We start from the raw sequence: 56,854 nt of genomic DNA on the forward strand, positions 1-56,854 counted from the left end.
TCCCCTGACAACCCCTAATTTCAAAAAATTTTTCGTTCGCTTAATTTTCGGTCGCAATGCCCATTAAACGGGCGTTTTGCTTTTTAACTGAGCAATTTCACGAGCGAAATGCGCCACTTGCTGCCAGTCGGTATAGACCACCTCCTGACTGGTGTTCGTTTCGCCCCCCGTCATCTTCATGATCAACCGAATCATAAAACGGTCATACCAGCGATAACGCGGATAACGGAGCGCACCGGCAAATACAGCGCAGTGATCGGGATTCCAGGGAGAAGAGAGAAGAAACTTCCGCGTGTAACTATTGGTCTGCGGCGAACTCTTCTCTGGTTTACGCGCGACCAGGTTAACGGAGTAGAACGCGCTCGGCAGAGTATTCAGCGTTTGCAGGTGCTTTTTCACAAAGCTTTCCAGCGCCGGGTGGAAATGACCGTAGCGAATAGACGCCCCAATCACCACACGGTCATACTTCGCCCACTCAATCTCTGGCGTGCGGTTCAGGTTCACCACATCGGCGTAAACGCCCAGCTCTTTCAGTTCAGAGGCGAGGTAAGAGGCAATCTCCCGCGTTTGCCCATCCCGGGTAGAGAAAAGAATCAATGTTTTCACGTAACGCTCCCTTATTCGCGCCAGAAAGTGGGGGTAAACAGCACCAGCAGGGTGAAGACCTCCAGACGACCAAACAGCATATTGGCGATAAGCACCCATTTTGCCACCGGGTTCATACTGGCGAAGTTGTCTGCCACCACGCCCAGCCCCGGCCCCAGGTTATTGAGCGTAGCCACAACTGAAGCGAAGGCGGAGAAATCATCCACGCCGGTGGCGATAATCGCCAGCATGCTGACAATAAAGACCAGCGCATAAGCGGAGAAGAATCCCCATACCGCTTCAAGAATACGTTCCGGCAGCGCGCGCTGGCCGAGTTTAATACTGTAAACCGCATTCGGGTGCACCAGACGTTTCAGCTCACGGTTCCCCTGCTTGAAGAGCAGCAAGATGCGGATCACTTTCAGGCCACCGCCCGTTGAACCGGCACAACCCCCGATAAACGCCGAGCACAACAACAGCACCGGCAGGAACAGCGGCCAGCGGGCAATGCTGTCGGTGGTAAAGCCCGCCGTGGTCGCCATGGAGACCACCTGGAAGAAAGCCTGGTTCACCGTGGTCAGCGCCGAGGTGTAGACATCATGGAACCAGAGCACCACGGTACAGATGACCACCAGCGTCAGCTGCACGCCGATAAACATGCGAAACTCCGGATCGCGCCAGTACACCTTCAGGCTGCGCCCGCTCAATAGCGAGAAGTGCAAACCGTAGTTACAGCCGGAGATCAGTAAAAAGATAGCAATAATGGTGTTAATCGTCGGGCTATCGAAATAGCCGATACTGGCATCGTGCGTCGAGAAGCCGCCGATAGCGATGGTGGCGAAGCTGTGCCCGATAGCGTCAAACGCTGGCATACCGGCAAACCACAGCGCCAGCGCGCAGGCCACCGTCAGTAACACATAGATGAGCCACAACGTCTTTGCCGTTTCCGCAATACGCGGGCGCATCTTGTTATCTTTCAGCGGCCCCGGCATCTCGGCGCGATAGAGCTGCATACCGCCGACGCCAAGAATAGGCAGAATGGCGACGGCCAGCACAATGATCCCCATCCCGCCGAACCATTGCAGCATCTGGCGATAAAAGAGGATCGCGTGCGGCAGCGAATCAAGGCCCACCAGCGTGGTGGCCCCCGTGGTTGTCAAACCAGAGAAGGATTCAAAAAAGGCGTCGGTCACCGTCAGATTCGGGCTTTCCGAGAAGATAAAGGGCAGCGCACCGACGCTGCCCAGCACGGTCCAGAAGAGCACCACGATCAGAAACCCTTCGCGGGATTTCAGCTCCCCTTTCTCACGGCGGTTCGGCCACCACAAGATGGAGCCAATCACCAGCGCGGCGAGAAAGGTCTGGGTGAACGCGCGCCCCGCGCCGTCGCGGTAAATAAGGGCTACCAGTCCAGGTAAGATCATCGTTCCGGAAAAGAGGATGACCAGCAGTCCAACGATTCGGGTTATGGCGCGAAAATGCATCTCTGCCGCTTCCTATGGTGTTCAGAAAATCAGGTGGCGATTATTCTTCAGTTTTTAACAATTGCAATGCGCCACGGCTAAAATCAGCCAGCTTTGCCGAAAAGGCGTCCAGATGACTCTGCGGAAGCGCGACACGTAGCTGCACCGCCGCCTGATAGTCGCTGGAGACAATTTTCCCGTCGAACTGCCCAAGCAGCCCTTCGACTCCCGCAAGCTGTGCATAATCGCAACACAAAGTATATTCGGTTAACGGCATTTTGCGGGTGGTGGTCAGTTGCGTGAGCGCCTGCTGCACACCGCCGCCATACGCCTTCACCAGCCCGCCGGTGCCCAACAGCACGCCGCCATAGTAACGCACCACTACCGCGGTAATTTCCCCGACGCCGCTGCCCATCAGCTGCGCGAGGATCGGCTTGCCCGCCGTCCCTGCCGGCTCGCCATCGTCAGAAAAGCCTAACTGCTGTGAATCATCCGGCGCACCGGCAACCCACGCCACGCAGTGGTGGCGGGCAGTCGGGTGTTCAGCGCGCACGGACTCGACAAACGCCTTTGCCGCCTCGACGCCATCCGTGTGCGCCAGCAGAGTAATAAAGCGGCTCTTTTTGATCTCCTCGCTAAAGGTGACCGGCGCCGCCGGAATAGGCCAGCTCTCCATTACGCCAGCTTCAGATCCCGCGTCATGTTCTCAGTACCATTTTCATGGATGACGACGTTATCTTCGATACGGATGCCGCCAAACGGCTTCAGCGCGTCAATTTTCTGCCAGTTGAAGTGCTTGCCGAGCGGGCCATCGCGCCACGGTGCCAGCAGCGACTCAATAAAGTAGATCCCAGGCTCAATGGTGACGACCATGCGCGGCTGCAGCACGCGCGTGCAGCGCAGGTAAGGATATTTCGACGGCGCGGCGAGATGGGTACCAGTGTCATCTTGCATAAAGCCGCCGACATCATGCACCTGCAAACCGAGCGGATGACCGAGGCCATGCGGCATAAACGGCCCGGTTATGTTCTGCTCAACCATCGCCTCTTCGCTGATATCGGTGACGATCTGGTGACGACGCAGCAGTTTCGCGATGCGCTGATGGAACTGAACATGGTAGTCAACGTAGTTAACGCCCGCTTTCAGAGTGGCGATCAGCGCGAGTTGCTCTTCATTCACATCTTTAATTAGCTGCGCAAAATCGGTGTCGCTGTTCGCCGCCCAGGTGCGCGTTAAATCGGCGGCATAACCGTTATATTCCGCACCGGCGTCCAGCAGGAAACTGCGCATCTCGGCGGGCGCACGGTGATCGAGTTTGGTGTAGTGCAGCACCGCGGCATGTTCATTAAGCGCCACGATATTGCCATACGGCACATCGGTATCGCGATGGCCGGTGGCGGTGAGGTAGGCGAGGTTGATGTCAAACTCGCTCATCCCGGACTGGAACGCTTCATGCGCCGCACGATGACCGATCACCGCGGTCTTCTGCGCTTCACGCATACAGGCCAGTTCGTAATCCGTTTTATAGGCGCGATAGTAGTGCAGATAATCAATCACCGCTTTCGGGTTGATATTGCTGGCAGCGATATCGAGCTTCAGCGCGCGCTCAGGCACCGGGCCAACATAGGCGATATTGCCGCGCGCGGCAGGCAACTGGCCGCCGATATCATCGGCTTTCGGCAGGGCAATCACCTCAATCTCTTCGGTCCAGAAAGAGGTCGGCAGCGGCTCAACGTTATGCCAGTAATCGACCGGCAGATAGAACCACAGCTTCGGCTTGTTCACGCCATCCACCAGCAGCCAGCAGTTCGGCACCTGCGTAACCGGCACCCAGGCTTTGAATTGCGGGTTCACTTTAAAGGGATAGGGGTGGTCATCAAGAAAGACGTTAAACAGCTCACCAGAGTGAATCAGTAACGCGTCAAGATTACTGCGTGCCAGCACGTCACGCGCGCGTTCTTGTAGGGTAACAATATGATTTTTATACAGCGCTGCCAGCGAATCCATCGTCTTTCCTTCTGTTTATCAAGACCACAAGTTGTCGCATCTTAGCACACCTCCTTTTATGTGAGTGATTTCCGCCGAGCGTGATCGACGCTGCATTTTTTTAATGACTCATTTGCAATTTATTAACATAAAAACCACACTCCGCTTCATCTGGTACGACCAGATCACTGCTGAATTCTGGAGACTGACATGCTCTACAAAGGCAATAACCTGTACCTCAACTGGCTGGAAGATGGCATTGCCGAACTGGTGTTCGATGCGCCCGGCTCAGTGAATAAGCTTGATACCGCCACCGTCGCCAGCCTCGGCGAAGCGCTGGACGTGCTGGAGAAGCAAACAGATTTAAAAGGGCTGCTGCTGCGCTCGGAGAAAGCGGCCTTTATCGTCGGTGCCGACATTACCGAATTCCTCTCCCTCTTCCAGGTCCCTCAGGAGCAACTGAGCCAGTGGCTGCATTTCGCCAACAGCGTCTTTAACCGCCTGGAAGATCTGCCGGTGCCGACCCTCTCTGCGGTCAACGGTTACGCCCTCGGCGGCGGCTGCGAATGTGTGCTGGCAACTGACTACCGCCTGGCGACGCCGGATCTGCGCATCGGCCTGCCGGAAACCAAACTCGGTATTATGCCGGGCTTTGGCGGCTCGGTGCGTCTGCCGCGCCTGCTGGGTGCCGACAGCGCGCTGGAGATTATCGCCGCCGGGAAAGATGTCGATGCTGAACAGGCACTGAAAATTGGCCTTGTCGATGGCATCGTCAAACCAGAGAAGATCCGTGAAGGCGCTGTCGCCATTCTGCGCCAGGCGATTAATGGCGATCTCGACTGGAAAGCGAAGCGTCAGCCGAAGCTTGAGCCGTTGAAGCTCAGCAAAATCGAAGCCTCGATGAGTTTCACCATCGCCAAAGGCATGGTGATGCAGACCGCTGGTAAACACTACCCTGCGCCGATCACCGCGGTGAAAACCATTGAAGCAGCGGCGAGGCTGGGGCGTGACGAGGCGTTAAAGCTGGAGAACCAGAGTTTTGTCCCGCTGGCGCACAGTAAAGAAGCGCGCGCGCTGGTCGGTATCTTCCTTAACGATCAATTCGTCAAAGGCAAAGCGAAAAAGCTCACCGCCGATGTCGAGACGCCAAAACAGGCGGCCGTGCTGGGCGCGGGCATTATGGGCGGCGGCATTGCCTACCAGTCAGCCTGGAAAGGCGTGCCGGTATTAATGAAGGATATTAATGAGAAGTCGCTCAGCCTCGGCATTAATGAAGCGGGCAAGCTGCTGAATAAACAGCTTGAGCGCGGCAAAATCGACGGACTGAAGCTGGCGAAGGTGATCGCCACCATCCAGCCAACGCTGGAGTACGCCGGGTTCGAACGCGTGGATGTGGTTGTCGAAGCGGTGGTAGAAAACCCGAAGGTGAAAAAAGCGGTGCTGGCGGAAACAGAAGAGAAAGTTCGCCCGGATACCGTACTGGCTTCAAACACCTCCACCATTCCTATTAGCGAGCTGGCAAGCGTGCTGAAACGCCCGGAGAACTTCTGCGGCATGCACTTCTTTAACCCGGTGCACCGCATGCCGCTGGTTGAAGTGATCCGCGGCGAGAAAACCTCCGATCAGACCATCGCCAAAGTGGTGGCCTGGGCGAGCAAGATGGGTAAAACCCCGATTGTGGTCAACGACTGCCCCGGCTTCTTCGTCAACCGCGTGCTGTTCCCCTACTTTGCCGGTTTCAGCCAGTTACTGCGCGATGGCGCGGACTTCCGCAAAATCGACAAAGTGATGGAGAAACAGTTCGGCTGGCCGATGGGCCCGGCCTACCTGCTCGACGTTGTCGGCATTGATACCGCGCATCATGCGCAGGCGGTAATGGCCGCCGGTTTCCCGCAGCGTATGCAGAAGGATTATCGCGACGCCATCGATGCGCTGTTTGAGGCGAACCGCTTTGGGCAGAAGAATGGCCTCGGTTTCTGGCGCTATAAAGAGGACAGCAAAGGCAAGCCGAAGAAAGAGGAAGATAGCGCCGTTGAAAGCCTGCTGAGCGATGTGCGCCAGGGCAGCCATGAGTTCACCGATCAGGAGATCATCGCCCGCATGATGATCCCGATGGTCAATGAAGTGGTGCGTTGTCTTGAGGAAGGCATTATCGCAAGCCCAGCCGAAGCGGATATGGCGCTGGTCTATGGCCTCGGTTTCCCTCCGTTCCACGGCGGCGCTTTCCGCTGGCTCGATACGCTTGGCAGCGCGAAATACCTCGATATGGCACAAGCGTATCAGCACCTTGGGCCGCTGTATGACGTCCCGGCCGGGTTACGTGAAAAGGCACTCCATAACGAGCCTTACTATCCCGCGGTTGAACCTGCGCGCCCGGTTGGCGCTTTGAAAACGGCTTAAGGAGTCACAATGGAACAGGTTGTCATTGTCGATGCAGTACGTACCCCGATGGGCCGTTCAAAAGGCGGCGCCTTTCGCCACGTCCGCGCGGAAGATCTCTCTGCGCACCTGATGCGTAGCCTTTTGGCACGCAACCCGGCGCTTGAGGCGAGTGCGATTGACGATATTTACTGGGGCTGTGTCCAGCAGACCCTCGAGCAGGGCTTCAACATTGCCCGTAACGCCGCGCTGCTGGCGGAGATCCCCCACTCGGTTCCGGCGGTCACGGTTAACCGCCTGTGCGGGTCGTCGATGCAGGCGCTGCATGATGCCGCGCGCATGATCATGACCGGCGATGCGCAGGTCTGCCTGGTGGGAGGCGTGGAACATATGGGCCACGTGCCGATGAACCACGGCGTCGATTTCCACCCGGGTATGAGCCGTAACGTTGCTAAAGCGGCGGGAATGATGGGGCTGACCGCGGAAATGCTGTCGCGCATGCACGGTATCAGCCGTGAGATGCAGGATGCTTTCGCTGCCCGCTCTCATGCTCGTGCCTGGGCCGCCACGCAGTCCGGCGCGTTCAAAAACGAAATCATTCCCACTGGCGGGCATGACGCTGACGGGGTGCTCAAGCAGTTCAACTACGATGAAGTAATCCGCCCTGAAACCACCGTTGAGGCGCTCTCTACCCTGCGCCCGGCGTTCGATCCGGTGAGCGGCACCGTTACCGCCGGTACATCATCGGCGCTGTCCGATGGCGCATCGGCGATGCTGGTGATGAGCGAAAGCCGCGCTCGCGAGCTTGGCTTAACGCCGCGCGCGCGGATCCGCTCGATGGCGGTGGTCGGCTGCGATCCGTCAATCATGGGTTACGGCCCGGTGCCAGCGTCGCAACTGGCGCTGAAAAAAGCGGGGCTGACCGCCAGCGATATCGATCTGTTTGAGATGAACGAAGCGTTTGCCGCGCAGATCCTGCCGTGCATTAAGGATCTGGGGCTGATGGAGCAGATCGACGAGAAGATCAACCTCAACGGCGGCGCGATCGCTCTCGGTCACCCGCTGGGCTGCTCTGGTACCCGCATCAGCACCACGCTGCTCAACCTGATGGAGCGCAAAGATGCCCAGCTGGGTCTGGCAACGATGTGTATCGGTTTGGGTCAGGGGATCGCCACGGTGTTTGAGCGCGTATAACGCATCACCTATGCCGGGGGCGCTTCGCTTGCCCGGCCTACAAAGCACACACCCGTAGGCCGGATAAGGCACTTGTGCCGCCATCCGGCATGGAACGCCGGGGGCGCTGCGCTTGCCCGGCCTACAAGCACACTCTCGTAGGCCGGATAAGGCGCTTGCGCCGCCATCCGGCACGGAACGCCGGGGGCGCTTCGCTTGCCCGGCCTACAAAGCACACGCCCGTAGGCCGGATAAGGCACTTGCGCCGCCATCCGGCACGGAACGCCGGGGGCGCTTCGCTTGCCCGGCCTACAAAGCACACTCCGTAGGCCGGATAAGGCGCTTGCGCCGCCATCCGGCACGGAACGCCGGGGGCGCTGCGCTTGCCCGGCCTACAAAAGCACACTCCGTAGGCCGGATAAGGCGCTTGCGCCGCCATCCGGCACGGAACGCCGGGGGCGCTGCGCTTGCCCGGCCTACAAACACACTCCCGTAGGCCGGATAAGGCGCTTGTGCGGCCATCCGGAACGGATCGCCGGGGGCGCTGCGCTTGCCCGGCCTACAAAGCACACTCCGTAGGCCGGATAAGGCGCTTGCGCCGCCATCCGGCATATATGCTGAAAGAGATAAAATTTAGTTGCCGTTTTTACCGCCTGTCAGGGGCGGTTTTTTTTATGGCGTACGGCAACTGAGGGAGTCCCCGGGAGCATAGATAATTATGTGACCGGGGTGAACGAAGGCAGCCAACGCCGCTATGGCGGCAAGGGCGAAGATAAAATCAGATGAACGCGAACGCGTCGCCAAACAACCGATCCTCACGCGCGCCGCGCTCGTTGCAGAAGAGATCGCGGGCGATTTTTGCCATCTCGAAGCGGCCGGCAATGTAGATATCGTGCCCGGAGAGGGAGCCGAAATCCTGCAGCACGGCGGCGAGTACGGTGCCTGAACGGCCGCGCCACTCTTCATCCGGCTGCTCTACTACCGGCACTACACTCAGATTCGGGTGTGTAACCGACAGCGCTTCCAGCTCGGAGAGATCGTAGAGGTGCTTCGCTTCACGCCCGCCCCAGTAAATGGTGATATCGCGGTCCGGCGTTTTTGCCAGTGAGGTGAGCAGAATCGAGCGCACATAGGAGAAACCCGTCCCGCCGGCAATCAGCACCATCGGGCGCTCTTCATCGTCGCGCAGCCAGGCATCGCCGTGGGGAATGTCGATAACGATTTCGCGCTCTTTCAGAATGCGATCCATCACCGCCATTGCGTAAAGGTTTAACTCGGAAGCACCGATATGCAGTTCAATATAGTCGTGCTGATCGGGCGTTGACGCCATGGAGAAGGGGCGCTTGTCGCGCTCATCCATCACCACCATCAAGTACTGGCCTGCACGAAATGAAAATGCCGCTTCCGGCACTAAACGGACGCGATACACGGTATCAGTGATGGCATCTACCGAGGTCACTTTACAGCTTAAGGTTGTCATGCGCTCTCTCTGTCGGGTCTATTTTTCGGCGTTCATTATGGCCAGTTCATCCCAGATGGCGTCGATTCGCGCCGTCACCTCAGGATCTTTCTTAATTGGGCGACCCCACTCACGGTCGGTTTCGCCGGGCCATTTATTGGTGGCATCCAGTCCCATTTTTGAACCAAGCCCGGAAACCGGCGAGGCAAAATCCAGATAATCGATCGGCGTATTTTCCACCAGCACCGTATCCCGCGCAGGGTCCATGCGGGTGGTGATCGCCCAGATCACATCGTTCCAGTCGCGGGCGTTAACATCGTCATCGCACACGATCACAAATTTGGTGTACATAAACTGGCGCAGGAAAGACCAGACACCCATCATCACGCGCTTGGCGTGCCCGGCATACTGCTTCTTGATGGTCACTACCGCCAGACGATAGGAACATCCTTCCGGCGGCAGATAGAAATCAACGATTTCCGGGAACTGCTTTTGCAGGATCGGCACAAACACTTCATTTAGCGCCACGCCCAGCACCGCTGGCTCATCTGGCGGCCGTCCGGTGTAGGTGGAGTGGTAGATGGCATCTTCACGCTGCGTGATATGCGTAACTGTAAACACCGGGAAATTATCAATTTCATTATAGTAGCCGGTGTGATCGCCATATGGCCCTTCCGGCGCCATCTCACCCGCTTCAATATAGCCTTCCAGCACGATCTCGGCGCTGGCCGGCACTTCCAGATCGTTTGATATGCACTTAACGACTTCGGTTTTATTGCCGCGCAGCAGCCCGGCAAAGGCATATTCTGAGAGGGTATCTGGCACCGGCGTCACTGCGCCAAGAATGGTGGCCGGATCGGCACCCAGCGCCACGGCGACCGGGAAACGCTCACCCGGGCGGGCATGTTGCCACTCCTGAAAATCGAGCGCACCGCCGCGATGAGAGAGCCATCGCATAATCAGCTTATTTTTGCCGATCAGCTGCTGGCGGTAGATCCCCAGGTTCTGGCGCTCTTTGTGCGGCCCGCGAGTGACGGTAAGACCCCAGGTGATCAGCGGCGCGGCATCTTCCGGCCAGCACTGCATAATCGGGATGGTGTGCAGATCGACCGCATCGCCCTGCACCACCTTTTGCTGACACGGCGCACCGCGCAGACGTTTGGTCGGCATGTTCAGCACTTGCTTGAACTGCGGCAGCTTATCGAAGAGATCGCGGAATCCTTTCGGCGGCTCCGGCTCTTTCAGAAACGCCAGCAGTTTGCCGACATCGCGCAGCGCGCTGACATCATCCTGCCCCATGCCCAGTGCGACACGACGCGACGTGCCGAAGAGGTTGCACAACACCGGCATCGCGTAGTCTTTCGGGTTTTCAAACAACAATGCAGGACCGCCCGCACGCAGCGTGCGATCGGCTATTTCCGTCATTTCCAGATAGGGATCAACCGGAAGCGCGATGCGTTTCAGCTCGCCCTGTTGCTCAAGTAGTGTCAGAAAGTCGCGAAGATCGGTGTATTTCATGGGGTTATGATTGCCTCCAGATAAGCGCTTTATTATACGGTGTTCGTCCTAAGGTTGCTGTATTTTTGTTAAATAGGCGTGAAATACAACGTCATTGCTCAGTCAGCGTTATAATCACCTTAGCCATCATGCGGTGGTTTTGATATTCTTGCGGCCGAACTTACGGAAAAGAGTCATTATGCAATCCTGGTATCTACTCTACTGCAAACGAGGCCAACTTCAGCGCGCCCAGGAACACCTGGAACGCCAGTCAGTCTCCTGTCTGACGCCGATGATTGCGCTGGAAAAGATTGTCCGTGGCAAGCGGACAACGGTGAAAGAGCCTCTCTTTCCAAACTACCTGTTTGTGGAATTCGATCCAGAGGTCATACACACCACCACCATCAACGCGACGCGCGGCGTCAGCCACTTTGTGCGTTTTGGTATGCATCCGGCAAGCGTTCCCCACGCGGTGATCCAGCAGCTTGAAGCGTATCAGCCGGAAGGGATCACCGACCCGGAAACTCCCTACCCTGGCGACAGCGTTGTGATTACGGAAGGTGCGCTCGAAGGGTTGCAGGCGATCTTCAAAGAGCCGGATGGCGAAGCGCGCTCCATGCTGCTGCTGCATCTTCTTAATAAGCAAGTTTTGCAGAGTGTCAAAAACACCGATTTCCGCAAAGCCTGACCGCTTAAAACGCAATACCGAATAGCCGCTTCACGTTCTCATCCGTCGCAGTACTCAGCGCCTGCGGCGTTTCACCGCGCAGTTCGGCGACCGTGCTCAGAATATGCTCCAGCAAAGCAGGCTCGTTACGGCGGGAAGCGGGCTTCGGTTTAAGATCGCGCGGCAGCAGCCAGGGCGCATCGGTCTCAATCATCAGCCGATCGGCAGGAATCATCGGCACCACTTCGCGCAGCTCCAGCCCGCGTCGCTCATCACACACCCAGCCGGTGATCCCGAGATAGAGACCGCGGGTAATGCACTCCTGCGCCTCGTGCGCTGAACCGGTAAAACAGTGCAGTACCGCACCGGGGAGCTTATCGAGCCAGGGATCCAGCAGGGTGAGAAAACGCTGATGGGCATCACGACAGTGCAGAAACACCGGCAGATTAAGTTCGGCGGCCAATGCCAGCTGCGCGCTGAATGCCCGCTCCTGCTCCTGCGGCGTTGAGAAGTTACGATTGAAATCGAGCCCGCACTCGCCGATCGCCACCACGCCCGGCATCGCCGCCAGAGCACGAATCGCCTGTTCGGTCTCTTCCGTCCAGCTACTGCTGTCATGGGGATGCACACCGGCGGTCGACCAGCAGCACGCGTAGCGCTGCGTAAGCTGCTGCGCCTGCTGGCTCTCATGCAGGTTAGTGCCGGTAATTAACATCCCGGTCACGCCCGCCGCCTGTGCACGGGAGACAATATCATCCCGATCACGGTCAAACTGCGAGCTGGTTAAATTTACGCCAATATCAAACATGCTGTTTCCCATACAACAACCGCCCTGGCGGGCGGCTGATTATTACTCTTCGGTGGTTTCCGTTTCGCTCTCATCGTCCGGCACGCGACGCTTCCCGACGTAGAAGCGGGCGAAAAAGACGCCGACTTCAAACAGGCAGTACATCGGGATCGCCAGCAGCGTTTGCGAAAAGACATCCGGCGGCGTCAGCAGCATGCCGACAACAAACGCGCCAACCAGCACATAGGGGCGCTTCTGCCGCAGATCGTCCGGCGTGGTGACGCCCATCCAGCAGATCAGGACAATGGCGACCGGCACTTCAAACGAGACGCCGAAGGCCATAAACAGCGCCATCACAAAGCTGAGATAGCTGGCGATATCGGTCGAGACCTGCACCCCTTCCGGCGCGGTGTGGGTCAAAAAGCCAAACGCCAGCGGGAAGACCACGAAGTAGGCGAATGCCATACCGATATAGAACAGCAGCGAGCTGGAGACCAGCAGCGGCACCACCAGGCGGCGCTCATGCTTGTAGAGTGCGGGTGCAACAAAGGCCCACACCTGGTAGAGCACAACCGGTGCAGAGAGGATCAGTGACACCATAAAGGTGAGTTTGATCGGCGTGAAGAAGGGCGAGGCGACATCGGTGGCGATCATCGTCGCGCCCAGCGGCATCTGTTTGATCAGCGGCGCGGAGACCAGCTGGTAGATATCATTCGCGAAGTAGACCAGCGCGAGGAAAATCACCATCACCGCGATGATGCAGTTCAACAGACGTTTACGCAGCTCAATCAGATGCGCGATCAGCGGTTGGGTATCGTCTACGGCCATGTTCAGGACTTATCACTTGCAGAGGGGGTGGAGTCGGAAACCGGCGCAGCGGTTTTCGCCAGAGAGATTTTTGCCGGGGCATTTTCTTCCGGCACTTCCTGGGGAGCCTGTTGCGGCGCGCTCACCTGATGTTCAGCAACGCCAGGCGTAACGCCTTCATGCTGCGCTTCGTAATCTTTCACCACCGGATTATGGATGGTATGCGCTTCGTCACTCGCTTTTTCCGCGTCGTTGGCGCTGTAGGTGCGCTTCATCGATTCCGCCGCCTGACGCAGCTCGTCCATCGACTCTTTCAACTCCGGCGTCAGGTTGTCCAGGCTCGCTTTCTCCACCTTCTTCAGGCTGTCCTGGAACTCCTGCAGCTTAAGCTCCTGCGTCAGTTCGTTCTGTACGGTGGTCGCCAGCGAGCGCAGGGCGCGGATCCAGCCAACCACAGTGCGCACGGCAACGGGCAAACGCTTCGGCCCCAGCACCACCAGACCAATGATAAAAACGAGTAACAATTCGCCAAAACCTATATCGAACACGACTTACACCTGCTCTTTATCGTGACGTTTTTCGTCGCTCTTCACGACGTCGGGGTTACGGGTATCAGAGAGATTCTTCGCGGTAAAATCCGCATCCTGTGCCGATTTAGCCTCACTCTCTTTTTTATCATCGTCGCTCATCGCTTTTTTGAAACCCTTGATCGACGCGCCAAGATCGGAGCCAATCGAGCCGAGCTTTTTGGTGCCAAACAGCAGCACAACGATGACCGCAATAACCACCAACTGCCAAATGCCGATACTACCCATACTCACTTCCCCTCTAAGAGACGATGTTAGAAAGAGGCCACAGTATACACGTTATGCCCCGGGCTGCATGTCCCTGACCGGCATGGCCAGGGCGCATCAGGTCAGCGCGTCTTACGCCAGCCCAGCAGCCAGACAAGCAGCCCGCCGCCCATTAACCACAACGGATTATTCGCCAGCTCAGGACGGGTTATCAGCAATAACGTGCCGCTTAACAGCAGCGTTGCACCGATACCAAACAGATAGCGGGACTGCCCCTGCCGGACGCGGTTAACCTCTAACTCACGGGCAATTTTATCAACGCTTTGTTGCAAATGTTTTCCATGCTGCAATCCGTTGAAGATCAGTTCAGGAACTTCCGGCATTCTTTCGATCCAGAAGGGGCCTTTCTCCTTGATTGCCCGCACCAGCGCCGGGAAACCGACCTGGTCTTTGATCCACGTTTCAAGGAAAGGTTTCGCCGTTTTCCACAAATCGAGTTGCGGATAGAGCTGACGCCCTACCCCTTCGATGTAGAGCAGGGTTTTTTGCAGTAATACCAGCTGCGGCTGCACTTCCATATTGAAGCGGCGCGCGGTGTTGAAGAGGTTCAGCAGCACGTGACCAAAGGAGATCTCTGCCAGCGGCTTCTCAAAAATCGGCTCGCAGACGGTACGAATGGCAAACTCAAACTCTTCAACGTTGGTATCTGCCGGCACCCACCCTGAATCAACGTGCAGCTCCGCCACTTTGCGGTAGTCACGGTTGAAGAAGGCGATAAAGTTTTCCGCCAGATAGCGCTTATCTTCTTTGTTCAGCGAGCCGACGATACCGCAGTCAATGCCGATGTATTGCGGATCTTCCGGGTGATCGTAGCTAACGAAGATGTTGCCAGGGTGCATATCGGCATGGAAGAAGCTGTCCCGGAACACCTGGGTGAAGAAGACCTGAACACCGCGTTCAGCCAGCAGCTTCATGTTGGTGCCGTTCTTCTCCAGCGCCGCGACATCAGAAACCGGGATGCCGTAGATGCGCTCCATCACCATCATGTTCTGGCTGCAGTAGTCAGAGTAGACTTCCGGCACATAGAGCATCGGGCTGTTTTCAAAGTTGCGGCGCAGCTGAATGGCATTCGCCGATTCACGCAGCAGATCGAGTTCGTCGATCAGCGTCTTCTCATATTCGTGCACCACTTCTTGCGGGCGCAGACGGCGGCCATCCGGCAGCAGGCGCGGAACCCAGCCCGCCAGGCGGTAGATCAGGCGCAGATCCGCTTTGATGATCGGCAGAATGTCCGGGCGGATCACTTTGATCACCACCTCTTTGCCATTCTCTTTCAGCCGTGCGGTATGTACCTGCGCAATGGAGGCGGATGCCAGCGGTTCAATATTGAAATCGTCAAACCACTCCTCAACCGGGCGATCGCCCATCGCTTTTTCAATCTGCTTTTTTGCCAGCCTTCCGTCGAAGGGCGCAACGCGATCCTGCAACATCGCCAGCTGATCAGCGATCATCGGCGGGAAGAGATCGCGGCGGGTGGAGAGCATCTGGCCGAATTTAATCCATACCGGCCCAAGCTCTTGCAGCGCGAGGCGCAGACGAACGCCTAACTCCTTCTCTTTATGCCGGTTGGGCATCCAGAAGAGCGTTCTGCGCCACAGACGCAGCGGCAGGGTAAGACGCATTTTGGGGATGAGCTCATCAAGCCCGTAACTCAAAAAAGTCTGGATGATGAAATAGAGTCGCCGTAATTCTCCGGGCGTCATTTGCCCTCCAGTTTATCCAGTCGTTTGGCTAAGGCGTCAGCGGCACGTTCAGCCGCCGCGGTCTCTTCGGCAAACCAGGCGATTTCCAGCGCGCCTGGTGCCACGCGCCACTCTTCCGTTAAGGCTTCAGAGAGGTAGCGCTGCTGGCGCGTAAAGCCGTGGCGAAAAAGGCGTGCGCCGCCGCGCAGAAATTTGCTGATACCCTCAGCGGCAATGTCGCCGGTCCACGGCGCAAGCACTTCCGCCGGGTCAAACTCGGCCTGATCCATCAGTGAAGAGAGGTTTTGTACGACCTGAATATCGCCCTGCACTTCCAGTTCACCGCTGCGGATAAGCGCAGTGAGCTGCTGACGGTCGCGCAGCTTCGGCAGCACGTTGAGGCGGGTAATGACCGAACAGTCGGCTTCCCCTTCCCACTCGCTCAGCACGTCAACCTGGCGCTCGCTGAAGACCAGCACAATCTGCGCGGAAAACTCCTGCACCACCACGCGCAGCACTTTGCCGTAGAGACGCTGGCGCGCCGCTTTCAGCGCGCTGTCGCGGTAAAAAAAGGTATTCAGCACGCGTTCAATTCCCGCGGCCACCATCGGCTTAAAGGGCATACGCACTCCTGTCAGAATTTGTAGCCACGGTGCAGGGCAACAATACCGGCGGTCAGGTTGTAGTAATCGACGTTTTCAAAACCAGCATCCTGCATCATCGCTTTCAGGGTGTCCTGATCGGGATGCATACGGATGGATTCAGCCAGGTAACGGTAGCTCTCCGCGTCGTTTGCCACCATCTGACCAATGCGCGGCAGAACGTGGAAGGAGTAAGCATCGTAAGCTTTGCTCAGCGGCTCAATAACCGGTTTGGAGAACTCCAGCACCAGCAGACGGCCGCCCGGCTTCAGCACGCGAAACATGGAGCGCAGCGCTTTCTCTTTGTCAGTAACATTACGCAAACCGAAGGAGATGGTGATGCAGTCGAAGGTGTTGTCCGGGAACGGCAGCGCTTCGGCGTTCGCCTGCACATATTCAACATTGCCGATAACACCGAGATTGCGCAGCTTTTCGCGGCCCATCTTCAGCATCGACTCGTTGATATCCGCCAGCACAACCTGGCCGGTTTCGCCAACCAGACGAGAAAATTTTGCGGTGAGATCGCCGGTACCACCCGCCAGATCGAGGACTTTCTGCCCACGGCGTACGCCGCTGCAATCGATGGTAAATCGCTTCCATAAGCGGTGGATGCCCATCGACATTAAGTCGTTCATCACATCGTATTTTGACGCAACCGAGTGGAAAACATGTGCCACCATATCGGCTTTATTTTCCTTGGCGACGGTCTGAAAACCAAAGTGTGTTGTCTCTTTTGAATCTTCCGCCATCTTAGTGCCTGCTATTTAAGGATTTGTTGATGAAGTGTATCAGATTGGACGCGATTGCCCTACGTTTCAACCGCCCGAAGAGGCCTTCGCTGCAGCCTCTTCGCCCGGCGTCGCCATATCTAATCCATTGTCTTGATTATGATCGTTAAACGCGTCTTGTCCTGCCCGCAGACGAAATTCTTCGTCCTGCTCTTGCGCCTGCGCGGCCAGTTCCGGATTAATCTCGCGCTTGATCTCGACGCCAAGCCCACGAAATGCCTCAGTTTGTGCCAGCAGGTTGCCGCGCCCTGAGCTGAGTTTTTTCATCGCCTGGCGGTAGTTATCCTGCGCCTTCTCCAGGCTCTGGCCAATCGCGGTCATATCGTCGACGAAGAGGCGCATTTTGTCATACAGGCGGCTCGCCCGCTCCGCGATCTGCTGCGCATTGCGGCTCTGGTGCTCGTAACGCCACAGGTTGGCGATGGTACGCAGGGCGACCAGTAGCGTCGTCGGGCTGACCAGCATAATGTTGTTTTTCAGCGCCTCGGTAATCAGCTCCGGCTGTCTGTCGAGGGCGATTAAAAAGGCGGGCTCCACCGGGATAAACATCAGGACGTAATCCAGGCTGCGCAGACCGGAGAGCTGCTGATAATCTTTCCTTCCCAGCAGCCGAATGTGGCCACGCACGGAGGTGATGTGCTCCTGTAGCGCTGCTTCGCGGGAAAACTCATCCTCGGCGTTGAAGTAGCGCTCGTAGGCCACCAGCGTCATTTTGGCGTCGATCACCACGTCCTTGCCCTGCGGCAGGCGCACAATGACGTCCGGCTGCATGCGCGCGCGGCTCTCGTTCTCCATGCTGACCTGGGTTTCATACTCATGCCCTTCGCGCAGGCCGGAGGCTTCAAGCACGCGGGTCAGCACCACTTCGCCCCAGTTACCCTGGGTTTTGTTATCGCCTTTCAGCGCGCGGGTGAGGTTGATGGCTTCCTGCGCCATCTGGGCATTCAGCTGCTGGAGGTTACGGATTTCGTGGGCCAGGGTGTGTCGTTCGCGCGCCTCCTGGCCGAAGCTCTCCTGCACCTGGCGGCGAAAGCCGTCGAGCTGCTCGCGCAGCGGGGTGAGTAAGCCATTGAGGCTCTGGCGGTTCTGTTCGTCAACGCGACGGTTGCTCTGCTCGAAAATACGGTTAGCGAGGTTTTCAAACTGCTCGCTCAGACGCTGCTCGCTACTGTGCATCTGGCGCAGTTTCTCTTCCGCATGCAGTTGGGTGGATTCAAGCCGGGTGGTGACTTCACGCAGATCCGCTTCCAGCGAGCTATTGATATGTTGCAGGCTGCGCAGTTCGTTATTCAGCAACTCGCACTCTTCGCGCCAGTGGCTATTCTGGGCGATCTGCTGGCGGGCGGCGCTCAGTTCACTGAAGACATCGCGCTGCTCGGCGAGCAACTCCGCCTGCTGCTGCGCACCGCGCCAGCTTGCGGCCAGCCAGCCGACCAGTAATCCTGCCAGCGCCACGGCTGCCAGTACGATGATTGAACTCTCCATTCCGCTCCCTCTTCATCACCCATTCCGTCGGGATTGTGCTGTATAAACGTCCAGTTTGGAAGGGCTTTTCTGCGAGGCGTTACGCAAATAAAAAAGGCCGAACGCGTCGGCCTTGTAAATCTGGAAGCGGGATTACAGAAGTCGACGTGCGGCATCGACCACGATTTTCACCGCGTGGCTTTCGGTCTTCTTCATGGTTTCCGCGTTCGGGATCTCCTGCTGGGTGCGGTTGACGATCACCCCGGCAACCATCCCGGCGCGCAGCCCCTGGCTTGCACACATGGTCAGCAGCGTAGCGGACTCCATTTCGTAGTTCATCACGCCCATTGACTGCCACTCTTCCATTGAGCCTTTAAAGCTTTTCACTACGCGGCCGGAGAAAGTGTCGTAACGCTCCTGGCCCGGGTAGAAGGTGTCAGACGAGGCGGTCACGCCGATATGTTTAGTCGCGCCAATCGCATCGGCTGCGGCCACCAGCGCCGTGGTGCACTCAAAATCCGCCACCGCCGGGAACTCCATCGGGGCAAAGTGCAGGCTGGCGCCGTCAAGACGCACGGAGGCGGTGGTGATCAGAACATCGCCGACGTTGATATGCGGCTGGATCGCGCCGGTGGTGCCGACACGCAGGAAGGTGCGGATGCCCAGTTGCGCCAGCTCTTCAACGGCGATGGAAGTAGAAGGACCGCCGATACCGGTAGAACAGATAATCACTGCTTTGCCATCCAGCTCGGCGCGCCAGCTGGTGAATTCGCGGTGGGAGGCCAGCTTGACCGGCTTATCCATCAGCGCGGCGATCTTTTCCACTCGCTCCGGATCGCCAGGGACGATGGCCAGGGTAGCCCCTTGTAAATCGTTTTTAGTGAGGCCGAGGTGAAAAACATCAGACTTGGACATAACAGACTCCTCTGTGGTCGGTATTATCGGGGGGAGGTAAAACGGTACTTTACAGAAGCCACGCGCTTGTTTTCGTGACTGCTGTCACCATGAATGAAATTGATTGCAATCAATTTCCATAAAATAGTGACGCGCGTCACACTAACACGTTATTCCCGCTAACTCAGCAGCAAAGATTGCCTGCGCACGGCGATTGCGCATGCCCTGGTCTTCATGACTATAGTTAGGGGAGCGCTAATAAAGGGTAGGGAGAATGTCATGACCACCACCAAACAGCCGGGCTTTGCGCCTGCGGCTTCACCGCTTGCGTCAACCACGGTTCATACGCCGGAAGAGAGGCTGATCGCAGGCGAAACTTCCATTCCAACGCAGGGCGATACCATGCCCGCGTATCACGCCCGACCAAAAGATGCCGAAGGCCCGCTGCCGATTGTTATCGTCGTGCAGGAGATTTTTGGCGTCCATGAACATATTCGCGATCTCTGCCGCCGGCTGGCGCTGGAGGGGTATCTTGCCGTCGCGCCGGAGCTCTATTTCCGCCAGGGCGATCCGAATGATTTTGCCGACGTTCCCACGCTCTTAAGCGGGCTGGTCAGTAAAGTACCGGATGCGCAGGTGCTGGCCGATCTCGACCACGTCGCCAACTGGGCGGCACGCAACGGCGGTGACGCCCATCAACTGCTGGTGACCGGCTTCTGCTGGGGCGGCCGCATTGCTTGGCTTTACGCGGCGCACAATCCGCAACTGAAAGCGGCGGTGGCGTGGTATGGCAAGCTGACGGGTGAAAAAACCCTGAATTCGCCGAAACACCCGGTCGATATCGCCACCGATCTGACCGCGCCGGTGCTTGGCCTGTATGGCGCGCAGGATACCGGTATCTCGCAGGAGAGCGTGGAGACGATGCGCCAGGCGCTGCGCGCGGCAAATGCCAACGCGGAGATCATTGTCTACCCCGAAGCGGGCCACGCGTTCAATGCCGATTATCGCCCGAGCTACCATGCGGAATCTGCCGCCGACGGCTGGCAGCGCATGCTGGCGTGGTTTGCGCAGTACGCGAAAAAGTAGTCTTCAAGCACGGAGGCGGCGCGCTATGCCGCCTCCAGCTTCCAGCCCTGTAGTAAACGCACGCAGACCGACTGCTGCGGTTGCAGCGCGGCGTGATGAAACGCTGTAAGCCCCTGCCCATCCGCTAAACGTAGCGCCAGCAAATAGCGCTCGCCCTGATAAATACAGCTCTCCACCTGCGCGCTTAATCCTTCCCCGGCAATCTGCACATGCTCCGGGCGCACCAGCACCGGCTGTTGCGCGCCATACCCGCTCTGCGACAAGCCGTGATGCAGCGAGGCGCTGTCCAGTTGTTGATCTCCGGCGGGCGTCGCCAGCGTCAGCACGCTGCCCTTGCCAATAAAGCGCGCGACCCAGCCGCTTTTCGGCTGCTGGTAGAGATCCTGCGGCGCGCCCCACTGCATCAGTTCGCCCTGATGGATCACCGCAATATGGCTCGCCAGCGCCATCGCTTCCGCCTGATCATGGGTGACATAGACAAAGGTGGCACCGGTGCGGCGATGAAACTCCCGAAACGTCTGCTCCATGGTGGCGCGCAGGTGCCTGTCGAGATTGGCTAATGGCTCATCCAGCAGCACCACTTGCGGTTCAGAGACCAGACAGCGCGCCAGTGCAACACGCTGACGCTGCCCGCCGCTAAGCTCATGGGGCGCACGCGCGGCATAGGCCCCAAGTTCAACCACCTCCAGCGCCGCCATCACCTGTTTTTGCCGCGCGGCACCGTTCACTTTGCGCAGCTTCAGCGGATAACCGACATTTTCGGCAACCGTCATATGCGGCCACAGGGCATAGGACTGGAACACCATCCCCATATCGCGCTGCTCCGGCGGCGTATGGTGGCTTTTATCCGCCAGCAGGCGCTCACCCAGCAGCAAACGCCCGTCGCTTAATGTCTCCAGCCCGGCGAGAATGCGCAGCGTGGTGGTTTTGCCGCAGCCGCTTGGCCCTAACAGCGCGGTAAAGGCACCCTGCGGCAGCGTTAAGGTCAGATCCCGCACCACCGCCTGCTCGCCAAACACTTTGCTGAGCCGTTCGAGCTTCAGTTCTGCCATGGGATCACTCCTTTCGGTAAATAGCGCCCGAGCGCGCCGAGCAGTAGCATCACCAGCGCGACCAGCGCCACCACCAGCACGGAGAGCGCCGAGGCCAGCACCTTATCGCCGCTCTCATCCAGGTTGAAAATCACCACGCCGATGGTCTCCTTTCCCGCGCTCCATAACAGCGCCGAAACGGTTAACTCATTAACCGCCGTAAGAAATACCAACAGCGCACCGGCAAATGCTGCCGGGGCCAGCAGTGGTAAGACGATATGGCGCAGACGCTGGCCGAAAGCCGCGCCCGCCAGGCTTGCCGCCTCCTCCATCGCCGGGTCAAGTTGCAGCATGCTGCTGTGCACCGGCTTCAGGCAGACCGTCAGAAAGCGCGCCAGATAGGCCAAAAAGATAATCGTCAGCGTGCCGCCGAGCGCGATATCAAGCAGCGGCAGCGGACGGGCAAAGAGCAGAATGCAGGCGATGGCCAGCACCACGCCCGGCAGTGTGTAAGGAATATCAATTATGCTGTGCAACCCGCGCAGCAGGCGGTTCGGGTAGCGCACCAGCAGCCACGCCAGCGGCAGGCTAACCAGCATCAGCACCAGCGCGGCTGCGATCGATAGCAGAAAACTGTTGCCGAGGGCGCGCGCCGTGGCGCTCTGCTCGGTGAAGAGGTTGTACCAGGCGGTGAGGGTAAAGGTCTCGCTGTTCAGCGGCACGCCGAGCGTCGGCACCAGCGATGTGGCAATCAGTGCCAGCAGGGGCGCAAGCAGGATCGCGCACAACACCGCGCCGAGCAGCACTTCGACAACCAGCCGCCCGCTTCCTAGCCTGAAGGCAATCGCGCGCCCGGTGGTGCCAATCAGCGGTAAGGCATAGCGCCGCTGCATCCGGCTCTGGAGCATGACAATGCCAATCGCCAGTACGCCCATCAGCAGCGAGAGCGCCGCCACGTCATTGAGCATAGACGGGCCAAAGCTTGCCAGCGTCTGGTAGATATGGATTGGCAACACGAAATAGGAGATGGGAATACCGAGCATTGCCGGAATACCGAAGTTGCCCAGCGCCGAGACAAAGGCGATGGCGGCTCCCGCCCACAGCGCGGTGCGGCACAGCGGCAGCACAATATCGATAAATACACGCCATAGCGATGCGCCATTAAGCCTCGCCGCTTCAATATGCTCCTGCGGTAATGCGCGCAGTTGCGTACGTAGCGCGAGAAACACCAGCGGCGCATGCTGAATACCGAGCAGCAGCGCAATCCCTTCCGGCGAATAGAGCGGGTTGCTGCTGCCAAAGCCTGGCGCGATACCGAGGCTGTTAAGCAGAATGCTGCCGGGGCCGAAGAGTTGCAGCCAGCTTAGGGCGGTGACCTGCGGCGGGATCATCATCGGCAACATAAACAGAAACATCCACATCTGTTTGAGGCGGATGTTGGTCAGCGCCAGGCAGAAGGCAAACAGGCTGCCGAGCAGCAGCGACAGCAGTGTGCCAAGCCCGCTGGTGTAAAGGCTGTGCCAGAGCGCCAGCCAGGTCGCCGGGTTGCTGAGCACGCGCCACAGGCTGCTGTCACTCCCCTGCCGCCAGTCCACCAGCGCGGAGAGCAGCAGCCGCAGGCTGGGCAACAGGCTCAGCAGCGCCACCAGGCACAGCAACAGCCAGAGCAGCCCTTTGGTTGCGCCGCCGCCGCTGTTCGGCACGATTGCGCTACTCATCGTTTAACGGTTACCGAAGAGATCGGCGAAGCGTTTTTTGTTCGCCTCGGTCTCGGCCAGCGCTTTCGCCGCATCAAACGGCATCAGTTTGATGCTGTCACGCGGCGGGAAGCCTTTTGGCACCGGCAGCTTCGCATCCGCAGGCAGATAGCCCTGTTGCAGCACCAGTTTTTGCCCGGCGTCAGAGAGGACAAAATCGATAAACTCTTTCGCCCCTTGCGGGTTCTTGGTTCCCTTCATCATCGCTACCGGTTCGGTAACGACGCTGACGCCCTCTTTCGGGAAGAGAAACTCAACCGGCGCACCTTTGGCTTTTTCGCGGATCGCCAGGTAATCCACCAGCACGCCATAGGCTTTGCTGCCGGAGGCAATCGCGCTCATCACCGCGCCATTGCCGCTTTGCGGCATCGCGCCGTTCTGTTTCAGTTTTTCGTAGTATTGCCAGCCGAGCGCCGGGTCATTCATCAGCGTCGCCTGGTGGATCTGCGCCGCGCCGGAGTAGAGCGGGCTTGGCAGCGTGGTCATGTTTTTCACTTCAGGTTTGAGCAGATCCAGCCAGGAGGTCGGTTTAAGCGGTGCTTTGGTGTGGTAGGCAATGCCGGTAGTGATCACTTTGGTGCCGTAGTAATAGCCCTCTTTATCAAACAGCTGCGGGTCGAAGCGCGCGGCCTCAGGTGACTTATAGGCTGCCAGCAGGTTCTGTTTTTTGAGGGATTCCATGGTCACGCTGTCGGCAATCAGCAGCACATCCGGCGCGGTGCTACCGGCGGCTAACTCTGCCTGCAAGCGGGCAATAAGCTTGCTGGTGCCGTCGCGGATCCACTTCACTTCAATATCCGGGTGCGCTTTTTCGAAGGCGCTGACGGTCATCTGCGCATCGTCATTCGGCTGGCTGGTATAGAGCGTTAAGGTTGATTTTGCCCATGACGAGGCACTGATAAGAGCCAGCACAACTGCGGCCAGCACACGTTTGTTATTCATGGATCTCTCCCGCTGTTTTCGTTGCGACGATTAAAACAAGGGAGTTTGACAATCATGTTACGAAGGCGGGATGAGATGCGCTAAGGCAATGACGCGCCGCCGTTTTTAACAGCAGCGCGGTAAGGTTGATTACTGCTGACGCAGGTTCTGCGCGGCTTTCACCATGTTTGCCAGCGCGCTGCGCGTTTCCGGCCAGCCGCGGGTTTTCAGGCCGCAGTCCGGGTTAACCCACAGACGCTCTGCCGGGATACGCTGCGCGGCTTTCTGCAACAGCGCCTCGATCCACTCAACGCTCGGGACGTTTGGTGAGTGAATGTCATACACGCCCGGCCCGATTTCGTTCGGGTATTCGAACTCTTCGAAGGACTCCAGCAGCTCCATGTCGGAACGGGAGGTTTCGATGGTGATAACGTCGGCATCCAGCGCGGCGATAGAGTCCATGATGTCGTTGAACTCGCAGTAACACATGTGGGTGTGGATCTGCGTCTCATCTTTCGCTACCGCGGCGTTAAGGCGGAAGGCTTCAACACCCCATTGCAGATAGGCGTCCCAGTCGCTGCGGCGCAGCGGTAACCCTTCGCGCAGCGCAGGTTCATCAATCTGGATGATGCCGATACCGGCAGCTTCCAGATCTGCCACTTCATCACGCAGCGCCAGCGCAATCTGTTTGGCGATGGTTTCGCGGCTGACATCTTCACGCGGGAAGGACCAGCAGAGAATGGTCACCGGGCCGGTAAGCATCCCTTTGACCGGTTTATCGGTCAGCGACTGGGCATACTTCGCCCACTCAACGGTGATCGGCTGCGGGCGGCTAACATCGCCGATGACGACCGGCGGTTTCACGCAGCGGGAGCCGTAGCTCTGCACCCAGCCATTTTGCGTAAAGACGAAGCCGTCGAGGTTTTCACCGAAGTACTCGACCATGTCGTTACGCTCGGCTTCACCATGCACCAGCACGTCCAGCCCCAGGCGCTCCTGCTCGGCAATCGCTTGTTTGATATGTTCCGCGATACCGGTGCGGTAGTTGCTGGCATCGAGGTTGCCCTTTTTAAAGTCCAGACGCAGGCCACGAATTTCAGTGGTTTGCGGGAAGGAGCCGATAGTGGTGGTCGGCCAGGCCGGCAGATTAAAGCGTGCGCGCTGCGCCTGAGCGCGTTCGGCGTAGGGGCTTTGACGCTGGCTGTCCTGCGCGGTGATAGCCGCCAGGCGTTTCGCAACGGCGGTGTTATGCACGCGGGTTGAGTGGCGACGCGCCTGGATTGGGGCGCTCCACTCCGCCAGTTTGTCGGTATTGCCGCTGTTGAGCGCATCGCGCAGCAGCGCCAGCTCCTGGCATTTTTGCAGGGCGAAGGCGAACCAGCTTTTCACCTCTTTATCGAGGCGGGTTTCTACACTCAGATCGATCGGGCTGTGCAGCAGCGAGCAGGAGGAGGCAACCCACAGCGGGCGTTTGCCCACCAGCTCTTTGATCTGCGCATACTTCTCGGTCAGATCGGCGCGCCAGACGTTACGGCCATTAATCAGCCCGGCGGAGAGCAGCCAGTCGGCCGGCAGGCGCTGATGCAGTTCGGCGACGTTATCTTTACCGTGAACCAGATCAACATGCAGGCCCTGCACTGGCAACGCGGTAATGGTATCGAGGTTCGGCGTAACGCCTTCGAAATAGGTGGTCAGCAGCAGTTTGACCTGGCCGCTCAGCGCGTCGTAAGCCGGTTTAAAGGCATCAAGCCAGGCTTGCGGCAGCTCCAGCACCAGCGCAGGTTCGTCAATTTGCACCCACTCGACGCCGCGTTTCGCCAGCTCAGCCAGCACCTGCTGGTAGACCGGCAGAATATCGTTCAGCAGGCTCAGGCGGTCGAACTGCTCGCCTTTGACTTTACCCAGCCACAGGTAGGTAACCGGGCCAAGCAGTACCGGCTTGACGTTGTGGCCGAGCGCCAGCGCTTCATCCACTTCGTCCAGCAGCTGGGTCCAGGTGAATTTGAACTGCTGGCCCTGGGTGAATTCCGGCACCATGTAGTGATAGTTGGTGTTAAACCATTTGGTCATTTCCGCTGCCGCCGCCGGTTCGCCGGTCGGTGCACGACCACGACCGATGCGGAACAGGGTATCGATATCGACAGAGCCGTCTTTGTTCTGATGACGAGCCGGCACGTTGCCAAGCAGCAGGCTGGTGGTCAGAACATGGTCGTACCAGGCGAAGTCGCCGACCGGCAGCAGATCGACACCCGCTTCTTTCTGCTGATCCCAGTGACGTGCGCGCAGCTCGCGGCCCACCGCCAGTAACTCTTCACGGCTGGCGTTGCCGGCCCAGTAGCTCTCTTGCGCTTTCTTCAGCTCACGACGCAGACCAACACGAGGGAAACCGAGGGTGTGGTTAATAATTGTCATGTTCCTTCCTCTTTTATTTAGCTGATTCTGAAGGCAAAACTCTAAGTAGTTCGACTGGCAGGAAGGCGGCAACGTAGCGCATCCCCGGGAGCTTACTGAAGTAAGTGACCAGGGTAAGCGAGGCAGCCAACGCACCTGCAAGTTGAAATACGACGAGTTTTGGACGTCCAGATGTTTACACATCCATAATGTGAAGGTACTGTGTATTCCTCAAGCGCAAAATATTCATGCCGGAGTGAAAGAGTTTCATGATCGAGATTAAGCACCTGAAAACGCTGCAAGCGTTACGAAATAGCGGATCGCTGGCTGCCGCTGCGGCAACGCTGCACCAGACGCAATCCGCCCTTTCCCATCAGTTCAGCGATCTGGAACAGCGCCTCGGTTTTCGTCTGTTTGTGCGTAAAAGCCAGCCGCTGCGTTTTACGCCGCAGGGGGAAATTTTGCTGCAATTGGCCAATCAGGTGCTGCCGCAGATTAGCCGCGCGCTGCAAGCCTGCAATGAGCCGCAGCAAACCACCTTACGCATCGCCATTGAGTGCCATAGCTGTATTCAGTGGTTGACCCCCGCGCTTGAGAATTTCCGCCAGAGCTGGCCGCAGGTGGAGATGGATTTCAAATCCGGCGTTACCTTCGATCCGCAGCCCGCTTTGCAGCAGGGCGAGCTGGATCTGGTGCTCACCTCCGATATTCTGCCGCGCAGCGGCCTGCACTATTCACCGATGTTTGATTTTGAAGTGCGACTGGTGCTGGCACCGGATCATCCGCTGGCGGCGGTGGCGCATATCACGCCGGAAGATATCGCCAGCGAAACGCTGCTCATCTATCCGGTGCAGCGCAGCCGGCTTGATATCTGGCGGCACTTTCTGCAACCGGCAGGTGTCAGCCCGTCGCTGAAAAGCGTCGATAACACGCTGCTGCTGATTCAGATGGTCTCCGCGCGCATGGGGATTGCCGCACTGCCGCACTGGGTGGTGGAGAGTTTTGAGCGCCAGGGTCTGATTGTGACTAAAACCCTCGGCGAGGGATTGTGGAGCCGGCTGTACGCCGCGGTGCGCGACGGCGAGCAGCGTCAGCCGGTAACGGAAGCGTTTATTCGCTCAGCGCGGAACCACGCCTGCGATCATCTGCCGTTTGTGCGGAGCGCGGAGCGACCCAACGGCGATGTACCCATAGCGAAGCCATTATCACCGCACCACCAATAATAAAGCTGGGCCAGTGCGGCTGCTGCTGCCAGATGGCAAGGTTGACCAGCAGCCCGGCGGGAACATGCACATTGTTCATGATGCCGAGCGTGCCCGCGTCCACCTGCGTCGCGCCGTAGTTCCACATAAAGTAACCGAGCCCCGACGCCACGACGCCCAGCCACACCAGCACGCTCCACTGCAACGTGGTGGTCGGTAATTTCTGCGGATTGCCCATTATCAGCCACGCTACTGCTGCCACCACAAACGCGCCAAGATAGAACCAGGCAAAGGCGTTGTGCTGCGGCATCGGGCGCGTCTCCATCAGGCGCTTATACCCCACCATGCCAATCGCAAAGCTGATATTTGCCAGTTGCACGAGGATCAGCCCGGTCCAGAAGTGATCGCTCACTTTGTCGTAGCGGATGATCGCCGCGCCAATCACCGCCAGCCCGGCGCTCAGCAGATAGCTCCAGCGCAGCCTGCGTTTGCTCAGCAGGTCGTAAATCAGCGTGATATAGAGCGGAGTGAAGACGGTGAAGAGCAGGAACTCGGAGACCGTTAAGTAGAGATAGGCCTGGAAGCCGAACAGATACATGATACCCAGTTGCAGCGCGCCCACCAGCATATACAAGCCGATGGTTTGCAGATTATGACCGCGCGCCCGCAGGAAGGGCAAAAAGACCAGCGCCGCCAGCCCGACGCGCATCAGCACCGAAAAGTAGCTGTCGACATGCCCGGCAAGGTATTCGCCAATCAGGCTAAACGAGAAGGCCCACAGAATGGTGGTGATGATCAGTAACGCCACAATGAATGTCTCTCAAGTGAAAGGACACGCATTGTAGCGAACTCAGGTGTACAAAGTTTGACTATTTAGTTGACGTCTGTTTTTTTTGTGAACAGTTGTCAATCTTCGCCAAGATAGAGCTTACGCAGGTATTTCGGCACGGCGTTATCGGCGTTGGTACCAATTACTTCCAGCTCCGGATGGAGCTGTTTCAGGCGCTGGTGGGCGTTTGCCATAATGCAGCCTTTACCCGCCATCGACAGCATTTCGGCATCGTTCATACCGTCGCCGAAGGCGATGCAGTTTTTCAGGCTGTAGCCCAGCGCGTGCGATACCGCTTCCAGCGCATGGCCTTTCGATACGCCGCCCGCCATCACTTCCAGGCAGGTCAAGGTGGAGAAGCTGACGTTGACGCGATCGCCCCAGCGGGCGTTGATCGCCTGTTCCAGCGGCAGCAGTTTTTCGTGGTTGTCGCAGGAGAAGAAGACTTTGCTGACGCCCTCCGGCTCCAGTAAACCCGGCTCGTAGATCGCATATTTGAACACCGCCTCTTTGAAGAAGCGCATCTCGTCCGGGCGGTGGCGGTTCATAAACCACTCATCGTCGCGGTAGACGTTGGTGATGATCTCCGGCTCGTTATGCATCATGCCGAAGAGATCGGCGGCGATATCGCGATCGAGGTTATGGGTGAAGACCAGGTTTCCGTCGGTATCGTGCACGCGCGCGCCGTTGGAGGTGATCATGTAGGCTTTGATATCTAAATTATCGCGGATCTGCCCGACATCAACGTGGTGGCGGCCGGTGGCGAAGACAAAGTTCACACCGCGCGCGGTCAGCAGTTTTAAGGTCTCTTTGGCGAAAGGCGACAGTGTGTGGTCGGGAGAGAGCAGCGTACCGTCTAAATCAGAGGCAACAACCTGGTACATAAGAAAATTTAACCTCAATAAATCATCAGTTATGTCGATCGAAAAAATCGACGATGGCGTTGAGCGCGACTGAGCGCATGGCGTCCTTTTCAAAAAGGATCTCATGGTACGCGCCTTCGATGACCAGCGGTTTCCCCCCTTCGCAGGGGTGACCGGCGGCGGCGCGGCGTTCGCAGAAGCGCTGATGCATGCGGTTATCCACCACATGCTCCTCTTCTGCCTGAATCAGTAATGTCGGCGTGGCATCTTTTTCCACCCCTGCCAGCGCCTGTTCGCCAGCGAGAATACCTTCACGCACCCAGTGCCACGTCGGGCCGCCAACGCGCAGGGTCGGTTCATCGGCGTAGAAACGAACGTTACGGCGGTAGCGCTCGCGGCTGTGGGTCAGCACGTTGATGGCGAAGGGCAGCGGACGCCAGCTGCCGGTGCCGATGGCGTAACCGTCGCGGATGCTTGGGTAGCTCTCAGCCCACTCCAGCAGCGGACGCACCACCCAATCCGGCAGGTGAATAACAATGCCGAACATCGGCGCGCAGAGCGCGATGGCGTCGCAGGCGTGCGGATAGCGCTGTAAAAAGAGCGTTGAGATCGCGCCACCCATCGAGTGCGCCAGAATATAGCGTTTGCGCCACGGGCCGCTGGCAACTTCCTGCTCCCAGAAGGCGGCCAAATCTTCGACATAGTCGCTGAATTTGACCACATGACCGCGATGCGCGTCGGGCAGCATGCGTCCGGAGCGACCCTGGCCGCGGTGATCGATAATCAGCACGTCATAACCGAGGTGGAAGAGGTCATAGGCCAGTTCAGCATACTTTACGTAGCTTTCGATACGGCCGGGGCAGATCACGATCACCCGATCGTTACTCTGCGCGCGAAAACGCACAAAACTGACCGGCACGTCGTCCACGCCGGTAAACACGTCCTCTTCACGCGATCGCCAGAAATCCATTAACGGACCCATGGTGAATGCGGCGAACGCTTTTTCTCTGCTTTCCCACGCCTTTTTTTGCCGAAACATCGGGATTTTGCCCCTTTTAGCCATGTAAAATCGTTTTTTTGTGACCAATAGCAAATTCCACAGACAATGGCGTATTGTGGCATAAAAACCGACAACCAGGGAATTTCTCATGACCTTCGAGTGGTGGTTCGCCTACCTGCTGACATCGTTGATTTTAAGCCTCTCGCCCGGCTCCGGGGCGATCAACACCATGACCACCTCCATTAGCCACGGCTATCGCGGCGCGGCGGCTTCGATTGCCGGTTTGCAGACCGGGCTGGGGATCCATATCGTGCTGGTCGGTATCGGGCTGGGCACGCTCTTTTCCCGCTCTGTGCTGGCGTTTGAGGTGCTGAAGTGGGCGGGCGCGGCCTACCTGGTGTGGCTCGGTATTCAGCAGTGGCGCGCCGCAGGCGCGCTCGATCTCCATACCCTGGCGCAGACGCAATCACGCGGGCGGCTGTTTAAACGCGCGGTGTTTGTGAACCTCACCAACCCGAAGAGCATTGTGTTTCTCGCTGCCCTCTTTCCGCAGTTTATCGCGCCCAATCAGCCGCAGGTGATGCAGTATGTGGTGCTTGGAGCGACGACCATCGTGGTCGATATCATTGTGATGATTGGTTATGCCACGCTGGCGCGGCGCATTGCGGGATGGATCAAAGGCCCGCATCAGATGAAGGCATTGAATAAAGTGTTCGGATCGCTGTTTGTGCTGGTGGGGGCGTTGTTGGCGTCAGCAAGGCACGCGTGAGTGCGGTCTGTTTGCCGGATGGCGCTGACGCTTATCCGGCCTACGCGAACAATCGCACATTTATGACTGATATGCCGGATGGCGGCTGCGCCTTATCCGGCCTACGCGAACAATCGCACATTTGTGATTGATATGCCGGATGGCGGCTACGCCTTATCCAGCCTACACGTTTCGCTGTCTGGTTTTTCGTAGGCCGGATAAGCGCACGCGCCATCCGGCAATTCGCATCAGCGGGAGATAATCAAATGGATACCAAACCCGGCGAAGAGCGCACCGGCGACGCCATCGATCCACTTCGCCATTCGCTGATAGCCGCGACGAACGCGCGGTAACGCAAAGACGCTGGCGACCAGCGTAAACCAGGCGAAGGTCTCTACCACAATCAGCACAAAGATGCCCCAGCGCGCGTTAGCGCCGACGCTGTCGCCAACAAACAGTGAGAAGACCGATCCGAAGTAGATAATCGCTTTCGGGTTTGCGAGGTTGGTCAGTAAGCCTTTCACAAAGCTGCGGCCGCCCGCCGCCAGCTCAACCTGCGGCGCATCGCTGTTCGCCGTCTCTTTCTTCAGCGCACCGCGCAGCATCTGAAAGCCCATCCAGCAGAGATAGAGACCACCGCCAACCATAATGATGCTATGCAGCCACGCCATTTTCGCGAGGATCAGGTTGAGGCCAAGCAGCGCGACCGCTGCCCACACCATCACACCTGCGGTGATGCCGAGCACGCCCAGCATCGCTTCTTTGCGCGAGCGGCTAACGGCAGTTTGAGAAACAAAGAAAAAATCGGGACCGGGGCTCATCAGCGCAATGAAGTGCACTGTCATGACGGAGAGAAAGAGCGTTAACATAGCGAACTCGCGAGAAAAGATTCAGTGAAGGGCTATCCTGACACTTTTCCCGCAGGCTGACTACTCTTCATCGCCGTCGACATGGGCGCGGATCAGCGCCATAAACTCCTGGCCAAAACGCTCCAGTTTGCGCGTACCGACGCCGTTGACGCTCAGCATGTCGCCTGGCGAAAGCGGCATCTGCTCCGCCATCTCAATCAGCGTGGCATCGTTAAACACCACGTACGGCGGGATGTTCTCTTCGTCGGCGATCGCTTTACGCAGCTTACGCAGCTTGGCGAACAGCTTGCGATCGTAATTGCCGACCGCCGCCTTCTGCATCACCTTCGGCTTAAGCGTCACCATACGCGGCACCGCCAGCATCAGCGGCACCTCACCGCGCAGCACCGGACGCGCCGCTTCCGTCAGTTGCAGCGCCGAGTGCTGGGCGATATTTTGCATGGCAAAGCCCAAGTGGATCAGCTGGCGAATCACGCTTACCCAGTGTTCGTGGCTCTGCTCGCGCCCGATGCCGTAGACCGGCAGCTTGTCATGGCCCATCTCGCGGATACGCTGGTTATTCGCGCCGCGCAGCACCTCAACCACATAGCCCATGCCGAAGCGCTGGTTAACGCGATAGATGGCGGAGAGCGCTTTCTGCGCATCCTGTAAACCATCGTACTGCCGCGGCGGATCGAGGCAGATATCGCAGTTGCCGCACGGCGCGTGGCGCCCTTCGCCAAAGTAGTTGAGCAGCACCAGGCGACGACAGGTCTGCGCTTCAGCAAAGGCACCCATCGCATTGAGCTTGTGACGCTCGATATCCTGCAACGGCCCGGCGGGCTTCTCTTCCAGGCAGCGGCGCAGCCAGGCCATATCTGCCGGATCGTAAAACAGCATCGCTTCTGCGGGCAGGCCATCGCGCCCGGCGCGACCGGTCTCCTGGTAGTAGGATTCGATATTACGCGGAATGTCGAAGTGCACCACAAAGCGGACGTTGGGTTTGTTAATCCCCATGCCGAAGGCGACGGTGGCAACCACAATTTGCAGGTCATCGCGCTGGAACTGCTCCTGCACCCGCGCGCGAACCTCGTTCTCCAGCCCGGCGTGATAAGGCGCGGCGCTGAAGCCCCGGGCCTGTAAGCGCGCGGCGGTATCTTCCACTTTCGCCCGGCTGTTGCAGTAAATGATGCCGCATTTACCCCGCTGCTCCTGCACATAGCGCAGCAGCTGATCGAGGGGCTTAAACTTCTCCATCAGCATGTAGCGGATGTTTGGGCGGTCAAAACTGCTGACCTGAATCAGCGGATCGTTAAGGCTGAGCAGGCGTTCAATATCGCGCCGCGTGGTGTCATCGGCGGTCGCGGTAAGTGCCATAAAAGGCACGTTGGGTAGCATATGGCGCAGCTGGCCGAGCGCGGCGTATTCCGGGCGGAAATCGTGTCCCCACTGGGAGATACAGTGCGCTTCGTCGACGGCAATAAGCACCGTGTTCCACTGGCGCAGCTGGTCAAGGAAGTTGTCGAGCATCAGGCGCTCAGGCGCGATATAGAGCAGACGGATCTGCCCGTTGCGACAGCCGTTTACCACCTCGAGCTGCTGCTCGCGATTCTGGGTCGAGTTGAGACAGGCCGCCGCTACGCCGTTGGCGAGCAGCTGGTCGACCTGATCTTTCATCAGCGAGATAAGCGGCGAGACCACCACCGTCAGCCCTTCCAGCACCAGCGCCGGAATTTGGTAACAGAGCGATTTGCCGCCGCCGGTCGGCATCACCACCAGGCAGTCGCGACCGCCAAGCACGGTGTCGATAATATCCTGCTGGCCAGGGCGGAACTGCTGGTAGCCAAAGGTCTCTTGTAAAACCTGTTTAGCCAGCGATTCCTGATTCAATACTTCCGCCTGCGCCACATTGACCCCATTTGCCTGAAATAAAAACAGGCGCTATTTTCAGCGCCTGTGACTGAAACTGCAATGCCTTAAAACAGATCGTTGAGCATCACGCCCACACCGAAGCGGGTCTGATTGAAATTATAATCAATCAGCGATTCGCCGTAGCCGCTGTAAACCTGAGTATAGAGGCGAACGTGTTTGGTTACCGGGTAGCTGAGGCCGATTTCTGCGCCGCCGTAGCCGGTATTCCAGTTGTACTGCCCTTTCGCGCTGAGGATCGCATCACCAATTTCGTAACCGATTTTCAGCTGGTAGTAACCCATATATTTGGTGATATCCGGGTTGTCGTCCGTGGAGCCTACGACATACCAGGGCTTCACTTCCACCAGCCAGTTACCGTTTTGCGCCATCAGGCGGGTATAAGCGCGGTTCCAGCTGCGCGAGGTAGGATCGGAGCGGCCATTGGAGTCATGGTTAAAACCAACTTCCACGTCACGCAGCGTCCAGCCGGCAAATTTGTAATCTGTGGCGAAACCGAGGAACAGCTGCGGTTCGTAGTTGGTTTCGCGGAAGGGAGAAGACTCGCCGCTGTTGGAGAGCTGCCACCAGGATTTTTGCGTATAGGAGCCGCCCAATACCGAGTTTGGCCCGAGAATGCCGCGCCAGAAGGGGAAGGCCAGGCTTATCTGGAACTTCACTTCATCCTTACGCGCGTTGTCAGCCCAGTTGTAGGAGCGGATCGCTTCCTTATTCAGATCGCTGGTATCGGTATAGATCACATAGTTGGATTCATACGGATAGAGCGTGAAGGGATTATCATGCTCCTGCAACATATTCGCGATGATGCTACCGCGCACGGCGGGCGCATCATGGACTTCTTTGATGGTTGCTTCTTGTGCGAGTGCCATAAACGGCAGTGCCAGCACTGCGAAAATATACCCCGGCCAGGTGCGCATCGGTTTAAGCTCCGAATTCTAGTTGAGTTAATTAATAGTCTTATCCGCACGTATTCTACATATTTCTTGCGTCACTGCTCGTCTATCGCTCTTAAAGTAGCAATCAACAAACATTGAGCATAAAATTAACACTCCATTAACTCATCGGATCAGATTGATATGTCAGCCGTTCTTACCGCCGATCAAGCCCTGCAAATGGTGGGCGAAATTTTTGTCTATCACATGCCCTACAACCGTGCGTTAGGCCTTGAGCTGGGGCGCTATGAAAAAGCCTTCGCAGAACTGCATTTCAATAACCAGCCGATGATGGTCGGTAACTGGGCGCAGAGCATTCTGCACGGCGGAGTGATTGCCTCCGCGCTGGATGTCGCCGCCGGGCTGGTGTGCGTCGGCAGCACCCTCACCCGCCATGAAACCATCAGCGAAGAGGAGCTGCGCCAGCGCCTGGCGCGGATGGGAACGATTGATTTGCGTGTCGATTATCTGCGTCCTGGCCGCGGTACGCGCTTTACCGCCAGCAGCAGTTTGCTGCGCGCGGGCAATAAGGTCGCGGTTGCGCGCGTGGAGCTGCATAACGAGGAGCAGGTGCATATCGCCAGCGCAACCGCTACCTATATGGTGGGGTGAGCAGGCCTGCGAAATCGGGTACCATGCGGTTACATTTTCGCAACGAGTCTTTCTGATGGATGCAAAGCAGACGCGGCTTGGCGTATTACTTGCGCTCGCCGCTTATTTTATCTGGGGCATCGCGCCCGCCTATTTCAAAGTGATTTGGTATGTTCCCGCCGATGAGATCCTGACTCACCGCGTTATTTGGTCCTTCTTTTTTATGCTGGCGCTGATAAGCGTAAGCCGCCAGTGGAAGAGTGTGAAAGCGCTGCTGCAAACGCCGAAAAAGATTTTGCTGCTGGCGGTTTCGGCGGTGCTGGTGGGCGGCAACTGGCTGCTGTTTATCTGGGCGGTTAACCATAACCATATGCTGGAGGCGAGCCTCGGCTACTTTATTAACCCGCTGGTGAATATTCTGCTGGGGATGCTTTTCTTGGGCGAGCGCTTCCGTCGCATGCAGTGGCTGGCGGTGATCCTCGCCGCGCTGGGCGTGCTGGTGCAGCTCTGGACCTTTGGCTCGCTGCCGGTGATCGCCCTCGGCCTGGCCTTTAGCTTCGCCTTCTACGGCCTGCTGCGAAAGAAAATCGCTGTCGAGGCGCAAACCGGCATGCTGATAGAGACCTTATGGTTACTGCCGGTGGCCGCCATCTGGCTGTTCGGCATTACCGATAGCCCGACCAGCCATATGTCGCAGAACAGCCTGTCGCTCAATCTGCTGCTGATCGCAGCGGGCGTGGTGACCACGGTGCCGCTGCTCTGCTTTACCGGAGCGGCAACGCGTCTGCGCCTCTCAACCCTCGGTTTCTTTCAGTACATCGGCCCGACGCTGATGTTCCTGTTAGCGGTGACCTTTTACGGTGAGCATCCTGGCGCGGATAAGATGGTGACCTTTGGCTTTATCTGGGTGGCGCTGGCGATCTTCGTAATGGATGCCCTTTATACCCAGCGCGCGTTGCGTAAAACACGCTAATTCCATTTAGGGAACGGATTAAACGGGCGGTATTGCCGCCCGCTACCTACAAATATTCGTGGGTTATTCGATCGTCGCGTCGCATATTAATCTACTGAATGGTATGTTCGCCGCTTCGTTATTTGCGCTACTCAGGATAAGAGATAATGACTGGCAGGATTTTTTTGCCTTCCGCCGAAGCGCGCCTCACGCGCGGCCCGTACATCCTTGCGTATGTACTGTTGCATCTTATCTATTTTGTTATCGCATTTAATCTGGATGAGTTCCCCATACTGCTTCTGCTGTGCATGCTGATTTACACCTATCTGAAGGTGAATATCAACGCGCAGCGCGGCAGAGATAGCGGGTTAAAGGGCCGCTATGTGGTCCTGCCATCGGTATTGATCTATCTGGGTTGCGGTGTACTTGGCTTTTTCTTCGGGGCGGACTGCGCCAGCATAGGTGTTCGCATTAACATCAGCTTCGATATGCTGGTGTTTTTCGTGTTTCTTCTCGCACCCACTCAGTTAAAAACAACAAATTAATTCGCCTGCCAGGATCATAATTTTAGGAGAGGAAAGATGAGTATTAACAACGAATACGACTACCAGAACGACGCTTCACTGAACGACAAATGGAAATTCCGTTTTGCTTTCTTTGAAAAACACGGCATGCCTAATTTCTGGGGCCCGACTCCGGCCTGGAAAGAGGCCTTTAAGACCATGACATTTGGTCAGAAGGTGAAAATCTCTTTCAACTTCTTCGCCTATTTCTTCTCCGCGATCTATCTGCTGATCCTCGGTATGTGGAAAAAAGCCCTGCTGGTGCTGCTGCTCAACGTAGTTGTCGTCCTCATTATGGTGATTTCCGATCTGAACTTCCTTGGCTATGTGGTGAACCTGTTTACCGCGATGCGGGCAAACATCTGGTACTACCAATATAAAGTGAAGGGCGTCCACGACTGGAGCCTGTAAAGAAAAAAGGTTCAGCGCAGGCTGAACCTTTTTTTTTGGCTTCAAAGCCAGTTGCGGCGTTTGAAGTAGAGGTAGGGGGCAAGGCCGGCGAGGATCATAAAGATAATCGCGCCGGGGTAGCCGAAGCTCCAGTGCAGCTCAGGCATAAACTCGAAGTTCATCCCATAGCTCGATGCCACCAACGTTGGCGGCAGAAACACCACCGAAACGACCGAGAAGATCTTGATGATTCGGTTCTGCTCGATATTGATAAAACCCATCGCCGCCTGCATCAGGAAGTTCACCTTCTGGAACAGGGATTCGTTATGCGGCAGCAGCGACTCGATATCGCGCAGGATCTCGCGCGCCTGCTCAAGCTGACCCGCCGGTAAACGCGCTTTGCGCACCAGGAAGTTCAGCGCGCGCTGGGTATCCATCAGACACAAACGCACTTTCCAGCCGATATCTTCCTGCTCAGCAAGCGTCGAGAGCGCTTCGTCATACTCATCGCCCTGCTGCCCTTCCATAATGACGCGGCTGAGCTTTTCGAGATCGCTGTAGATGTTTTCAATCTCATCCGCCAGCTGTTCAATTTTGGTTTCGAAGAGATCGAGCAGCAGTTCATAGGCGTTGCCGTCAACCATCTCCTGGCTGCGGGCGCGCATACGGTAGAGACGAAACGCGGGCAGTTCGCGTTCGCGCAGGGTAAAGAGACGCCCTTCGCGAATGGTGAATGCTACCGTTGAGTTGCCTGCGTGATCCTCCGCATCTTCATAAAAGAAGAAGGAGTGGATGTGCAGACCGTCTTCGTCTTCGAAAAAACGCGCCGAGGCTTCGATGTCTTCCAGTTCAGGTCGCGTAGCCAGATTCTGGCCCAATTCCGTTTGCACGCGGGTACGTTCATCATCGTCCGGCTCGACCAAATCAACCCAAACCGAGCTGGCGAGGTGTTTGATTTCGTCAGCCTCAAGACGGCTTAAACGATTGTTTTCCAGTTGAAATGCGCTCAGCATGGCCGGGACTCCCAATGCAAAAAATATCGGACAGTTCGCAGGGCACACAAGAAACAATTGGGGTTTCAGACCATTAAACAGTCTGACTCAGCGCGACGGGGGATAAAGCGGGTCGCCGACAACCACTAAGGCCATCAGCGTGAGGAGAAAGCCTTAGGAGTTGTTCCTGAAATCCAGGAAATTGAGCCAGCATCTACTGGGTGTGTCCAAGGCGAATGTCCTCTTAGCGTGATCGTGCGCGCATGTTACGCCAGCACTCAGAAGGCGTCAACACGCAACGAAACGCTAAAGAGCAATATTTGCCCTTCAGCGTATAAGGCTAGCAGAATATTACAAAATGATGATATTTTTCTGAAGGTTACACGGTTTCAAGCTTCGCATAGGCGGCGACTAACCACTTAATGCCCTGCCCCTGGAACGCCACCTGCAAGCGGCTGTGCTCGCCGCTGCCTTCCATATTCACCACCGTGCCTTCGCCAAATTTGGCGTGGCGCACGCGCTGACCAAGCTTATAGCCCGTATCGCTCTGTGCTACCGGCGTACCCATCCGCTGATGGCTGACAGGGCGGCTGATGCTGGCGCGCAAGCGCACCTCTTCAACGCACTCTTCCGGCAGCTCGCCGATAAAGCGCGAAGGGCGGTGATAAACCTCTTTGCCATACAGCCGACGCGTTTCCGCATAGGTTAAGGTCAGCTTTTTCATCGCGCGCGTGACGCCAACATAGGCCAGACGGCGCTCCTCTTCCAGACGGCCGCCCTCATCAAGGGACATCTGGCTCGGGAACATCCCCTCTTCCATGCCGACAATGAACACCTGCGGGAACTCAAGCCCCTTCGCCGAGTGCATGGTCATTAACTGCACCGCGTCCTGCCAGGTGTCCGCCTGCCCTTCGCCCGCTTCCAGCGCCGCGTGGGAGAGGAACGCCTGCAGCGGCATTAGATCTTCATCTTCTTCGTTGTAGCTGAACTGCCGCGTTGCGGTGACCAGCTCCTCTAAGTTCTCAATACGCGTCTGGCCTTTCTCGCCCTTCTCCTGCTCGTACATCGCGCGCAGGCCGGAATCGCTGATCACCCGGTCGGTTTGCACATGCAGCGGCATATCTGCCGTCTCTTGTGCCAGTGCGCCGATTAGCTCAAGAAAACGCTGCAACGCACCCGCTGCGCGTCCTGCCAGCGCTTTCTCTTGCAGCAGCTCGCGGGTTGCCTGCCACAGCGTCAGCTGCCGCTCGCGGGAGGTCTGACGAACAACATCCAGGGTGCGATCGCCGATGCCGCGCGTCGGCGTATTGACCACGCGCTCGTAAGCGGCATCATCGTTACGGTTAGCGATCAGGCGCAGATAGGCGAGCGCATCTTTGATCTCCTGGCGCTCGAAGAAGCGCATGCCGCCATAGATGCGGTAGGGCATGCTTGCCTGCAGTAACGCCTCTTCCAGCACGCGCGACTGGGCGTTGCTGCGATAGAGAATGGCGCACTGCATCAGCTGGCCGCCGTTGTCCTGCCAGGCCTTGATACGGTTGACAACAAAACGCGCCTCATCCAGCTCGTTAAACGCGCAGTAGAGGGAGATCGGCTCGCCGTCGCTCCCTTCGGTCCAGAGCTTTTTCCCCAGACGCCCGTTGTTGTTCTCAATCAGGGCGTTGGCGGCACTCAGAATATTGCTGGTGGAGCGGTAGTTCTGCTCAAGGCGAATGGTTTGCGCGCCGGGAAAATCGGAGAGGAAGCGCTGGATGTTCTCCACCTGCGCGCCGCGCCAGCCGTAGATCGACTGGTCATCGTCGCCGACGATCATTACCTTGCCGGTATCGCCTGCCAGCAGGCGGATCCACGCGTACTGAATGTTGTTAGTATCCTGGAACTCATCCACCAGGATATTGGTAAAGCGTTCGCGATAGTGCTGCAGAATATGCGGTTTGTTCAACCACAGCTCGTGGGCGCGCAGCAGCAGCTCGGCAAAATCGACCAGCCCGGCGCGATCGCACGCCTCCTGATAGGCCTGGTAAACCTTCTGCCACGTCTGCTCCACTGGATTGCCGAAGCTTTGAATGTGGTGCGGGCGAATGCCCTCATCTTTTTGACCGTTGATGTAGTACATCGCCTGGCGCGCTGGCCACTGCTTCTCATCAAGATTCATCGCTTTGATCAGACGCTTGAGCAGGCGCAGCTGATCTTCGCTATCGAGGATCTGGAAATCCTGCGGCAGCTTCGCGTCCATATGGTGCGCGCGCAGCAGCCGGTGCGCCAGCCCGTGGAAGGTGCCGACCCACATGCCGCCCTGGGTGGTGCCCATCAACTGGCCGATACGGTGGCGCATCTCCGCCGCCGCTTTGTTGGTAAAGGTGACCGCCATAATCGAGAAGGGCGAGCAGTTCTCTACGGTTATCAGCCATGCGATACGGTGCACCAGCACGCGCGTCTTGCCGCTTCCCGCTCCCGCCAGCACCAGCATATTGCTGCGTGTCGCCGCTACGGCGTCGCGCTGTTTGTCATTGAGGCTGTCGAGCAGATAAGAAACGTCCATAGGTACCGTCGCGTAGTCATCAGGAATTGAACAAAACGCCGGTGGCGCTTCGCGTACCAGGGCCTGGTTTGCGTGGACGCATTCGCGCCGCGCCCGCCACCAAAACCCTGGTATTTTATACAGAACAATGGGTGATTATATCAGCGTAGTGAGGGATGCCAACCGCGAAATTTCCATATGCGGCAACAGGCGGCTGTCGCTGGCTTGCAGCAGATCTGCGCCCTCAGGTTTGATCCAGCAGGCCTGCATGCCGCAGCGGATCGCGCCCGCAACGTCGGTGGTGAGATCGTCGCCAACGTGCAAAATGTTGCCAATGGGCACGCCAAGACGCTCAGCGGCGCGGTGATACATATCGCTGAAGGGCTTGGATCGCCCGTCCGGCCCGGCGCGCAGAACAAATTTGAAATAGTCGCCGAGCCCGAACAGCTCCGGCTGCGCATTGCCATTGGTGATCGCCACCAGCGACCACTTTTCTGCCAGCTTTGCCAGCGTGTCGTGAGTCTCGTCCGGGACATCAATGCGGCTGCGCCACTGCGCAAAGTTGGCCATTGCCGCTTCGGCACCGGACGCGGCCTCTTCTGCCGTCAGCCCGGCTTCAAGCATGGCGCGCTCAACGGCGCGTCGCCGCCACTCGGTGACATCGTGGTAGATATCCGGCTCGGTTTCGCGCAGTGCCTGGCGCAGGCGCTTAAATTCGCTATTCTCCAGCGTGCTGAGCGCCGGGTGGTAACCCTGCAAAAAGGCCAGCGACTCCTGCTCTGTACGCTGGATCACCAGCCGGTTGTCATAAAGGGTGTCGTCCAGGTCGAAAGTGATCGCCGAGATCTCGCCTGGTGGGCGGTAAAAACGCATTATTTCCCCCGTTTTGCGCGCGGATGCGCCGCATCGTAGACCGAAGCAAGGTGTTGAAAATCAAGATGGGTGTAGATCTGGGTGGTGGACAAATTGGCGTGGCCGAGCAGCTCCTGCACGCCGCGCAGATCGCCGCTCGACTCCAGCATATGGGTGGCAAAAGAGTGGCGCAGTTTATGCGGATGCACATGGCTGTTCAGCCCCTGCTTTATGCCCCATTCAGCAAACCGTTTCTGCACATTGCGCGCCGAGATGCGCTTGCCGAGCTTTGAGAGGAACAGCGCATCATCCTGCGCGCCAAACAGCTCGCGCAGATCGAGCCAGTGCTCAACCCAGCTCACCGCGTTGCGGCCTATCGGCACGCGGCGCTCTTTGCTGCCCTTGCCGAGCACCCACACTTCGCCGCTCTCCAGATCGAGGTGTTTGATATCGAGATTGACCAGTTCCGACAGACGCAGGCCCGCGCCGTACATCACTTCCAGCATCGCACGGTCGCGCACCGCCAGCGGATCGTTAATGTCGATCTCCAGCAGGCGGTTTACATCATCAACATCGATATTTTTCGGCAGATGGCGCGCGGCTTTCGGCGCGGAGATCCCCTTCGCCGGATTGGCGGGCAGCTCGCCCTGGCTCACCAGCCAGTCAAAGAAACTGCGCAGGGCGGAGAGCCGTAGCGCGAGACTCGCCGCGCCCAGCCCTTTGCGGCGGCTACGGGTGGCAATCGAGCGCACCGTGGCAGCATCGCACTGTTGCCAGCTTTTAAGGCCAAGGTTGTCCGCCATCGCCATAATAGCGTCCAGCTGGCGCTGGTAGTTGCGCAGGGTGATCGGGCTGAGCTGGCGCTCAACGCCGAGGTAACGCAAAAAGCGGGTAACGAGCGGGAAGAGCGGCGAAGCGGTCATGCGCGTGCGATCCAGCGCTCAATCAGATCCGGCAGCATCTGCGCGATCTCCTCCAGCAACTGAGTGCCCTGGCCATGTTGATAATGGTGCGGATCGCGGCTGCTGAACAGCACCACGCCGAGCGAGCCATCTTGCCCCATCAGCGACATCGCCACTGAACCGATGGCTTTCGCTTCCGGCAACAGCAGCAACAGCTCCGGCCCGTTGAGCGATCCCAGATAGTGATGCTGGTGACCAAGGCGCTGGATGCGCAGCGGCTCAAACGCCTGGCGAGAGAGGGAGAGATGGGTGTAGCGCGACGGCGCGCCGAGACGCCAGCGATCCGGAAAGAGGCGCACCGTGGCGCCCGCCAGCCCTAAATCGCGCGCCCAGCGGTGCAGACGGTTCAGCATCTCATCAAGGCTTGGCGCGGAAGCCAGCCGACTTTGCAGGCGCAGCAGGCGGTAAAAGAGCCCTTCATTGGCGCTCGCCTGCTCCATCAGCAGCGTCATGTTCTCTTCCAGCACGTTGATGTGGTTGCGCGAGCGCGCCATGTGCCACTCCACCAGAGAAACCGTGTCGCGCACCGCATGCGGCACGCGCATCTGTTCCACCAGCCGCGCGTTACGGATAAAGAAGTCAGGATGGCGCACCAAATAGTCGGCAACGGTCTGATCTTCCAGCTCCGTCAGCGTCTCCTGCAATTCTTCCCCTGGTTGCTTCATAGATGAATAAACCCGTCATAGACATGTGCCGCCGGGCCAGTCATGTACAGCGGTTGGCCCGGGCCTTTCCAGGCGATATCAAGTCGACCGCCTGGTAACTCTACACGAACGCTTTCCGCCAGCAAGCCTTGCTGAATGCCGACGGCAACGGCTGCGCAGGCACCGCTTCCGCACGCCTGCGTTTCACCTGCGCCGCGCTCGAAAACGCGCAGGCGGATATGATCGGTTTTGACGACCTGCATAAAGCCGATATTGGCGCGTTCAGGAAAGCGCTCATGGCTCTCCAGCACCGGTCCCAGCGTCTCTACCGGTGCGTTTTCCACGCTATCGACCTGAATAACACAGTGCGGGTTGCCCATCGATACGACGCCGCAGAGCACGGTTTGTTCCGCCGCGCGCATAATATAGGTCTTCTCAGCCTTGTTCGCGCGAAACGGCACCTGCGACGGTTCGAAGTTCGGTTCGCCCATATTGACGCGCACCAGTTCATCTTCCGTTACGCTCAATACCATACGCCCGTTCGCTGTACTGACGCGAATGTCACGTTTATTGGTCAAACCTTTCAGACGCACAAAACGGGCGAAACAGCGCGCGCCGTTGCCGCACTGCGACACTTCGCTGCCGTCAGCGTTAAAAATACGGTAGTGAAAATCGAGTTCTGGATCGTAAGGAGGCTCAACCACCAGCAGTTGATCGAAGCCCACGCCAAGATGGCGATCCGCCAGACGACGGATCAACTCCGGGGAGAAAAAGAGGTTCTGCGTCACCGCGTCGACGACCATAAAATCGTTGCCAAGGCCATGCATCTTTGAGAACTGCATTATCTACTCCATTTACGCGGGTACAGAGCGGTAACGTCAATAATTCACCTGGGTCGGCGAGCCGGTATCACCCCGATCGTTACTATTCGGAATAGTAGGCTGGATCGTGCTCTCCTGCTTTTTGGTTGGCGGCGGCGCGGTTTTATCGGCCGGAGGGAAGTAGAGCGGCCCTTTCAGACCACAGCCCGTCAGGCTGAACAGAGTCAGCACTACGGCCAGCGTGCGAAACAAATCTTTCATTATCGTTGCCTGTGAGTTGATTCTTACTGCGCTCTATCATCGCAGGAGAAGACACAAAAGCAAGAGTTTGCACGTTTAGGGCAACGGGAAATGTTTCGCGTTATACTGCGGCCATCATAAAAAACAGGAAAGCAGAATGAACGATTCAGAATTTCATCGCCTCGCCGACGGCCTGTGGCTCACCATCGAAGAACGCCTGGATGAGTGGGACGGCGATAGCGATATCGACTGTGAAATCAACGGCGGCGTATTAACCCTCAGCTTTGAAAACGGCAGTAAGATCATCATCAACCGCCAGGAGCCGCTGCACCAGGTGTGGCTGGCGACAAAACAGGGCGGTTACCATTTCAATCTCAAAGGGGATGAGTGGGTCTGCGATCGCAGCGGCGAAACTTTCTGGGATCTGCTGGAGCAGGCGGCAAGCCAGCAAGCGGGCGAAAGCGTCACTTTCCGCTAAGACGCACTGCCCGGGAAACCGGGCAGCAATATCAGGAGAAGTACTGCTGCAACAGCGGTGCGGCGTTATCCTGATTGGCCGGCGATGCGGTGCTGATCGCCTGGTTGCGGAACGGGATCACCTGCGCGCGCCCTTCAACATTCACAATCTGGTAGAACTGCGGCAGGTTGAAGTTGATAAAGCTTGAGCCGTAGGTAAAACGATCGTGGGAGGAGGAGAAGAAGCGGCTTACGTCACGCACCAGCTCCTCTTTGCTGCCTTCGCAGTGGTGATACACTTCGGCGCGGTTGCTCTCATCCAGAATATAGATGTTAAAGCCCTCTTCCCCCGCCTCTTCAAAGAAGAACTGAATAATCCCTTCGCTGGCAAAGCCATCCACCACCGCCGGTAATTCGACGTGGTTGGTCTCCACCTGCACCGACAAACCATGCAGCTTGTTATGAGAGATAGCGCCGTAAAACTCAATGGCGTTTTCCAGCTTCTGCACCGAAACGTTCACGCGTTCAAAGAACAGGCCCCAGGTTTGCCCCGCCACGCGCAGCGCTTTAAAGCGACCGGTTTCGTGACGTGTCGTCGAAAGGCGCAGTTCGATACATTCAGAGACCAGCTGCTGCACGCGGGTGCGGATCAGGCCGCGCAGATGCTGGCTGTAACAGAAGACTTCGACGCTGTCCGGCGGCGCGGCATCCTGGTGCATTTTGCCGAGAATAGTTTTCAGCGCTTCAATCATCGCCTGCTCGCCGTTGAAGTGCAGCGTACGCACTTCGTTCCACGAGTTGCGATAGAGCAGATCGACGCTGCCCACCAGGCAGTTTTGCTGCTCGCCAAAGCTGAAAACATCAAGCTTGCGGAAATCAAAGTGCACCACCTGGTTACGGAACGCCGCTGTCGGGTCGTACTCCAGGTTGACGATAATCGCCAGATGACGGATTTCGCACGGGCTGTAGAGCGCTTTCGGCGTCGGCGCAGGCAGGCGCAGCGGGAAGTGGTGCGAGACATCGGCAACCATCTCCTGCAGCTTCGGCAGATCGACAATGCCGTTGCCCTTAATAAACAGGCGCGTACGCGACGTCAGCAGGCCGTTAAACCATGCCCAGGCGACCAGCTTGTTCAGGTAACGGTTATACTCCAGCGGCTGATGGCTGACGATGGAGTCCATATTCGGCGCACGGTTGTAGAGATACCAACCGGTACGGTTGGCGCGGCCCGGCGGCACATGAATAAAGGTTAAATTCGGTTCGGAGAGATCCGGTGAAATCTGCGGGTTCACCAGCGTCACTTTGCCCGGCAGCGCTTCAAACGCCGCGTAGAGTTTACGGGTTAAAACACCGATATCCTGCGGGCTGGCGGAGACGCTAAGGTTATTACGGCGGGCAAAGCGGATCAGGTTGCGGTAGCTCTGCATCATCGCATCAAGCAGCTCATTATGCGCTTCGCGCACCTGATCGATTTTCCAGTTGGCGCGGTTATCGAGCATTGCGAGGCGCGCTTCGTCCCATCCCCACTCTTTTACTAACTGCGTGATCACTTCGCGACGCCAGCCGACGCAGGCGCGTTCGCGGCTTAGCTTTTCACACACTTTTAAGTAGAAACATCGACGCACCAGGTCAAGACGCGTCGGATCCTCAATCGCTTCCAGATAATGCGTGACGCGCTCAAGCATCATGCAGTAGTGATCGAGACCAAAGGAGACGATCTCGCCGTCGTGCAGGCGCTGTTTGATATCTTTCGCCAGCAGGCGGGTATTCGGATATTCCCAGGAGTAGGCTTCGAGCAGCAGGGTTTTCAGCACCGCTTTATAGGGCGAGTCGATACTCTTATAGAGCTGCCACAGGCTGGCACCGAAATACTCTTCCGCTGAGAGCGAGCTTAAGCCGCCCAGATCGAGCCACTCGTTCGGGGTCAGAACGCCCTGCGCGTAGAGCGTCATGACGTAATCGTCGTAATTTTCCTCTTCGTCGCCCGGCACCATATTCCACAGAATACGTTTACCCGCCAGGCGCACGGCGGTGCGGTAGAACTCATCGAGCAGTAAAATGTGCTGCGTTGAGCCGCAATCTTCGCCGCCGAGGCTGCCGCTTTCATTATGGCGGAAGCGGTTTTCATCAATCAGGAAGAAGCTCACTTCCACGCCAAGGGAAGCCGCCCAGCTCTCCAGCAGGCTGCATTTACGCTGTAACAGCTGGCGCTCGTCGTTATCGAGCCAGGATTGGTGGCAGACCCAGATATCGAGATCGGAAGAGCAGCTCTGCCCAACCGAAGAGGTGCTGCCCATGGAGTAGACGCCGGTGATCGGCAGTTCGCCGGTCGGCGCATCCTGCGCAGGCAGGCCGCGGTTCAGCTCAAGTTCGTTCAGGTAGTGGAGTTGGTTTTCATCAGGCGTGTAGAGGCAAATGCCATTGGGAACGTTACCGTCAAGGTAGCCAGGCATCAGCGGATGGTGATAGTGCAGTAATGTCGGCAGCAGACTGTAAACCTGCTGAAAAGCAGGGCCCATGGCAGCAAGCGCGCGATCCACACGCAGTTGATTAATGGCATCCAGTCGCTGTTTCAGCGTCTCAATATAGAGGTACAAGACATATCGCCTGATGTTTTATACACACCTTCATGCTGATGTTTTGTAGGCCGCAGCTTGAAAAGGGGTGCGTAGACAGAAAATCCAAAAGTAGCCGTTGCCCTTTTTTCGCCGTTATCGTTATGGGAGGACAGACGAAAAAATGGTCTAAAACGTGATCAATCTAACACCTTGCTCATTGACCGTAAAGAAAGATGCGCTACAAACCAGTTTAGCATTAAACGCACTCTGTAAATTCCGAATTACATCCCCCGCTGCGCCTGTTGCGCGGCGTGAGACCCGCAATCGACCGTGAACACTGACACCCTAATGCAACAGTGTTAGGATGGTCAACGGACGAAATTGACGGTATCAAGCATGGTAGACAATGTTTTAAGAATTGCCACACGGCAAAGCCCGCTTGCTCTCTGGCAGGCACATTATGTAAAAGCACGCCTTGAAGCGAGCCATCCGGGGTTAGCCGTTGAGCTGGTGCCGATGGTCACACGCGGCGATGTGATCCTCGATACGCCGCTGGCGAAAGTGGGTGGCAAAGGTCTGTTCGTCAAAGAGCTTGAACGGGCACTGCTCGACAACCACGCCGACATCGCCGTGCATTCAATGAAAGATGTCCCGGTCGATTTTCCCGATGGACTGGGCCTTGTGACGATTTGCGAACGCGACGATCCGCGCGACGCCTTTGTCTCTAACCGCTATAAAGCGCTGGACGAACTGCCCGCAGGCAGTATTGTCGGCACCTCCAGTTTACGTCGCCAGTGTCAGTTGGCTGCGCTGCGCCCCGATCTGGTGATCCGCTCGCTGCGCGGCAACGTTGGCACGCGCCTGAGCAAGCTGGATAACGGCGAATATGATGCGATTATCCTCGCCGTCGCTGGTCTTAACCGGCTGGGTCTTAGCGATCGCGTACGCTGGGCGCTGCCGCCGGAAATCTCACTCCCGGCCGTAGGCCAGGGCGCGGTAGGCGTTGAGTGCCGTCTTGACGATGCGCGTACCCGCGCGCTGCTGCAGCCGCTGAATCATGATGAAACAGCGATTCGCGTCAAAGCCGAGCGGGCGATGAATACCCGACTTGAAGGCGGATGCCAGGTGCCGATCGGCAGCTATGCTGAACTGATTAACGGCGAACTCTGGTTACGCGGGCTGGTTGGCGCGCCGGATGGTTCGACAATGATACGCGGCGAGCGCCGCGGCCAACCGGAAGATGCAGTAAAAATGGGTATTTCGCTGGCCGAAGAGCTGCTGGAGAACGGCGCGCGCGCCATTCTTGCTGATATTTACAACGGAGAAGCCCCCGCATGAGTATCCTGGTCACCCGTCCCTCTCCCTCCGGGGAAGAATTAGTGAGCCGACTGCGCACACTGGGTTTGGTGGCCTGGAGCTTTCCGTTGATTGAATTCACGCCGGGTCGTGAGCTGCCTTTATTACCTGATCGGCTCGCAAGGCTCGGCGCGAATGACCTCGCGTTTGTCCTGTCACAGCACGCTGTCTCCTTCGCGCATGCCCATTTGCAGCAGGCTGGTCTCACTTTCCCAACGGAACCGGCCTGGTTTGCCATCGGACGCACCACCGCGCTCGCGCTGCATACGGTAAGCGGCATCGATGTGCGCTACCCTCATGACCGGGAAATCAGCGAAGTGTTGCTACAATTACCTGAATTGCAAGATGTTCAGGGCAAGCATGCGCTAATCTTACGGGGCAACGGCGGACGCGAGCTGTTGGCGGAAACGTTGACTGAGCGCGGCGCATATGTTGAATTTTGCGAGTGTTATCAACGCAGTGCAAAATTTTATGACGGTGCACAAGAAGCGATGCGCTGGCATACGCGGGGTGTCTCAACGCTGGTGGTCACCAGCGGCGAAATGCTGCAGCAACTTTTTTCACTTATTCCTCCCTGGTATCGGGAGAACTGGTTACTTCGCTGCCGCCTGGTGGTGGTAAGCGAACGTCTGGCGAACCTTGCCCGGGAACTGGGCTGGCAAGAGATTCAGGTCGCTGACAATGCCGACAACGATGCGCTGCTTCGCGCATTACAATAACTCTCATAATGGGAAGCCATAATGACGGAACACGAAAACTCCTCCGCCGTGGTTGAAGAGACCAAAGCGGCTGACGGCGTAACGCCGCCGCCGGAGAAAGCAGAGAAGAAGAGACGCGCTAACAGGACCAGCCTTGCGCTAAGCGCGATCGCCATCGCTATTGCGCTGGCATCGGGCGCCGGGCTTTATGGCTGGGTGAAGCATCAAAATAAAACCCTGCAAACCAGCAATGGCGAAATCGCCGACCAGCTGATCGCGCTGCAACAGACGCAGGATAAGCAGCGTAGCGAGCTGGAAGGGGTGATTAAACAGCAGGCTGATGCGCTGGCGGCAGAAAAACGCCAGAGCGAAGCACTGGCGAAGCAGCTTGATGAAGTTCAGGAGAAAGTCGCGACCATTTCCGGCTCCGATGCTAAAACCTGGCAGCTGGCGCAGGCCGATTTCCTCGTCAAACTGGCGGGCCGTAAGCTGTGGAGCGATCAGGATGTCACCACTGCGGCCGCGTTGCTGAAAAGCGCTGACGCCAGCCTGGCGGATATGAACGATCCGAGCCTGATTACTGCGCGCCGCGCCATCACTGACGATATCGCCAGCCTCTCCTCCGTGACGCAGGTCGATTATGACGGGGCCATTCTTAAGCTGAACCAGCTCTCCAACCAGATCGACAATCTGCGGCTGGCCGACAATAACGACGATGATTCGCCGATGGATTCTGACAGCGGCGAGCTCTCAAGCTCCATCAGCGAGTGGCGCGTTAACCTGCAAAAAAGCTGGCGCAACTTTATGGACAGCTTTATTACCATTCGCCGCCGCGATGAGACCGCCGTGCCGCTGTTAGCGCCGAATCAGGATGTCTATCTGCGCGAGAACATTCGCTCGCGCCTGCTGGTTGCGGCGCAGGCCGTTCCGCGTCATCAGGAAGAGACCTATAAACAGGCGCTGGATAATGTGTCGACGTGGGTTCGCGCCTACTACGATACGGACGATGCGGCCACCAAAGCGTTCCTCGAAGAGGTGGATAAGCTCGGCCAGCAATCTATCGCCATGGAGCTGCCTGAATCGCTCCAGAGCCAGCCTATTCTGGAAAAATTGATGCAGACCCGCGTGCGCAATCTGCTCGCGCAGCCCGCTGTGCCGTCTGAACAGGCACCGTCCGCGCCCGCCGATGCAGCGCAGGGAGAATAATCATGCTGAAAGTATTATTGCTCTTTGCACTGCTTCTCGCCGGTATTGTGCTTGGCCCAATGCTTGCCGGGCATCAGGGCTACGTGCTGATCCAGACCGATAACTACAACATTGAAACCAGCGTCACGGGTCTTGCGATCATGCTGGTGCTGACGCTGGTGGTCTTCTTTGCGCTGGAGTGGCTGCTGCGTCGGATCTTCCGTACCGGTGCGCATACTCGCGGCTGGTTTATGGGCCGTAAGCGCCGTCGCGCACGCAAACAGACAGAACAGGCGTTGCTGAAGCTGGCGGAAGGCGATTATCAGCAGGTTGAGAAGCTGATGTCGAAAAATGCCGATCACGCAGAGCAACCGCTGGTTAACTATCTGCTGGCAGCGGAAGCCGCCCAGCAACGCGGCGATGAAATGCGCGCTAATCAGCACCTTCAGCGTGCCGCCGAACTGGCAGAGAATGACCCGATTCCCGTGGAAATCACCCGCGTTCGTCTGCAACTGGCGCGCAATGAGAACCATGCTGCACGTCACGGCGTCGATAAACTGCTGGAGATTGCGCCGCGCCATCCGGAAGTGCTGCGTCTGGCGGAACAGGCCTATATTCGCACCGGAGCCTGGACGTCGCTGATCGACATCATCCCTTCAATGGCGAAAGCCAACGTTGGCGATGAAGAGCACCGTGACATGCTGCAACAGCAGGCGTGGATCGGCATTATGGATCAGGCGCGCGCCGATCAGGGCAGCGATGGCCTGAAGGGCTGGTGGAAGAATCAGAGCCGCAAAACGCGTCACCAGGTGGCGCTGCAGGTGGCGATGGCGGAGCACTTAATTGAGTGTGACGATCACGACACCGCGCAGGAGATCATCCTCGACGGCCTGAAGCGGCAGTATGACGATCGTCTGGTGCTGGTGATCCCGCGCCTGAAGACCAATAATCCGGAACAGGTTGAAAAAGTGCTGCGCCAGCAGATCAAAACGCAGGGCGATCGCCCGCTGTTGTGGAGCACGCTCGGTCAGTCGCTGATGAAACATGGTGAGTGGCAGGAGGCGACGATCGCATTCCGCGCCGCGCTGAAACAGCGCCCGGATGCGTTTGACTACGCCTGGCTCGCAGATTGTCTCGACCGCCTGCGCCAGCCTGAAGAGGCCGCAACGATGCGTCGTGACGGTCTGCTGCTAACGCTGCAAAACAACCCGCCTGCTTAGCCCTTCCCTTCGCGTTACAGAGCGGCTCTGTCGCGCGAAGCCTCTTTCTTCCGCCATAAAAAAACGCCTGTCAGCATACACTGACAGGCGTTAAAACAGGTCTTTGACAACTAATGGGTGCTTCACTCAACGTTATGCCCATGGTGTTTGATGAGGCCGAAGCGACATCTCTCGGTGGACGATAAGCACCATAAAACGGCTCTGCGTCATTCCTGAGTTTATGAGGCCAGAAGGCGAACATAAGAGATGGAATGAGCATCTACGCCAGTATTATTGCACATAGCGTGCCAACCCCGCATTAAGAAATGTTACATCACGCAACCTTTTAAGAAACCTCTATATTCAGGCTGCTGGTAGGCAGAGAGCGCTCTTACTGTGCATCTCTATAGAGACAATGTGTCGCTGTGGGACGACATATCTACGCCATTTTGGGTAAAGGTTTTTTAATCAATGGGTTACATGTAGCTGATAGGCGACAGCGCCTGATAAGAATGTCGCTGAAGAGCAACAGGGAGAAAATGAGGAAAACCTGAACCGCAGAAAACAAAAAACCCCGCTTACGCGGGGTTCAAAATTGGTCGGCGAGAGAGGATTCGAACCTCCGACCCACTGGTCCCAAACCAGTTGCGCTACCAAGCTGCGCTACTCGCCGTTTTTACTGCTTTTTGACTTTTTTGTTCAATCAAAGTTGTGGTGCGAGGGGGGGGACTTGAACCCCCACGTCCGTAAGGACACTAACACCTGAAGCTAGCGCGTCTACCAATTCCGCCACCTTCGCATCGCCACGAAACTTTTTACTGCTAAATAATGGGGTGGCTAATGGGACTCGAACCCACGACAACTGGAATCACAATCCAGGGCTCTACCAACTGAGCTATAGCCACCACTGTAAATCTGTTCACGCGGTATCGTGATAATTCACGAACCACCGCAGCTCAAGCGCCGGGTTAAAATGGCGCGCCCGACAGGATTCGAACCTGAGACCTCTGCCTCCGGAGGGCAGCGCTCTATCCAGCTGAGCTACGGGCGCGTAGCGCCGTTGCGGGGGTGGATAGTACGGACTTCGGGGGCAGCTGTCTAGTGCTTTTTTGAAGAAAAATGCGCGTTTGGTTATGCTTTGCGCACTTTGTCTCTTATTCACCCACCCGAGGCGTTGCCGCACGGCGATCGAAGCCAAATAGCTTATATACCAGCGTTACGGCGGCCAGGAAGATCACGCCGACAAACAGCGACATACGGGTATCTTCATTGAATCCCATGCCAATCAGCACGCACACCAGGAAGGCCATGGTAAGCCAGTTCGCCCACGGGAACAGCATCGAGCGGAACGGGTGGCTGGCAATCGCCTCTTTGTGGGCCTTACGAAAACGCAGCTGGCTAATCAGGATCACGAACCACGGCACCATGCCCGGCAGCACGCTGGCGCTATAGACATAGACAAACACGCGTTGCGGGTTAGGAATGATGTAGTTCAGGCACGAACCGATCAGCAGAATGATAATCGAGATAGTCACGCCTACCGCCGGCACGCCGTTTTTAGAGACTTTGGCAACCGCTGCCGGTAACTGGCGGTTCTTCGCCAGCGCATAGAGCATGCGGCCACAGCTGTACATCCCGCTGTTACAGCCGGAGAGCGCCGCCGTCAGCACAACAAAGTTAATGATGCCTGCCGCCGCGGTAATACCGATTTTCGCGAAGGTCAGTACGAACGGGCTACCGTTGGTACCAATTTCATTCCACGGGAAGATGGTGACGATAACGAAGATTGCGCCGACATAGAAAATCAGGATGCGCCACAGCACCTTGCTTACGGCACTGCGCAGCGTCACCTGCGGGTTTTTCGCTTCACCCGCGGTAATACCAATCAGCTCAACGCCCTGATACGAGGCAACAACAATACAGAGCGCGGTGAGGAACCCTTTCCAGCCGCCGGCGAAGAAGCCGCCGTGCTCGGTGAGATTGCTAAAGCCGATGGAGTGACCGCCATTGCCAAAGCCGAAGAAAATCACACCCAGCCCCACGATGATCATCACAATGATGGTGGTGACTTTGATCATCGCAAACCAGAACTCAATCTCGCCATACAGGCGCACCGCCGCGAGGTTCGCCAGCGCCACCAGCCCAACGGCAATCAGTGCCGGTATCCACTGGGCGAGATCCGGGAACCAGAACTGGACATAGACGCCAATGGCGGTGATTTCCGAAATCCCTACCGCCATCCACATAAACCAGTAGGACCAGGCGGTGAGATAACCAAAGAAGGGGCTCATGTAACGATGAGCGTAGACCGCGAACGATCCGGCGACCGGCTCGAGGAAGAGCATTTCGCCCATCGAACGCATAATAAAGAAGACGAAAAGCCCGGCGATAATATAGGCCAGCAGAACTGACGGGCCAGCCCACTTCAGGGTGCTGGCGGCGCCCATAAACAGGCCAACGCCGATGGTGCCGCCAAGGGCAATTAATTCAATGTGACGAGACTCCAGCCCACGCTGAAGTTCGGGTTGTTTTTCGGCCATAAATCCTCTGTTGTATTTGCTTCATGCTTCGCCCGCGTCGCGGGTTATTGTTATGAGTTTCCCTCATCCCCTAACAGGCCATGCTGCTCCGCCCCGCGAGAGGGAGGGCGCAAAATAAGCGCGGCGCTGCAATGAGAGAGCGAATGGTTTCTTAAATCGACGGAAATGGCAAACGATGTGTATAAAAAATCCTGGTGGCGCACAATAAAAGAGCAGCCAGAGGAGAAAAGGCAGCGCATTGCGCCGCCGGAGGGGTTCAGAGTTTTCCGCTATAGTGCCAGCGTAAATAGCGCAGCAGACGGAGCTGGCGCTTCAGCCGTGAAGGCTGCGATAACAGGCGGTATAGCCACTCAAGGCCGAGGTTCTGCCAGAATTTAGGCGCACGCTTAACATGTCCGGTAAAGACATCGTAGGTTCCGCCAACGCCCATATAGAGCGCATCCGGGTAAACGAGGCGGCAGTCACGCATAAAAATCTCCTGCCGTGGCGAGCCCATCGCCACGGTGACGATCTTCGCACCGCTGTCGCGGATAGCCGCAAACAGCGTCTCGCGCTGCTCGGGTTTGAAGTAGCCGTCCTGACAACCGACAACATTCACCTGCCACTGGTCACGCAGTTTCTGCACGGTTTGCGCCAGCACGTCCGGCTTACCGCCCACGAGGAACACCGGCGTACCCGTCTCCCCTGCCCTTGCCATTAACGCTTCCCACAAATCGGCACCCGCCACGCGGGAGACCTGCGCCTGCGGAAACTTTTTGCGTATCGATCGCACAACGCTGATGCCATCAGCATATTTAAACTCTGCCGCCTCAATCAGGGCGCGAACCTCGGCATCATCTTCCAGCGTCAGCATCTTTTCGGCATTGATCGCTACCAGCGTACCCTGCTTCACGCGCCCGTCAGCGAAGAGATGATCCAGCGCGTGGGGCATATCGCGCCAGCCAATCAACTTCAGGCCGCGCAGGTCATACAGCGGTGCCTCCGTCTTGTCCGTCATGTTTGATCCTTTTTACAACTGGGAGAGCGGTTTGACCGCGCGCGTACCGCGACGCTGTATCAACCCGGCGCTATCGAATAGCCAGTACAACAGTTTCGCCGCCAGCAGGCAGAAAGCGAACACGGCGAGGAAAAAGACCACACGAGAGGCGAATGCATCCAGCCCTTCACGCGCCAGCACAATCATGTTGAAGATCGCCCCAAAGCAGAAGCTGTGCAGGATCGCCGCCTTGTAGCGGTTTGTTTCCCGGTTGCCCAGGTTATACACCCAGTCGAACCATTTGATGATCAGCCCCACCGCTGCCGCACCCAGCGGAATAAACCACGCACCGCCCATCACCACTAATGAGCCAATCAGCGTCGGTGAAATCGCCAGCCCTGAGTGGTTATTCAGCACTTCCCAGGTAAAGTAGTTCGCAGTGTTGAGCACAATACCCGGGCGCGATGGCCACAGCCAGGTTGGGATAAAGACGTAGAAGTCGCGCACAATGGGCGCCAGCCCCTGGAACTCAATCTTGTCGTAGTTTTGCAGCAGCAGAGCGAGGTTTTCCCACGGCGAGAAGGTATCGCGCGTCAGGTAGAGGAAGGTGTAAAACGCTTCATCGCCGCGCACATCCAGCCCGTAGCGTTTCAGCGCCAGCCAGAACATGCCAACAATGCCGAGCACGCCCGCCGCCGCCAGCATCCACAACGAGATCCAGCCGCGAATAATGCCGATAAACAGGAAGATGGCGAAGGCAATGATGATATTGGCGCGCGTACCGCCAACAATCATGTAGGTCAGCAGGCCAAACGCCACGGTGCTGACCAAAAAGAAGAGCCAGGTCTGGGCATTCTGCCGCAGGAAGTAGACCACCAGCATCGCCGGGATAAAGAAATAGAAGAAGCGCTTCAGCGCTACGCCAGAGACTTCGCTGGAGAAAATCTGGCTATAGGAGTGCAGACGGAAGAGTAGAAACCCGTTGTGCATAAAGAAGATGCCGACGCTCACCAGCGCGATGACCATCAGGATCACCCACGTCAGATGCGCCTCTACCCGGTTAATGGTAAAGAGCGGACGACGCGACGTCAGCGACGACGAGGTGCGCAGCCGCGTTTTATAGGTCACATAGTAGATGCCATAGAAGCAGGTCGCCGCCAGCAGCGTCTGCATCAGGATATCGGGCGGCGCAACGCCAACGTTGAAGCGAAACACCAGCACGCTGGTCAGCGGAAAACCAAAGAAGAAGGTCAGCAAAAAGAGCAGCGAGAAGAAGACGTTAAAGTTAAAACGTACGCGGCGAAATTCGAACCAGGTGAGCGTGCCGATAAACAGCGTCGCCAGCAACCAGATAACAAACAGTCCGCAAAATTCGAGTGGGCTCATCCGTTGATCCCCGCAGCGTTAAGGAGCGCTTTGTGCCACAGCGTTTCGTAATTCGGGCTGAAAAAGGCGATGGCGTTTTTATCCACCGCTAACAGCTGGCGGCGGGCCTCGCGGATCACCGCCTCATCCAGCGCATCGCCGGTAAAGAGGACGGGAATGCCTTCCGCCACCATATCGCGCCAGAAGGGGTTTTCACGGTTCAGCACACAAGGTACGCCCGCCTGGATCAGCAGACACATCGTGCCAATCCCCTGCTGGCGGGCAAAAATGAAGTAACCCAGATCGCACTGCGCGAGCAGCCCGAGATAG

At 57.5% G+C, this 56,854-nt stretch carries 53 protein-coding genes and 4 tRNA genes (1 of these 57 cut by a window edge); 15 read left to right on the forward strand and 42 right to left on the reverse strand.

Features of this window, described 5'->3' with window-relative positions:
* Positions 1-63: 63 nt before the first annotated feature.
* The 4 genes from hemG to pepQ are packed head-to-tail and all read right to left on the reverse strand — an operon-like array spanning position 64 to position 4,055.
* Positions 64-606, reverse strand: coding sequence for a menaquinone-dependent protoporphyrinogen IX dehydrogenase (hemG, locus tag ACWPW2_RS13860; protein ID WP_454123690.1), 543 nt, complete (start codon positions 604-606; stop codon positions 64-66).
* 11 nt (positions 607-617) lie between these two features.
* Complete coding sequence (gene trkH / locus ACWPW2_RS13865) at positions 618-2,069, reverse strand: Trk system potassium transporter TrkH (protein WP_023479564.1); 1,452 nt, start codon at positions 2,067-2,069, stop codon at positions 618-620.
* A 40-nt stretch (positions 2,070-2,109) separates the two neighbouring features.
* Positions 2,110-2,724 (reverse strand): IMPACT family protein, encoded by a 615-nt coding sequence (locus ACWPW2_RS13870; RefSeq protein WP_279794845.1) that lies wholly within the window; start codon positions 2,722-2,724, stop codon positions 2,110-2,112.
* Positions 2,724-4,055, reverse strand: a complete 1,332-nt coding sequence (gene pepQ, locus ACWPW2_RS13875; RefSeq protein WP_454123693.1) for a Xaa-Pro dipeptidase — start codon at positions 4,053-4,055, stop codon at positions 2,724-2,726. Before pepQ ends, ACWPW2_RS13870 begins: the two co-directional genes overlap by 1 nt.
* Before the next feature lie 189 nt (positions 4,056-4,244).
* On the opposite strand from pepQ, the gene fadB reads away from it, so the two are divergent.
* A complete protein-coding gene (gene fadB, locus ACWPW2_RS13880; protein ID WP_454123695.1) occupies positions 4,245-6,434 on the forward strand; it encodes a fatty acid oxidation complex subunit alpha FadB in 2,190 nt (729 codons plus the stop codon).
* A gap of 9 nt (positions 6,435-6,443) precedes the next feature.
* Positions 6,444-7,607 carry an acetyl-CoA C-acyltransferase FadA gene (fadA, locus tag ACWPW2_RS13885; protein WP_242389213.1) on the forward strand — a complete coding sequence of 388 codons (1,164 nt, stop codon included), beginning with the start codon at positions 6,444-6,446 and terminating at the stop codon, positions 7,605-7,607.
* 757 nt (positions 7,608-8,364) lie between these two features.
* Here fadA and fre read toward each other — a convergent pair.
* Both fre and ubiD read right to left on the reverse strand, forming a co-directional pair.
* Complete coding sequence (gene fre / locus ACWPW2_RS13890) at positions 8,365-9,066, reverse strand: NAD(P)H-flavin reductase (RefSeq protein WP_124970796.1); 702 nt, start codon at positions 9,064-9,066, stop codon at positions 8,365-8,367.
* Between the two features lie 18 nt (positions 9,067-9,084).
* A complete protein-coding gene (gene ubiD, locus ACWPW2_RS13895; RefSeq protein ID WP_454123697.1) occupies positions 9,085-10,563 on the reverse strand; it encodes a 4-hydroxy-3-polyprenylbenzoate decarboxylase in 1,479 nt (492 codons plus the stop codon).
* A 178-nt stretch (positions 10,564-10,741) separates the two neighbouring features.
* Here ubiD and rfaH point away from each other — a divergent pair, with 178 nt between their 5' ends.
* On the forward strand, positions 10,742-11,230 hold the full coding sequence (gene rfaH, locus ACWPW2_RS13900) for a transcription/translation regulatory transformer protein RfaH (RefSeq protein WP_042716360.1): 489 nt from the start codon (positions 10,742-10,744) through the stop codon (positions 11,228-11,230).
* A gap of 4 nt (positions 11,231-11,234) precedes the next feature.
* Here the strand turns inward: rfaH and tatD are convergent, their stop codons facing one another.
* From tatD to udp, 9 genes are all read right to left on the reverse strand, one after another.
* Entirely contained in the window at positions 11,235-12,017 is a 783-nt protein-coding gene (gene tatD, locus ACWPW2_RS13905; RefSeq protein ID WP_454123699.1) for a 3'-5' ssDNA/RNA exonuclease TatD, read from the reverse strand.
* Positions 12,018-12,059: 42 nt separating this feature from the next.
* Complete coding sequence (tatC, locus tag ACWPW2_RS13910) at positions 12,060-12,824, reverse strand: Sec-independent protein translocase subunit TatC (RefSeq protein ID WP_023479610.1); 765 nt, start codon at positions 12,822-12,824, stop codon at positions 12,060-12,062.
* 2 nt (positions 12,825-12,826) lie between these two features.
* Positions 12,827-13,351, reverse strand: a complete 525-nt coding sequence (gene tatB / locus ACWPW2_RS13915) for a Sec-independent protein translocase protein TatB (RefSeq protein ID WP_042716357.1) — start codon at positions 13,349-13,351, stop codon at positions 12,827-12,829.
* 3 nt (positions 13,352-13,354) lie between these two features.
* Positions 13,355-13,618, reverse strand: a complete 264-nt coding sequence (tatA, locus tag ACWPW2_RS13920) for a Sec-independent protein translocase subunit TatA (protein WP_042716354.1) — start codon at positions 13,616-13,618, stop codon at positions 13,355-13,357.
* A gap of 101 nt (positions 13,619-13,719) precedes the next feature.
* Positions 13,720-15,360 (reverse strand): ubiquinone biosynthesis regulatory protein kinase UbiB, encoded by a 1,641-nt coding sequence (gene ubiB / locus ACWPW2_RS13925; protein WP_454123702.1) that lies wholly within the window; start codon positions 15,358-15,360, stop codon positions 13,720-13,722.
* Positions 15,357-15,962, reverse strand: coding sequence for a ubiquinone biosynthesis protein UbiJ (gene ubiJ / locus ACWPW2_RS13930; protein WP_454123704.1), 606 nt, complete (start codon positions 15,960-15,962; stop codon positions 15,357-15,359). The genes ubiB and ubiJ overlap by 4 nt, the downstream gene beginning before the upstream one ends.
* An 11-nt stretch (positions 15,963-15,973) precedes the next feature.
* Complete coding sequence (ubiE, locus tag ACWPW2_RS13935) at positions 15,974-16,729, reverse strand: bifunctional demethylmenaquinone methyltransferase/2-methoxy-6-polyprenyl-1,4-benzoquinol methylase UbiE (protein WP_023479593.1); 756 nt, start codon at positions 16,727-16,729, stop codon at positions 15,974-15,976.
* 66 nt (positions 16,730-16,795) lie between these two features.
* Positions 16,796-18,253 (reverse strand): DNA recombination protein RmuC, encoded by a 1,458-nt coding sequence (gene rmuC / locus ACWPW2_RS13940; protein ID WP_094419079.1) that lies wholly within the window; start codon positions 18,251-18,253, stop codon positions 16,796-16,798.
* A gap of 132 nt (positions 18,254-18,385) precedes the next feature.
* Positions 18,386-19,147 carry a uridine phosphorylase gene (gene udp, locus ACWPW2_RS13945; protein WP_042716347.1) on the reverse strand — a complete coding sequence of 254 codons (762 nt, stop codon included), beginning with the start codon at positions 19,145-19,147 and terminating at the stop codon, positions 18,386-18,388.
* Positions 19,148-19,405: 258 nt separating this feature from the next.
* Between udp and ACWPW2_RS13950 the strand changes: the two genes are divergently transcribed.
* Entirely contained in the window at positions 19,406-20,212 is an 807-nt protein-coding gene (locus tag ACWPW2_RS13950; protein ID WP_023479553.1) for a dienelactone hydrolase family protein, read from the forward strand.
* A gap of 23 nt (positions 20,213-20,235) precedes the next feature.
* Here ACWPW2_RS13950 and ACWPW2_RS13955 read toward each other — a convergent pair whose 3' ends face one another.
* The 4 genes from ACWPW2_RS13955 to metE form a co-directional block, all read right to left on the reverse strand.
* Positions 20,236-21,264, reverse strand: coding sequence for an ABC transporter ATP-binding protein (locus ACWPW2_RS13955; RefSeq protein ID WP_454123708.1), 1,029 nt, complete (start codon positions 21,262-21,264; stop codon positions 20,236-20,238).
* A complete protein-coding gene (locus tag ACWPW2_RS13960; protein ID WP_454123710.1) occupies positions 21,252-22,961 on the reverse strand; it encodes an ABC transporter permease in 1,710 nt (569 codons plus the stop codon). The genes ACWPW2_RS13955 and ACWPW2_RS13960 overlap by 13 nt, the downstream gene beginning before the upstream one ends.
* A 3-nt stretch (positions 22,962-22,964) precedes the next feature.
* Positions 22,965-23,942: an ABC transporter substrate-binding protein gene (locus ACWPW2_RS13965; protein WP_312121919.1), complete on the reverse strand. Its 978-nt coding sequence runs from the start codon at positions 23,940-23,942 to the stop codon at positions 22,965-22,967.
* Positions 23,943-24,071: 129 nt separating this feature from the next.
* The gene (gene metE, locus ACWPW2_RS13970) at positions 24,072-26,333 is read right to left on the reverse strand and encodes a 5-methyltetrahydropteroyltriglutamate--homocysteine S-methyltransferase (protein WP_454123713.1); all 2,262 of its coding nucleotides are present in this window, start codon (positions 26,331-26,333) and stop codon (positions 24,072-24,074) included.
* A 248-nt stretch (positions 26,334-26,581) separates the two neighbouring features.
* Here metE and metR point away from each other — a divergent pair, with 248 nt between their 5' ends.
* Positions 26,582-27,535, forward strand: coding sequence for an HTH-type transcriptional regulator MetR (metR, locus tag ACWPW2_RS13975; protein WP_279794857.1), 954 nt, complete (start codon positions 26,582-26,584; stop codon positions 27,533-27,535).
* On the opposite strand, the gene ACWPW2_RS13980 is transcribed toward metR, so the two are convergent.
* The 3 genes from ACWPW2_RS13980 to pldB form a co-directional block, all read right to left on the reverse strand.
* Positions 27,423-28,322 carry a carboxylate/amino acid/amine transporter gene (locus ACWPW2_RS13980; protein ID WP_454123715.1) on the reverse strand — a complete coding sequence of 300 codons (900 nt, stop codon included), beginning with the start codon at positions 28,320-28,322 and terminating at the stop codon, positions 27,423-27,425. The genes metR and ACWPW2_RS13980 overlap by 113 nt on opposite strands.
* A gap of 98 nt (positions 28,323-28,420) precedes the next feature.
* A complete protein-coding gene (gene yigL, locus ACWPW2_RS13985; RefSeq protein ID WP_023479545.1) occupies positions 28,421-29,227 on the reverse strand; it encodes a sugar/pyridoxal phosphate phosphatase YigL in 807 nt (268 codons plus the stop codon).
* 25 nt (positions 29,228-29,252) lie between these two features.
* Positions 29,253-30,245: a lysophospholipase L2 gene (gene pldB, locus ACWPW2_RS13990; protein WP_023479539.1), complete on the reverse strand. Its 993-nt coding sequence runs from the start codon at positions 30,243-30,245 to the stop codon at positions 29,253-29,255.
* A gap of 109 nt (positions 30,246-30,354) precedes the next feature.
* Here pldB and rhtB point away from each other — a divergent pair, with 109 nt between their 5' ends.
* The gene (gene rhtB / locus ACWPW2_RS13995) at positions 30,355-30,975 is read left to right on the forward strand and encodes a homoserine/homoserine lactone efflux protein (RefSeq protein WP_042714313.1); all 621 of its coding nucleotides are present in this window, start codon (positions 30,355-30,357) and stop codon (positions 30,973-30,975) included.
* Between the two features lie 227 nt (positions 30,976-31,202).
* Here rhtB and rhtC read toward each other — a convergent pair whose 3' ends face one another.
* From rhtC to pldA, 3 genes are all read right to left on the reverse strand, one after another.
* Entirely contained in the window at positions 31,203-31,823 is a 621-nt protein-coding gene (gene rhtC, locus ACWPW2_RS14000) for a threonine export protein RhtC (protein WP_023479561.1), read from the reverse strand.
* Positions 31,824-31,883: 60 nt separating this feature from the next.
* The gene (gene recQ / locus ACWPW2_RS14005; RefSeq protein ID WP_124970831.1) at positions 31,884-33,710 is read right to left on the reverse strand and encodes an ATP-dependent DNA helicase RecQ; all 1,827 of its coding nucleotides are present in this window, start codon (positions 33,708-33,710) and stop codon (positions 31,884-31,886) included.
* A gap of 68 nt (positions 33,711-33,778) precedes the next feature.
* Positions 33,779-34,648 carry a phospholipase A gene (pldA, locus tag ACWPW2_RS14010; RefSeq protein ID WP_023479589.1) on the reverse strand — a complete coding sequence of 290 codons (870 nt, stop codon included), beginning with the start codon at positions 34,646-34,648 and terminating at the stop codon, positions 33,779-33,781.
* A 159-nt stretch (positions 34,649-34,807) separates the two neighbouring features.
* Here pldA and yigI point away from each other — a divergent pair, with 159 nt between their 5' ends.
* The 4 genes from yigI to ACWPW2_RS14030 all read left to right on the forward strand — a co-directional run bounded on the left by yigI (position 34,808) and on the right by ACWPW2_RS14030 (position 37,180).
* Positions 34,808-35,275: an acyl-CoA thioesterase YigI gene (yigI, locus tag ACWPW2_RS14015; RefSeq protein ID WP_023479602.1), complete on the forward strand. Its 468-nt coding sequence runs from the start codon at positions 34,808-34,810 to the stop codon at positions 35,273-35,275.
* Between the two features lie 55 nt (positions 35,276-35,330).
* Entirely contained in the window at positions 35,331-36,227 is an 897-nt protein-coding gene (rarD, locus tag ACWPW2_RS14020; protein WP_023479586.1) for an EamA family transporter RarD, read from the forward strand.
* A gap of 146 nt (positions 36,228-36,373) precedes the next feature.
* Positions 36,374-36,751, forward strand: a complete 378-nt coding sequence (locus tag ACWPW2_RS14025) for a putative membrane protein (protein ID WP_023479547.1) — start codon at positions 36,374-36,376, stop codon at positions 36,749-36,751.
* A gap of 36 nt (positions 36,752-36,787) precedes the next feature.
* Positions 36,788-37,180 (forward strand): DUF2628 domain-containing protein, encoded by a 393-nt coding sequence (locus ACWPW2_RS14030; protein ID WP_023479592.1) that lies wholly within the window; start codon positions 36,788-36,790, stop codon positions 37,178-37,180.
* Positions 37,181-37,221: 41 nt separating this feature from the next.
* On the opposite strand, the gene corA is transcribed toward ACWPW2_RS14030, so the two are convergent.
* The 8 genes from corA to lptM form a co-directional block, all read right to left on the reverse strand.
* Positions 37,222-38,172, reverse strand: a complete 951-nt coding sequence (corA, locus tag ACWPW2_RS14035) for a magnesium/cobalt transporter CorA (protein WP_023479615.1) — start codon at positions 38,170-38,172, stop codon at positions 37,222-37,224.
* A 153-nt stretch (positions 38,173-38,325) separates the two neighbouring features.
* Positions 38,326-38,382 (reverse strand): YsgD/CorL family protein, encoded by a 57-nt coding sequence (gene ysgD / locus ACWPW2_RS14040; RefSeq protein WP_353656052.1) that lies wholly within the window; start codon positions 38,380-38,382, stop codon positions 38,326-38,328.
* Positions 38,383-38,530: 148 nt separating this feature from the next.
* Positions 38,531-40,693, reverse strand: a complete 2,163-nt coding sequence (uvrD, locus tag ACWPW2_RS14045; protein ID WP_454123721.1) for a DNA helicase II — start codon at positions 40,691-40,693, stop codon at positions 38,531-38,533.
* Positions 40,694-40,828: 135 nt separating this feature from the next.
* A complete protein-coding gene (gene yigB, locus ACWPW2_RS14050; protein ID WP_454123723.1) occupies positions 40,829-41,545 on the reverse strand; it encodes a 5-amino-6-(5-phospho-D-ribitylamino)uracil phosphatase YigB in 717 nt (238 codons plus the stop codon).
* Entirely contained in the window at positions 41,545-42,447 is a 903-nt protein-coding gene (gene xerC / locus ACWPW2_RS14055) for a tyrosine recombinase XerC (protein ID WP_454123725.1), read from the reverse strand. The genes yigB and xerC overlap by 1 nt, the downstream gene beginning before the upstream one ends.
* Entirely contained in the window at positions 42,444-43,151 is a 708-nt protein-coding gene (locus tag ACWPW2_RS14060) for a DUF484 domain-containing protein (RefSeq protein WP_023479550.1), read from the reverse strand. The genes xerC and ACWPW2_RS14060 overlap by 4 nt, the downstream gene beginning before the upstream one ends.
* A complete protein-coding gene (gene dapF / locus ACWPW2_RS14065) occupies positions 43,148-43,972 on the reverse strand; it encodes a diaminopimelate epimerase (protein WP_023479551.1) in 825 nt (274 codons plus the stop codon). The genes ACWPW2_RS14060 and dapF overlap by 4 nt, the downstream gene beginning before the upstream one ends.
* A 36-nt stretch (positions 43,973-44,008) precedes the next feature.
* Positions 44,009-44,212: an LPS translocon maturation chaperone LptM gene (gene lptM, locus ACWPW2_RS14070; protein ID WP_023479542.1), complete on the reverse strand. Its 204-nt coding sequence runs from the start codon at positions 44,210-44,212 to the stop codon at positions 44,009-44,011.
* 136 nt (positions 44,213-44,348) lie between these two features.
* Here lptM and cyaY point away from each other — a divergent pair, with 136 nt between their 5' ends.
* Complete coding sequence (cyaY, locus tag ACWPW2_RS14075; protein ID WP_023479612.1) at positions 44,349-44,669, forward strand: iron donor protein CyaY; 321 nt, start codon at positions 44,349-44,351, stop codon at positions 44,667-44,669.
* A gap of 31 nt (positions 44,670-44,700) precedes the next feature.
* Here cyaY and cyaA read toward each other — a convergent pair whose 3' ends face one another.
* Positions 44,701-47,244, reverse strand: coding sequence for a class I adenylate cyclase (gene cyaA / locus ACWPW2_RS14080; RefSeq protein WP_023479540.1), 2,544 nt, complete (start codon positions 47,242-47,244; stop codon positions 44,701-44,703).
* A gap of 357 nt (positions 47,245-47,601) precedes the next feature.
* Here cyaA and hemC point away from each other — a divergent pair, with 357 nt between their 5' ends.
* Genes hemC through hemY form a run of 4 tightly spaced genes read left to right on the forward strand, consistent with a single transcriptional unit; the run spans position 47,602 to position 51,664 of the window.
* Positions 47,602-48,543 carry a hydroxymethylbilane synthase gene (gene hemC / locus ACWPW2_RS14085; protein WP_454123729.1) on the forward strand — a complete coding sequence of 314 codons (942 nt, stop codon included), beginning with the start codon at positions 47,602-47,604 and terminating at the stop codon, positions 48,541-48,543.
* Positions 48,540-49,280: a uroporphyrinogen-III synthase gene (hemD, locus tag ACWPW2_RS14090; RefSeq protein WP_454123731.1), complete on the forward strand. Its 741-nt coding sequence runs from the start codon at positions 48,540-48,542 to the stop codon at positions 49,278-49,280. The genes hemC and hemD overlap by 4 nt, the downstream gene beginning before the upstream one ends.
* A 21-nt stretch (positions 49,281-49,301) precedes the next feature.
* On the forward strand, positions 49,302-50,465 hold the full coding sequence (gene hemX / locus ACWPW2_RS14095; RefSeq protein WP_454123733.1) for a uroporphyrinogen-III C-methyltransferase: 1,164 nt from the start codon (positions 49,302-49,304) through the stop codon (positions 50,463-50,465).
* Positions 50,466-50,467: 2 nt separating this feature from the next.
* A complete protein-coding gene (gene hemY / locus ACWPW2_RS14100; RefSeq protein ID WP_023479581.1) occupies positions 50,468-51,664 on the forward strand; it encodes a protoheme IX biogenesis protein HemY in 1,197 nt (398 codons plus the stop codon).
* A gap of 575 nt (positions 51,665-52,239) precedes the next feature.
* Here hemY and ACWPW2_RS14105 read toward each other — a convergent pair.
* The 8 genes from ACWPW2_RS14105 to ACWPW2_RS14140 all read right to left on the reverse strand — a co-directional run.
* Positions 52,240-52,316, reverse strand: a tRNA-Pro gene (locus tag ACWPW2_RS14105).
* Between the two features lie 39 nt (positions 52,317-52,355).
* Positions 52,356-52,442, reverse strand: a tRNA-Leu gene (locus tag ACWPW2_RS14110).
* Positions 52,443-52,472: 30 nt separating this feature from the next.
* Positions 52,473-52,548, reverse strand: a tRNA-His gene (locus tag ACWPW2_RS14115).
* 69 nt (positions 52,549-52,617) lie between these two features.
* Positions 52,618-52,694: transfer RNA gene (locus tag ACWPW2_RS14120), tRNA-Arg, on the reverse strand.
* A 103-nt stretch (positions 52,695-52,797) separates the two neighbouring features.
* Positions 52,798-54,183, reverse strand: coding sequence for a bifunctional threonine/serine APC transporter ThrP (gene thrP, locus ACWPW2_RS14125; protein WP_313164134.1), 1,386 nt, complete (start codon positions 54,181-54,183; stop codon positions 52,798-52,800).
* 256 nt (positions 54,184-54,439) lie between these two features.
* On the reverse strand, positions 54,440-55,180 hold the full coding sequence (wecG, locus tag ACWPW2_RS14130; protein WP_454123735.1) for a lipopolysaccharide N-acetylmannosaminouronosyltransferase: 741 nt from the start codon (positions 55,178-55,180) through the stop codon (positions 54,440-54,442).
* Positions 55,181-55,192: 12 nt separating this feature from the next.
* A complete protein-coding gene (gene wzyE / locus ACWPW2_RS14135) occupies positions 55,193-56,545 on the reverse strand; it encodes an ECA oligosaccharide polymerase (RefSeq protein ID WP_454123737.1) in 1,353 nt (450 codons plus the stop codon).
* Positions 56,542-56,854: the 3' portion of a TDP-N-acetylfucosamine:lipid II N-acetylfucosaminyltransferase gene (locus ACWPW2_RS14140; protein WP_454123739.1), read on the reverse strand. It continues 767 nt past the right edge of the window; the window shows 313 of its 1,080 coding nt (coding positions 768-1,080); the start codon falls outside the window, past its right edge; its stop codon occupies positions 56,542-56,544. Before ACWPW2_RS14140 ends, wzyE begins: the two co-directional genes overlap by 4 nt.

It is taken from the genome of Kosakonia sp. Marseille-Q7440 (assembly GCF_965119485.1).

Excerpts from the sequence above, each read along its gene's own strand:
- trkH (WP_023479564.1), bottom strand. The coding sequence starts at position 2,069 with ATGCATTTTCGCGCCATAACCCGAATCGTTGGACTGCTGGTCATCCTC.
- ACWPW2_RS13870 (WP_279794845.1), bottom strand. The coding sequence starts at position 2,724 with ATGGAGAGCTGGCCTATTCCGGCGGCGCCGGTCACCTTTAGCGAGGAG.
- pepQ (WP_454123693.1), bottom strand. The coding sequence starts at position 4,055 with ATGGATTCGCTGGCAGCGCTGTATAAAAATCATATTGTTACCCTACAA.
- fadB (WP_454123695.1), top strand. The coding sequence starts at position 4,245 with ATGCTCTACAAAGGCAATAACCTGTACCTCAACTGGCTGGAAGATGGC.
- fadA (WP_242389213.1), top strand. The coding sequence starts at position 6,444 with ATGGAACAGGTTGTCATTGTCGATGCAGTACGTACCCCGATGGGCCGT.
- fre (WP_124970796.1), bottom strand. The coding sequence starts at position 9,066 with ATGACAACCTTAAGCTGTAAAGTGACCTCGGTAGATGCCATCACTGAT.
- ubiD (WP_454123697.1), bottom strand. The coding sequence starts at position 10,563 with ATGAAATACACCGATCTTCGCGACTTTCTGACACTACTTGAGCAACAG.
- rfaH (WP_042716360.1), top strand. The coding sequence starts at position 10,742 with ATGCAATCCTGGTATCTACTCTACTGCAAACGAGGCCAACTTCAGCGC.
- tatD (WP_454123699.1), bottom strand. The coding sequence starts at position 12,017 with ATGTTTGATATTGGCGTAAATTTAACCAGCTCGCAGTTTGACCGTGAT.
- tatC (WP_023479610.1), bottom strand. The coding sequence starts at position 12,824 with ATGGCCGTAGACGATACCCAACCGCTGATCGCGCATCTGATTGAGCTG.
- tatA (WP_042716354.1), bottom strand. The coding sequence starts at position 13,618 with ATGGGTAGTATCGGCATTTGGCAGTTGGTGGTTATTGCGGTCATCGTT.
- ubiB (WP_454123702.1), bottom strand. The coding sequence starts at position 15,360 with ATGACGCCCGGAGAATTACGGCGACTCTATTTCATCATCCAGACTTTT.
- ubiJ (WP_454123704.1), bottom strand. The coding sequence starts at position 15,962 with ATGCCCTTTAAGCCGATGGTGGCCGCGGGAATTGAACGCGTGCTGAAT.
- ubiE (WP_023479593.1), bottom strand. The coding sequence starts at position 16,729 with ATGGCGGAAGATTCAAAAGAGACAACACACTTTGGTTTTCAGACCGTC.
- rmuC (WP_094419079.1), bottom strand. The coding sequence starts at position 18,253 with ATGGAGAGTTCAATCATCGTACTGGCAGCCGTGGCGCTGGCAGGATTA.
- udp (WP_042716347.1), bottom strand. The coding sequence starts at position 19,147 with ATGTCCAAGTCTGATGTTTTTCACCTCGGCCTCACTAAAAACGATTTA.
- ACWPW2_RS13950 (WP_023479553.1), top strand. The coding sequence starts at position 19,406 with ATGACCACCACCAAACAGCCGGGCTTTGCGCCTGCGGCTTCACCGCTT.
- ACWPW2_RS13955 (WP_454123708.1), bottom strand. The coding sequence starts at position 21,264 with ATGGCAGAACTGAAGCTCGAACGGCTCAGCAAAGTGTTTGGCGAGCAG.
- ACWPW2_RS13960 (WP_454123710.1), bottom strand. The coding sequence starts at position 22,961 with ATGAGTAGCGCAATCGTGCCGAACAGCGGCGGCGGCGCAACCAAAGGG.
- ACWPW2_RS13965 (WP_312121919.1), bottom strand. The coding sequence starts at position 23,942 with ATGAATAACAAACGTGTGCTGGCCGCAGTTGTGCTGGCTCTTATCAGT.
- metE (WP_454123713.1), bottom strand. The coding sequence starts at position 26,333 with ATGACAATTATTAACCACACCCTCGGTTTCCCTCGTGTTGGTCTGCGT.
- metR (WP_279794857.1), top strand. The coding sequence starts at position 26,582 with ATGATCGAGATTAAGCACCTGAAAACGCTGCAAGCGTTACGAAATAGC.
- yigL (WP_023479545.1), bottom strand. The coding sequence starts at position 29,227 with ATGTACCAGGTTGTTGCCTCTGATTTAGACGGTACGCTGCTCTCTCCC.
- pldB (WP_023479539.1), bottom strand. The coding sequence starts at position 30,245 with ATGTTTCGGCAAAAAAAGGCGTGGGAAAGCAGAGAAAAAGCGTTCGCC.
- rhtB (WP_042714313.1), top strand. The coding sequence starts at position 30,355 with ATGACCTTCGAGTGGTGGTTCGCCTACCTGCTGACATCGTTGATTTTA.
- rhtC (WP_023479561.1), bottom strand. The coding sequence starts at position 31,823 with ATGTTAACGCTCTTTCTCTCCGTCATGACAGTGCACTTCATTGCGCTG.
- pldA (WP_023479589.1), bottom strand. The coding sequence starts at position 34,648 with ATGCGCACCTGGCCGGGGTATATTTTCGCAGTGCTGGCACTGCCGTTT.
- yigI (WP_023479602.1), top strand. The coding sequence starts at position 34,808 with ATGTCAGCCGTTCTTACCGCCGATCAAGCCCTGCAAATGGTGGGCGAA.
- rarD (WP_023479586.1), top strand. The coding sequence starts at position 35,331 with ATGGATGCAAAGCAGACGCGGCTTGGCGTATTACTTGCGCTCGCCGCT.
- ACWPW2_RS14025 (WP_023479547.1), top strand. The coding sequence starts at position 36,374 with ATGACTGGCAGGATTTTTTTGCCTTCCGCCGAAGCGCGCCTCACGCGC.
- ACWPW2_RS14030 (WP_023479592.1), top strand. The coding sequence starts at position 36,788 with ATGAGTATTAACAACGAATACGACTACCAGAACGACGCTTCACTGAAC.
- corA (WP_023479615.1), bottom strand. The coding sequence starts at position 38,172 with ATGCTGAGCGCATTTCAACTGGAAAACAATCGTTTAAGCCGTCTTGAG.
- uvrD (WP_454123721.1), bottom strand. The coding sequence starts at position 40,693 with ATGGACGTTTCTTATCTGCTCGACAGCCTCAATGACAAACAGCGCGAC.
- yigB (WP_454123723.1), bottom strand. The coding sequence starts at position 41,545 with ATGCGTTTTTACCGCCCACCAGGCGAGATCTCGGCGATCACTTTCGAC.
- xerC (WP_454123725.1), bottom strand. The coding sequence starts at position 42,447 with ATGACCGCTTCGCCGCTCTTCCCGCTCGTTACCCGCTTTTTGCGTTAC.
- ACWPW2_RS14060 (WP_023479550.1), bottom strand. The coding sequence starts at position 43,151 with ATGAAGCAACCAGGGGAAGAATTGCAGGAGACGCTGACGGAGCTGGAA.
- dapF (WP_023479551.1), bottom strand. The coding sequence starts at position 43,972 with ATGCAGTTCTCAAAGATGCATGGCCTTGGCAACGATTTTATGGTCGTC.
- lptM (WP_023479542.1), bottom strand. The coding sequence starts at position 44,212 with ATGAAAGATTTGTTTCGCACGCTGGCCGTAGTGCTGACTCTGTTCAGC.
- cyaY (WP_023479612.1), top strand. The coding sequence starts at position 44,349 with ATGAACGATTCAGAATTTCATCGCCTCGCCGACGGCCTGTGGCTCACC.
- hemC (WP_454123729.1), top strand. The coding sequence starts at position 47,602 with ATGGTAGACAATGTTTTAAGAATTGCCACACGGCAAAGCCCGCTTGCT.
- hemD (WP_454123731.1), top strand. The coding sequence starts at position 48,540 with ATGAGTATCCTGGTCACCCGTCCCTCTCCCTCCGGGGAAGAATTAGTG.
- hemX (WP_454123733.1), top strand. The coding sequence starts at position 49,302 with ATGACGGAACACGAAAACTCCTCCGCCGTGGTTGAAGAGACCAAAGCG.
- hemY (WP_023479581.1), top strand. The coding sequence starts at position 50,468 with ATGCTGAAAGTATTATTGCTCTTTGCACTGCTTCTCGCCGGTATTGTG.
- thrP (WP_313164134.1), bottom strand. The coding sequence starts at position 54,183 with ATGGCCGAAAAACAACCCGAACTTCAGCGTGGGCTGGAGTCTCGTCAC.
- wecG (WP_454123735.1), bottom strand. The coding sequence starts at position 55,180 with ATGACGGACAAGACGGAGGCACCGCTGTATGACCTGCGCGGCCTGAAG.
- wzyE (WP_454123737.1), bottom strand. The coding sequence starts at position 56,545 with ATGAGCCCACTCGAATTTTGCGGACTGTTTGTTATCTGGTTGCTGGCG.